The sequence below is a fragment of the Flammeovirga sp. AWQ4_249 genome (assembly GCF_056161045.1).
On record NZ_JBSWYJ010000039.1, the window covers coordinates 1 to 51,754 of the forward strand.

At 33.3% G+C, this 51,754-nt stretch carries 45 protein-coding genes; 23 read left to right on the forward strand and 22 right to left on the reverse strand.

What is annotated here, in order from left to right:
- Positions 1–186 precede the first annotated feature (186 nt).
- A complete protein-coding gene (locus tag ACXAHM_RS20710; protein ID WP_474964174.1) occupies positions 187–705 on the forward strand; it encodes a glycine zipper domain-containing protein in 519 nt (172 codons plus the stop codon).
- 60 nt (positions 706–765) lie between these two features.
- On the opposite strand, the gene ACXAHM_RS20715 is transcribed toward ACXAHM_RS20710, so the two are convergent.
- The 4 genes from ACXAHM_RS20715 to uvrA all read right to left on the reverse strand — a co-directional run bounded on the left by ACXAHM_RS20715 (position 766) and on the right by uvrA (position 5,718).
- On the reverse strand, positions 766–1,458 hold the full coding sequence (locus ACXAHM_RS20715) for a spondin domain-containing protein (RefSeq protein WP_474964176.1): 693 nt from the start codon (positions 1,456–1,458) through the stop codon (positions 766–768).
- Between the two features lie 104 nt (positions 1,459–1,562).
- The gene (locus tag ACXAHM_RS20720; RefSeq protein WP_474964179.1) at positions 1,563–2,309 is read right to left on the reverse strand and encodes a segregation and condensation protein A; all 747 of its coding nucleotides are present in this window, start codon (positions 2,307–2,309) and stop codon (positions 1,563–1,565) included.
- An 8-nt stretch (positions 2,310–2,317) separates the two neighbouring features.
- Entirely contained in the window at positions 2,318–2,878 is a 561-nt protein-coding gene (gene cobC, locus ACXAHM_RS20725) for an alpha-ribazole phosphatase family protein (RefSeq protein ID WP_474964181.1), read from the reverse strand.
- Positions 2,879–2,898: 20 nt separating this feature from the next.
- Positions 2,899–5,718 (reverse strand): excinuclease ABC subunit UvrA, encoded by a 2,820-nt coding sequence (gene uvrA, locus ACXAHM_RS20730; RefSeq protein ID WP_474964184.1) that lies wholly within the window; start codon positions 5,716–5,718, stop codon positions 2,899–2,901.
- Between the two features lie 278 nt (positions 5,719–5,996).
- Here uvrA and ACXAHM_RS20735 point away from each other — a divergent pair, with 278 nt between their 5' ends.
- Both ACXAHM_RS20735 and gatC read left to right on the forward strand, forming a co-directional pair.
- Complete coding sequence (locus tag ACXAHM_RS20735; protein WP_474964186.1) at positions 5,997–6,743, forward strand: lysophospholipid acyltransferase family protein; 747 nt, start codon at positions 5,997–5,999, stop codon at positions 6,741–6,743.
- Between the two features lie 79 nt (positions 6,744–6,822).
- Positions 6,823–7,110 (forward strand): Asp-tRNA(Asn)/Glu-tRNA(Gln) amidotransferase subunit GatC, encoded by a 288-nt coding sequence (gene gatC / locus ACXAHM_RS20740; protein ID WP_474964188.1) that lies wholly within the window; start codon positions 6,823–6,825, stop codon positions 7,108–7,110.
- Positions 7,111–7,170: 60 nt separating this feature from the next.
- Here the strand turns inward: gatC and ACXAHM_RS20745 are convergent, their stop codons facing one another.
- On the reverse strand, positions 7,171–8,067 hold the full coding sequence (locus ACXAHM_RS20745) for a 3-hydroxyacyl-CoA dehydrogenase NAD-binding domain-containing protein (protein ID WP_474964191.1): 897 nt from the start codon (positions 8,065–8,067) through the stop codon (positions 7,171–7,173).
- A gap of 513 nt (positions 8,068–8,580) precedes the next feature.
- On the opposite strand from ACXAHM_RS20745, the gene ACXAHM_RS20750 reads away from it, so the two are divergent.
- The gene (locus ACXAHM_RS20750) at positions 8,581–11,226 is read left to right on the forward strand and encodes a hypothetical protein (RefSeq protein ID WP_474964194.1); all 2,646 of its coding nucleotides are present in this window, start codon (positions 8,581–8,583) and stop codon (positions 11,224–11,226) included.
- A gap of 73 nt (positions 11,227–11,299) precedes the next feature.
- Here the strand turns inward: ACXAHM_RS20750 and ACXAHM_RS20755 are convergent, their stop codons facing one another.
- Complete coding sequence (locus ACXAHM_RS20755) at positions 11,300–11,791, reverse strand: hypothetical protein (RefSeq protein WP_474964197.1); 492 nt, start codon at positions 11,789–11,791, stop codon at positions 11,300–11,302.
- A gap of 175 nt (positions 11,792–11,966) precedes the next feature.
- On the reverse strand, positions 11,967–13,172 hold the full coding sequence (locus ACXAHM_RS20760) for a murein hydrolase activator EnvC family protein (protein WP_474964199.1): 1,206 nt from the start codon (positions 13,170–13,172) through the stop codon (positions 11,967–11,969).
- A gap of 244 nt (positions 13,173–13,416) precedes the next feature.
- Here ACXAHM_RS20760 and ACXAHM_RS20765 point away from each other — a divergent pair, with 244 nt between their 5' ends.
- Positions 13,417–14,259 carry a hypothetical protein gene (locus ACXAHM_RS20765; RefSeq protein WP_474964201.1) on the forward strand — a complete coding sequence of 281 codons (843 nt, stop codon included), beginning with the start codon at positions 13,417–13,419 and terminating at the stop codon, positions 14,257–14,259.
- Positions 14,260–14,288: 29 nt separating this feature from the next.
- Entirely contained in the window at positions 14,289–14,804 is a 516-nt protein-coding gene (locus ACXAHM_RS20770) for a DUF2480 family protein (protein ID WP_474964203.1), read from the forward strand.
- A 92-nt stretch (positions 14,805–14,896) separates the two neighbouring features.
- Here ACXAHM_RS20770 and ACXAHM_RS20775 read toward each other — a convergent pair whose 3' ends face one another.
- From ACXAHM_RS20775 to lpdA, 7 genes are all read right to left on the reverse strand, one after another.
- Positions 14,897–16,375 (reverse strand): hypothetical protein, encoded by a 1,479-nt coding sequence (locus ACXAHM_RS20775; RefSeq protein ID WP_474964205.1) that lies wholly within the window; start codon positions 16,373–16,375, stop codon positions 14,897–14,899.
- A 100-nt stretch (positions 16,376–16,475) separates the two neighbouring features.
- Positions 16,476–16,910 carry a hypothetical protein gene (locus ACXAHM_RS20780; protein WP_474964207.1) on the reverse strand — a complete coding sequence of 145 codons (435 nt, stop codon included), beginning with the start codon at positions 16,908–16,910 and terminating at the stop codon, positions 16,476–16,478.
- Between the two features lie 239 nt (positions 16,911–17,149).
- Positions 17,150–18,583: a TolC family protein gene (locus ACXAHM_RS20785; protein ID WP_474964211.1), complete on the reverse strand. Its 1,434-nt coding sequence runs from the start codon at positions 18,581–18,583 to the stop codon at positions 17,150–17,152.
- An 11-nt stretch (positions 18,584–18,594) separates the two neighbouring features.
- Positions 18,595–20,574, reverse strand: a complete 1,980-nt coding sequence (locus ACXAHM_RS20790; protein ID WP_474964214.1) for an FUSC family protein — start codon at positions 20,572–20,574, stop codon at positions 18,595–18,597.
- On the reverse strand, positions 20,558–21,472 hold the full coding sequence (locus ACXAHM_RS20795) for an HlyD family secretion protein (RefSeq protein WP_474964217.1): 915 nt from the start codon (positions 21,470–21,472) through the stop codon (positions 20,558–20,560). The genes ACXAHM_RS20790 and ACXAHM_RS20795 overlap by 17 nt, the downstream gene beginning before the upstream one ends.
- Positions 21,472–21,666, reverse strand: a complete 195-nt coding sequence (locus ACXAHM_RS20800; protein ID WP_474964220.1) for a DUF1656 domain-containing protein — start codon at positions 21,664–21,666, stop codon at positions 21,472–21,474. Before ACXAHM_RS20800 ends, ACXAHM_RS20795 begins: the two co-directional genes overlap by 1 nt.
- A gap of 535 nt (positions 21,667–22,201) precedes the next feature.
- On the reverse strand, positions 22,202–23,605 hold the full coding sequence (gene lpdA, locus ACXAHM_RS20805) for a dihydrolipoyl dehydrogenase (protein WP_474964224.1): 1,404 nt from the start codon (positions 23,603–23,605) through the stop codon (positions 22,202–22,204).
- A 432-nt stretch (positions 23,606–24,037) separates the two neighbouring features.
- Here lpdA and ACXAHM_RS20810 point away from each other — a divergent pair, with 432 nt between their 5' ends.
- From ACXAHM_RS20810 to rnpA, 8 genes are all read left to right on the forward strand, one after another.
- Entirely contained in the window at positions 24,038–24,316 is a 279-nt protein-coding gene (locus ACXAHM_RS20810; protein ID WP_474964229.1) for a hypothetical protein, read from the forward strand.
- Between the two features lie 163 nt (positions 24,317–24,479).
- Positions 24,480–25,109: a deoxynucleoside kinase gene (locus ACXAHM_RS20815; RefSeq protein WP_474964233.1), complete on the forward strand. Its 630-nt coding sequence runs from the start codon at positions 24,480–24,482 to the stop codon at positions 25,107–25,109.
- 42 nt (positions 25,110–25,151) lie between these two features.
- The gene (locus ACXAHM_RS20820) at positions 25,152–25,775 is read left to right on the forward strand and encodes a deoxynucleoside kinase (RefSeq protein WP_474964236.1); all 624 of its coding nucleotides are present in this window, start codon (positions 25,152–25,154) and stop codon (positions 25,773–25,775) included.
- A gap of 121 nt (positions 25,776–25,896) precedes the next feature.
- Positions 25,897–26,511 (forward strand): deoxynucleoside kinase, encoded by a 615-nt coding sequence (locus ACXAHM_RS20825; protein WP_474964240.1) that lies wholly within the window; start codon positions 25,897–25,899, stop codon positions 26,509–26,511.
- Between the two features lie 80 nt (positions 26,512–26,591).
- Positions 26,592–27,230 carry a LysE family translocator gene (locus tag ACXAHM_RS20830; protein ID WP_474964243.1) on the forward strand — a complete coding sequence of 213 codons (639 nt, stop codon included), beginning with the start codon at positions 26,592–26,594 and terminating at the stop codon, positions 27,228–27,230.
- A gap of 405 nt (positions 27,231–27,635) precedes the next feature.
- Positions 27,636–27,794, forward strand: coding sequence for a 50S ribosomal protein L34 (gene rpmH, locus ACXAHM_RS20835; RefSeq protein ID WP_062619986.1), 159 nt, complete (start codon positions 27,636–27,638; stop codon positions 27,792–27,794).
- A gap of 50 nt (positions 27,795–27,844) precedes the next feature.
- Positions 27,845–27,967: a hypothetical protein gene (locus ACXAHM_RS20840; protein WP_256380344.1), complete on the forward strand. Its 123-nt coding sequence runs from the start codon at positions 27,845–27,847 to the stop codon at positions 27,965–27,967.
- Between the two features lie 142 nt (positions 27,968–28,109).
- Complete coding sequence (gene rnpA / locus ACXAHM_RS20845; RefSeq protein WP_474964248.1) at positions 28,110–28,541, forward strand: ribonuclease P protein component; 432 nt, start codon at positions 28,110–28,112, stop codon at positions 28,539–28,541.
- Positions 28,542–28,570: 29 nt separating this feature from the next.
- Here rnpA and ACXAHM_RS20850 read toward each other — a convergent pair whose 3' ends face one another.
- The 4 genes from ACXAHM_RS20850 to ACXAHM_RS20865 form a co-directional block, all read right to left on the reverse strand.
- Positions 28,571–29,125, reverse strand: coding sequence for a glycoside hydrolase family 73 protein (locus ACXAHM_RS20850; protein ID WP_474964250.1), 555 nt, complete (start codon positions 29,123–29,125; stop codon positions 28,571–28,573).
- 154 nt (positions 29,126–29,279) lie between these two features.
- Positions 29,280–30,767 (reverse strand): VWA domain-containing protein, encoded by a 1,488-nt coding sequence (locus ACXAHM_RS20855; RefSeq protein ID WP_474964254.1) that lies wholly within the window; start codon positions 30,765–30,767, stop codon positions 29,280–29,282.
- The gene (locus tag ACXAHM_RS20860) at positions 30,757–32,307 is read right to left on the reverse strand and encodes an AAA family ATPase (protein ID WP_474964258.1); all 1,551 of its coding nucleotides are present in this window, start codon (positions 32,305–32,307) and stop codon (positions 30,757–30,759) included. Before ACXAHM_RS20860 ends, ACXAHM_RS20855 begins: the two co-directional genes overlap by 11 nt.
- A 294-nt stretch (positions 32,308–32,601) precedes the next feature.
- A complete protein-coding gene (locus ACXAHM_RS20865; RefSeq protein WP_474964261.1) occupies positions 32,602–35,190 on the reverse strand; it encodes a DUF5916 domain-containing protein in 2,589 nt (862 codons plus the stop codon).
- Between the two features lie 417 nt (positions 35,191–35,607).
- On the opposite strand from ACXAHM_RS20865, the gene miaB reads away from it, so the two are divergent.
- The 3 genes from miaB (at position 35,608) to ACXAHM_RS20880 (ending at position 39,079) form a co-directional block, all read left to right on the forward strand.
- Positions 35,608–37,083 carry a tRNA (N6-isopentenyl adenosine(37)-C2)-methylthiotransferase MiaB gene (gene miaB / locus ACXAHM_RS20870; protein WP_474964264.1) on the forward strand — a complete coding sequence of 492 codons (1,476 nt, stop codon included), beginning with the start codon at positions 35,608–35,610 and terminating at the stop codon, positions 37,081–37,083.
- Positions 37,084–37,185: 102 nt separating this feature from the next.
- Positions 37,186–38,466: an AAA family ATPase gene (locus ACXAHM_RS20875; RefSeq protein ID WP_474964268.1), complete on the forward strand. Its 1,281-nt coding sequence runs from the start codon at positions 37,186–37,188 to the stop codon at positions 38,464–38,466.
- Positions 38,456–39,079, forward strand: coding sequence for an RloB family protein (locus ACXAHM_RS20880; protein ID WP_474964272.1), 624 nt, complete (start codon positions 38,456–38,458; stop codon positions 39,077–39,079). The genes ACXAHM_RS20875 and ACXAHM_RS20880 overlap by 11 nt, the downstream gene beginning before the upstream one ends.
- Position 39,080: 1 nt before the next feature.
- Here ACXAHM_RS20880 and ACXAHM_RS20885 read toward each other — a convergent pair whose 3' ends face one another.
- Positions 39,081–39,584 (reverse strand): DUF4112 domain-containing protein, encoded by a 504-nt coding sequence (locus ACXAHM_RS20885; protein WP_474964275.1) that lies wholly within the window; start codon positions 39,582–39,584, stop codon positions 39,081–39,083.
- Positions 39,585–39,659: 75 nt separating this feature from the next.
- Between ACXAHM_RS20885 and ACXAHM_RS20890 the strand changes: the two genes are divergently transcribed.
- Both ACXAHM_RS20890 and ACXAHM_RS20895 read left to right on the forward strand, forming a co-directional pair.
- The gene (locus ACXAHM_RS20890) at positions 39,660–40,301 is read left to right on the forward strand and encodes a hypothetical protein (RefSeq protein ID WP_474964279.1); all 642 of its coding nucleotides are present in this window, start codon (positions 39,660–39,662) and stop codon (positions 40,299–40,301) included.
- 46 nt (positions 40,302–40,347) lie between these two features.
- Complete coding sequence (locus ACXAHM_RS20895; RefSeq protein ID WP_474964283.1) at positions 40,348–40,761, forward strand: GNAT family N-acetyltransferase; 414 nt, start codon at positions 40,348–40,350, stop codon at positions 40,759–40,761.
- Positions 40,762–40,834: 73 nt separating this feature from the next.
- Here ACXAHM_RS20895 and ACXAHM_RS20900 read toward each other — a convergent pair whose 3' ends face one another.
- The 3 genes from ACXAHM_RS20900 to ACXAHM_RS20910 all read right to left on the reverse strand — a co-directional run bounded on the left by ACXAHM_RS20900 (position 40,835) and on the right by ACXAHM_RS20910 (position 43,397).
- A complete protein-coding gene (locus tag ACXAHM_RS20900) occupies positions 40,835–42,067 on the reverse strand; it encodes an alanine dehydrogenase (protein ID WP_474964286.1) in 1,233 nt (410 codons plus the stop codon).
- A gap of 21 nt (positions 42,068–42,088) precedes the next feature.
- Positions 42,089–42,526 carry a tRNA (adenosine(37)-N6)-threonylcarbamoyltransferase complex ATPase subunit type 1 TsaE gene (tsaE, locus tag ACXAHM_RS20905; protein WP_474964290.1) on the reverse strand — a complete coding sequence of 146 codons (438 nt, stop codon included), beginning with the start codon at positions 42,524–42,526 and terminating at the stop codon, positions 42,089–42,091.
- A 172-nt stretch (positions 42,527–42,698) separates the two neighbouring features.
- The gene (locus ACXAHM_RS20910) at positions 42,699–43,397 is read right to left on the reverse strand and encodes a porin family protein (RefSeq protein WP_474964292.1); all 699 of its coding nucleotides are present in this window, start codon (positions 43,395–43,397) and stop codon (positions 42,699–42,701) included.
- Between the two features lie 360 nt (positions 43,398–43,757).
- Here ACXAHM_RS20910 and rpoC point away from each other — a divergent pair, with 360 nt between their 5' ends.
- The 4 genes from rpoC to ACXAHM_RS20930 all read left to right on the forward strand — a co-directional run bounded on the left by rpoC (position 43,758) and on the right by ACXAHM_RS20930 (position 51,580).
- Complete coding sequence (gene rpoC, locus ACXAHM_RS20915) at positions 43,758–48,059, forward strand: DNA-directed RNA polymerase subunit beta' (protein ID WP_474964296.1); 4,302 nt, start codon at positions 43,758–43,760, stop codon at positions 48,057–48,059.
- 590 nt (positions 48,060–48,649) lie between these two features.
- Positions 48,650–49,807, forward strand: a complete 1,158-nt coding sequence (locus tag ACXAHM_RS20920; protein WP_474964299.1) for an NAD(P) transhydrogenase subunit alpha — start codon at positions 48,650–48,652, stop codon at positions 49,805–49,807.
- A 32-nt stretch (positions 49,808–49,839) separates the two neighbouring features.
- Positions 49,840–50,160 carry an NAD(P) transhydrogenase subunit alpha part 2 gene (locus ACXAHM_RS20925; RefSeq protein ID WP_474964304.1) on the forward strand — a complete coding sequence of 107 codons (321 nt, stop codon included), beginning with the start codon at positions 49,840–49,842 and terminating at the stop codon, positions 50,158–50,160.
- A gap of 31 nt (positions 50,161–50,191) precedes the next feature.
- Positions 50,192–51,580, forward strand: a complete 1,389-nt coding sequence (locus tag ACXAHM_RS20930) for an NAD(P)(+) transhydrogenase (Re/Si-specific) subunit beta (protein WP_474964309.1) — start codon at positions 50,192–50,194, stop codon at positions 51,578–51,580.
- Positions 51,581–51,754 lie beyond the last annotated feature (174 nt).

Genomic DNA, 51,754 nt, shown 5'->3' on the forward strand with positions numbered 1-51,754 from the left:
ATTTATTTTAATATTGAATGATTTTATACAATAATAATAGCTTAAACGTGCATTTTTTCAGAAAATGAAAACGTTTAGGACACTATTGATATATAATAGTATTTAATCATATTTTGATAGTTTAATTATAATGTTTGTCGTTAAACAAAACAACTTAATTAAACGAAGGAATCTAATTCTATAAAAATGAGAAAAATCTATTTACTATCTAGCTTTATTTTAATGACAATCTTTAATGTTCATGCTCAAGAAGCAACAAATACTACACAAGTAAATACATCTATCGCAAAAAGTTTAGGTTTGTATGTATTTCCATCAGATGGTCAAGATCAAGCAACTTTAGATGCTGATGAAATGGCTTGTTATAAATGGGCTGTTGAACAAACAGGTTATGATCCTATGAATCCTACAAAAGTAGAAGCAAAGCAAGCGGATACATCAGCAGATGGTTCAATGGTAGTTGGTGCTGCAGGAGGTGCTGCTGCTGGAGCTGCTATCGGAGCAATTGCAGGAGACGCAGGAAAAGGTGCTGCTATTGGTTCAGTGGTTGGTGGACTTCGTGGTAGAAGAGCGAAGGTTTATGGAGACGCTAAAGAACAAGAAGCTAATAATAAAGCTGCTTCTCAACAAGAGCAAGAACTAAAAAGTAACTTTAATAAAGCTTTTAGCGCGTGTATGACAGGAAAAGGTTATAACGTACAATAAGAAAGCTATTAATAATGCAAAAAAGGTTATCTCAAGATGCAGGAGATAACCTTTTTTATTTTATAATTTTTGAAATCTGAAAGTCGCAACTGGGTTTTCTACTTGATGACCATTTCCTAATGGATTAGAGACAATTTCAAATATATTTTCTTGGGGAGTAGTTTCCATATTTGGTGCATTGAATGTATCACCACTATCAGTACCGGCATCATAATGTACAGGTTCTACTGTTATATCTTCAATCCATTCATTATTTTCATAAAGTTGTAATCCTTCTATTGCAATAAACCAATCAGGACTTGGTGCAATCATAGAAACGATACTTACATAACTATTTTCAGGGTTAATTTGAATTTCAAATTCTACTTTTGAAGTACCGGTGGATAACATAGGTTGACTGATTAATTGATCCGCATTGCCTTGTTCAATGATACTATTTATTTCTTCAGTTAACGGAGATTTTTGACCCACTTCAGCCATAACTTTAATGCCACGAGATGCTAGTTGACCTCTTTGGAATAAAGAAATACCTGCTTTATGTGTCATGCCTATTGCACCTGAAAAATGAGTATTATCTGGATAATCTAAGGGGTGTGAAGATGCAGTCCATTGCCCTTGATATGTTACTTTATAGGTAACATAGATTGAATCAAAAGTTTGATTAGAAGCATCATCTTGGGGTTGTACTGAAGCTTCTTCATCACATCCTAAAATCAATAAGGGTAGTAAAAATAGTAGAATTAAATATCTCATAGTAAAGCAGTAATAAGTAGTAATTTTAATTAATCGTTACTGCAAGGTATAAAAATGAAAAGAGATAAAATGTGATGAAATTCACATTATTTTGAAAAATAAATTTAAGCGACTGATTTATCTAATCTTTTGATATCAAAGTTGTTAAATCCTTCATAGACCTCGATCGTAATTTTATTTTGGGACAATAATTCCAGTACAGCAAGGAAATTAAAAACAATAGAAACGTTATTAAAATCTTCTTGAATTAATTCCATGAAAGAGAATTTTTCGCGAGTTTCTAATCTCTTTTGAATGGTATCTTGACGTTCTTCTTGAGAATATGGGTATGGAATTACTTGGTGTCGAGGAGCATTATCTCTTTCTTCTGCACGGAATATTGCTTTCTGATAGAACTTTAAGAGTTTAAATAAATCAATGTCCTGAAGTTCTTGTTCTACACCAATTTCTTCTTCTTTTTGCTTGATCTCTTCAGGAATATTTCCTCTTTTCTCACGGTCCAACATATCTGCTTCCCACTCTTCTAGAGTATTCAAAACAGATTTATATTTCATGTATTCAAGAAGGTGTTTTACCAATTCATCTCTTGGGTCAATTTCATTTCCTTCTTCATCTTTTTCGACACGGGGTAATAGCATTTTCGCTTTAATACGCATTAAAGTTGCTGCTACAACGATGAAATCACTCGCCAATTCAATATTTAACCTTTCCATATCTTCCATATATCCCATAAAATCATTGGTGATACTATAGATAGGAATATCATGAATATCTAATTCATCTCTTTGAATAAAGAAAAGAAGAAGGTCAAAAGGTCCTTCAAATATTGGAAGATTGATTTCAAAACTCATGATAAAAATTAAATATGTAAGTTGATTCGTCCCGTTTCGTTCATTGTAAGTTCTATAACTTTGCCAAAGTTAAACTGAATTTTGAATATATTCTTCAAAGGCATTTCTAAAAAATGAGTTAATAAAATACGCATGACAACTCCATGACTTACTAAGGCAAATTTTTCTCCTTCTTTGTATTCGATTGTCTCATTCCAGAAGGAAAGCACTCTACTTTTTACATCCATCAAAGATTCTCCATTAGGAGCAGGTTTATGATCAAAATATTTTGACCATTCACTTAAATCCTCTTTAATGTCTGCAAATTTACTCATTTCCCAATCACCATAAGAGATTTCCATTAATCGAGGTTCTTCAATTTTAAAATCACTATGAAGAGCCTCAGCAAGAAGTCTACATCGTTTTAATGGACTATAATAGACTCGGTTGAAAAGTGTGTGGTCCAGAGTGTCGTGAATAGTTTTTACTTCTTCTTCAAAAGAATGTATAACATCCAGATCACTTTGTCCGTAAAGTGTTTTTTTAGCATCTATATCAGGTGTAGTATGTCTGATAAGATAGATTTTCATGCTCATGGTATCGAAGTTAGTTAGTTCATGATTGCTTTCAGATATTGTGTTGTATATCCATCATTTGTTTTTACAAGATCATCAGGAGTCCCTTCAAAAACAATTTTACCACCATTTTTTCCTCCTTCAGGCCCAATGTCAATAACCCAGTCTGCTGTTTTGATGACTTCTACATTATGCTCAATGATAATTGCAGAGTGTCCTTTATCGATAAGTGCATTAATCGATTTCATTAATTTATCGATATCATGGAAATGAAGACCTGTGGTTGGTTCATCGAAAATGAAAAGTACTTTCTCACTTTCTTTAAGCGTTCCTTTAGCTAAGAAAGAAGCTAATTTTACACGTTGTGCTTCACCACCACTAAGAGTATTAGAGGATTGTCCTAATTGAACATAACCTAATCCAACATCTAATAATGGCTGAAGACGTTGTATAATTTTCTTTTGATCACTAAAGAATTCAACAGCTTCATCTACACTTAAATGTAAAATATCAGAAATACTTTTTTCTTTATATTTAATATCTAATATTTCGTTTTTAAAACGATCTCCATTACAGCTTTCACATGGTAGATAAATATCTGCCATAAACTGCATTTCAATTTTTGTAGTTCCTTCACCTTGACAAGCTTCACAACGTCCTCCATCTACATTAAATGAAAAGAATGCTGGTTTGTAGCCTCTTTTGACGGCTAATTCTTGTTTTGAAAATAATTCACGAATAGCATCATAAGCTTTTACATAGGTAACAGGATTAGATCTTGAAGATTTACCAATTGGATTTTGATCAATAAATTCTACTCTATTAATCGAAGATATATTACCACTTACTTGATCGACTTTTGGTTTCTCGTCAGTATGTTGACCCAAAGCCCTTAAAACAGCAGGAGTAAGGCATTTTTTGACTAATGTCGATTTACCAGAACCAGAAACTCCCGTAATACAAGTCACAGTACCTAATGGGAATTTTACATCCACATTCTTTAGGTTGTTTTCTTTAGCCCCCTTAAGTTCAATATATTCTTTCCATTCTCTACGTTTGGTAGGAGTAGGAATAGAAGCTTTACCACTTAAATATTTTGTTGTATGAGAAGTGTCTGGATGCTTAATCGCTTCCTCAATTGTTCCTTGAAAACGAAGTTCACCACCATACGATCCAGCGTCTGGCCCAATATCAATAATTTGATCGGCAGCTTTCATTACTTCTTCTTCGTGTTCAACAACTATTACAGTATTACCTAGTCGTTTTAATTCGAGAAGAACAGAAATAAGGTTTTGTGTATCTCTAGGATGAAGTCCAATACTTGGTTCATCAAGAATATACATTGAGCCAACTAAAGCACTTCCAAGTGAAGTCGCCAATTTGATTCTTTGGTATTCACCTCCAGATAGGGTAGAAGTCAATCGATTTAAAGTAAGATAGCCTAATCCTACCTTATTCATATATTTAAGTCGGTTCTTGATTTCTGCTAGTAATCGATCAGCGACTTTATGATCATGTTTATTTAATTCAATTGTGTCAAAGAAGGTAACACTTTCATTAATTGGCATTAATACAATATCAACGATTGACTTACCGTTTATTTTGACATAAGAAGCATCTTTTCTAAGACGAGAACCATGACATTCAGGACAAGAAGTACGACCTCTATATCTTGAAAGCATTACTCTATATTGAATTTTATGTTTTTTAGATTCTAAATGATCAAAGAAAGCATTGATTCCTTTAAACTTCCCTTTTCCATTCCAAAGAATATCTTTTTCGTCAATAGTTAATTCATTGTAAGATCTGAAAATAGGGAAATTTGTTTCATGAGCAGAATCCAATAAAGGTTTCAACCATTTCTTCATTGTTTCAGTTCGCCATGGAATAATGGCATCATCAACAATCGATAAAGATTTATCAGGAATGACAAGATCTTCATCGATGCCTAAAACTTTACCGAAACCTTCACATCTTTTACAAGCGCCATAAGGATTGTTGAAACTAAATAAATTGACACTTGGTTCTTCAAAAATAATCCCATCAGCTTCGAACTTATCAGAGAAAGTTTTGATAATACTATCTTCACCTTTTCTCACAAATTCGATCTTACATTCTCCTCTGCCTTCAAATAATGCCGTTTGAATAGAATCCGCTACACGGAATTGATTTTCTTCATCTCCTTTTTTAACCGCATTTCTATCAATCAGCATTTCTAATTCATCCAAAGTAACTTTTTCACCTTTTTCAATGTCAGTTAAAAGTTCTTCTATATATGTAATTGTACCTTTTCGGATGACTCTGGTAAATCCTTGTTGAAGTAATAATTTCAGTACTACATCTATTTCTCTTCCTTCCTGTAATCCTAAAGGACAAGAAACAATAAATCTACTCCCTTCATCAAAAGAATAGATATAATTGACAATATCAGTGACAGATGACTTTGCAACTTCCTGTCCAGATACAGGAGAATAAGTTTTACCCACTCTGGCAAAAAGTAACTTCAAATAGTCATAAATTTCAGTTGTAGTACCTACTGTAGATCGAGGGTTTTTAGTTGAGACCTTTTGTTCTACAGCAATGGCAGGGCAGATACCTCGGATGTATTCTACCTCAGGCTTTTCCATTCTTCCTAAGAATTGTCTGGCATAAGAACTAAGACTTTCAACATACATTCTTTGTCCTTCTGCAAATAAAGTATCAAAAGCTAAGGATGATTTTCCTGAACCTGAAACACCTGTAATTACAACAAAACTATTTCGAGGAATTGCAACATCAACATTTTTTAGATTATTGACTTTTGCACCTTTAACGATGATATATTCCTTAGGATTTAACTTATCTACTGATTGCATAAAAAGAATGGATATGTACTATGACTACAGAATATAAAATTAAGCTTTATCCAATAAATATTGGCTATGTTTTGAGAAAATATAGTAGTGAAATCGAGAAAAGTAATGGGAAATTCAAATAGGCTATAAAAAAGTACCAAAAAATAGAAAGGTTTCTTTTTAATGAGAATACTTTTGCTGATTTTTGGACTTACCTTATTAGTGATCTTTTATTCACTGATTAAACTTTTTAAACACTCTAATACTACTAACAAACAAGATTAAAACTTTCATTCGCAATGGGATTTATACTAAGATTATACTTGATATGGGGGGTGAGTATGTTTGCATTGGGTTTAATTTTACTTTATCCATTATTTGCCATCATCATTTGGTCCTCAAATAAGAAGCTATTAAAAGCTACTTTTTTTATCAATAGACTTTGGGCACTTTTTACCTATATTATGATTTTTATCCCCGTAAAAAGGGTTCGAAAAACGAAATTAGATAATAGTCAACCTTATGTTTTTGTATCAAACCATACTTCATTTTTAGATATACCAGCTATTCAATTAATTGTCAATCAATTTGTTGTTTTTCTTGGTAAAAGAAGTTTAGCAACAGCTCCATTATTTGGCTGGATGTTTAGGAATCTACATATATGTGTAGATAGAGGAAATCCAGAAAAAACAGAGGAGATGTTTAGAAAGTGCTTAAACAAACTTGATCAAGGATTTAGTTTAGGTGTTTTTCCAGAAGGTACTCAAAATAGAACTCCACCTACACTCAATAAATTTAAGGATGGAGCATTTATTATAGCCATAAGGGCACAGAAACCAATCGTACCAATTACGATTGTTAGTAATTGGAAAATTTGGCCTGCTTTAGGACCTTATTTGAAATGGACTCCACTGATTTTAGTACAACATGCACCTATTTCGACAGAAGGTATGACTTTAAAAGATATTCCTCAATTGAGAAATCAAGTCAAAGCAACAATTGAAGGAGAATTAAAATCAAGATATCCTAAGGAATATAAATTGTAAAAATAAGCATTATAATTTACGATATTGGTAAATTATAACGTTATTAGTGTTTTAAATTGAAAAATAAGCTATTTATTTTATGATTATTGATAAAGAGTCAATCGAGAAAATCGCCCATTTATCACGATTAGAATTAGACGATAAGAGCGAAGAGAAAATGCTGAAAAGCATGAATGAAATCGTGGAGTGGGTAGCTAAGTTAGAAGAAGTAAATACAGAAGGTGTTGAACCTTTAACACATATGACGCAAGAACAAAGTGTTTGGAGAGAAGATAAAGCAGAACATACTTTGAGTCATGAAGATGCTTTAATGAACGCTCCTAAAAAAGATGCTGATTTCTTTAGAGTACCTAAAGTATTAGATTAACTATTAATAGAATTATTGAAAAGGCCACTTCATAGTTTATAAATGAAGTGGCCTTTATATTTAGATTTTTAAAAATGTCTCTTTTGTATAATTAGGTTTAGGATATTTATAAAACCCTTCACCAGATTTTATACCTATTTTACCATGTTTTACGTAGTGATTCAATAGAAATTCGGCATTTTTTGAACGTTGTTTATCACCAAGTTTTTCTCCCCAATGCTTTTCTATATTATAAACAGTATCTAATCCTACAGCATCCATAATTGCAAAGGGTCCAAACTTGTTACCAATAACCATCCATGATTTATCAATATCTTCCATGGCTGCAATTTCTCTTTCCAACATAGAGAGGGCTGATGAACACATAGGAATCAAAAGTGAATTCATAATAAAGCCACTATTTTCCTTCTGAAGAACGATGGGCATGACCTCAAGGCTTTTTGCCAAGTCTATCATAGTTTCAATTACAATAGGGCTAGTATTTGAATGCCCCATGATTTCGACCAAAGGATTTTCCCACAAAGTATTCGCAAAGTGAGTGCCTGCTAACTGTTCCGGATATTTAAAGAAAGGAACTAAATTACTAGGTATAAAAGAATCTGTATTACAAGCTACAACCGTATTAGGGGAAATAATAGGTGATATCTCTTCATAAAAATTCTTTTTTGCATCCATTCTTTCAGGAATGCATTCTATTAATAAATCACATTCATCTAAAGCATTTTCTATTTCTTCGGAATAAGTAATTCGTGAGAAGGTAAGCTCTAAATCTTCTGGTTGTAAAGAAAGTTTTTTACGAAAAATAACAGCGAACTTTTGATGTAGTGATTTACCAATTTCAATTCCTAATGTTGAAATATCATATAATGTCACAGTATGCCCTTTCATAGCAATATACCATGAAAGCTGAGCACCTAATGTCCCAGAACCTGCTATTGTTATTTTGTTAAGATGCATAAGTCTATTTACTGAAGTAGTTCTAGTTTAATTTATCATTGAGCGTACATTATAAATATAGGTAAAATTTGTACAAAAAGAAGAAAGTTTTTTTGTAACCTAAAATTTATTATTTCGTTATATAAATAAATGTTAATGAATTTTTAAAAAAGTTCATTTTTTAATTGTGAACTTAGCAATCGATATATACATTTGAAGAGGAAAATTATTAAATACTCAAAAATTATTACTCAAATTAGAATAATCTAAAAAAGTCAATTTATAATCCTAAATTGACTATATATGATTAGATGTAATACTTATTAAAACTATTAAAAACTTATATAACTATTTAATATTTAAACCGAATAATCGTAATCAAGGATAACTGTCTATTATAACAAGCTAACGAATGAAAGTATAATTATTTTTATACATTTTGTTTACCCAATCTATTTAGACAATTGATTTTTCTTTCAATCCTTCGATGAACATTTTCGCTTTATCCATTTTAATTAATTTCAAATTTCACTTATGAAAACGCTGACTAAAGTAGGAGTCTTTTTTCTACTAATTATTGCTGGTATCGCTTGTCAACGCACTGTTGATGAACCCGATGCATCACTATCCCAAAATGATGAACTCTCCAATATCAGAATGCCGTTTAATCAAAGAGTATTCTTTTTAAATTCGGCAAATGGAGCTTCCACTATCTATGAAGTAGATTATGATTTCCAAGGTTTAGAAGGAGATGCAACACTTACAGAATTGCAAACCTCTATACCAATACCACAAGGTGGTCACATGTGTGTATCACCAGATAATAGATTCTTAACTGTTGTGGTTGCTAAAAAAAGTAAAGTTTACCTTATTGAAATTGAAACAGGTTTGGTGAAATCATCACTGTTATTAGGTTACAAAGGGGATGCAAGATTTGATATAGAAAGGAGTGACCTTGACGGAGAAGGTTACAAAAACTTCTTAATGCAAAAAATAGGAGGTATTACTCAAGTAGATGTTGATCAGGAAGGCTATTTATTTATAGCTGGAAAGGCAGGTTTCTTTAGAGTAGTTTCAGATAGAGGAAATGGTTCTACAGATCCTTCAGGAATTAATACAGGTAAAGATATCTGGAAAGAAATATGGAACAGAGAAGATAATTTGCCTGATGACCAAAATTGGGTTCATGCCTTACATTACAATTTTTCAGGAGGTGTAGCTGTTGAATCTTCAGAAGATGGAGATGATGATGATTATTTTGAAGAAGTAGAAGCATTCAATCCTAAAAAGGTGAAATTCCGAGGAGGTGATATCTTGTTTACTCAAAATTCAGAAGAAACAGACGGTTTTGAACAACAAAGATTAATTTCATTCTCTCAATGGAAAGGTGGTACAGCAATCTATTTAGATTTAGAATGGGATTACGCTAATATGAGTATTAGTTTCAATGCTGGAAAAGTTTTCGGAGATCTAAACTCTCCAAAAAATGGTGAATCAGGAAGAGGTGCAGGTAGAGTAACCGGAGCAGCTTTAACGGGTGATAATATGGTATTTACATCTCACCATAAGAGTAACTATTTCCAGTTAAGAACTTTAGATGGTAACATTTTAGCATCAGATATATTAATGGTAGATGTTAATGGAGATCCAATGCCAAACCATAATTGGGGTGATATGGCTTCTACTCAGTCGTTTGATAAAAACACAAATAATGATGATGCCTTAAGCAATCGAGAAATTGATGGTGAATATTATGATGATTGGTACAGAGGTGAATCAGCTGGATACTTAAATCATACTTATGCTGAAGTTAAATTATATCGTCCTGGTATGAAAGCTGAACAATATGATGTTCTTGATTTATCTGAAGACAATCATAATGTATCAATGGAATCGAGAAGAAATTCTGCAAATGCTGATATTGCTGATTATAGCAGAAATGGATCTAAGTTCGTTTCTCTTGGTGGTGGATATATTTTAATGAGGTTCCCAACATCAGTAGCTATTAATTCAAATACTGTACTTCAAGTAGTAGAGACAACATGGAATAGACAGGCAGAGTATGCTACGATTGATGATGCTTATAATTCATATAAAGAAAAAGCAGAAGTATCTATCTTGTTAGGTAATAATGCAGGAGCAAGGTATTTCAGCGAAGATTTATTAAATGATGCAGGTTGGGTTTCTTTAGGAGATGCTTCAGTTGCCAATAATGAATTTTTATTAGGAGATTTATCAGGAGAATTCCAATGGGTGATGATCAATGATAATAACTCGAGAACTGCTGATGGTTTTGATGTCAACTTTGTCGCTGCTTATGACAACCCAATGAATGTGATAATCCCAGGTGATTTAACAGGTTTACCATGTGATATTACACCAGAAAGCTTCTTAGAAGGTCCTGATAAAACGTTTGATGGTGTTGCTGCTTATCAAATTCCAACTGCAGCGCAAGTCGTAGATGTGTTTATGTTTGATGCTGCTCAAAGGGATATGTTCTCAGGTCAGCCAGTACATGAGAAAAATAAAGTGATAGGAACATTTATCGCACAAATTGATGGAAGACTTCATGGATATGAAATTAGAGAAGATTGTACTGTAAAGGGTATTCGTCACCAAACTTGGGGAGCTGGCGGTACTTCTATGAAAAACCTATCAATTCTATCTCAACCTAAATTAAATAATAAAGGTTCATACAGTGCCAATGACTTTACTTACGAATGGGTTGGATGGGAAGATATCGGAAATGGATTCGATTTTAATATGATCTATACTATAGATGGTGAAAAATATATGATTCCATTTACTCAAGTATTCTATTGCCAAATGTGGTTTGCTAAGGCAGTTCCTTATGAAAGAATACCTACAGTAACTAATGAATTTCATCATCAATTTGTAAGACACGGTGAAGGCGAAAATTGGATTGCTATTAAAGATGGTCAGTTAATGACTTCTGCAACTGGTGAAGATGATTCTTATATTGAGATTTTCTTGAAAGATAAACAAGGAAATGAGATCACAAATGTAGCTAGCATAGATGGTTATACATGGACTGATAACAATAAAAGAGTAACTATAACCTTAACAGATGGTCGATCAGGATCAATGGAAAAAGAAGGAGGAGATAAAGGAAAGCCAGGAGTTACTTATCACTACAAAATACTTAGTGATTTGAAATAGCAGGTCATCTACTTTAAAAAAAAGCCATCTCAATTTACATTGGGATGGCTTTTTTTTATTTTGAAGAAATGATTTACAAGTTATTCACTAGAGGAAGTTCTTGTGTCATACTTAAATCAATAACTGTATTTAATTGCTTTACAATTTGAACGAAACGAGCAGCAGTTTGAGTAGAAACCACTTTTTTCATTTCCTTGAAATACTTTTGATTTAAAGCGATTTCTTTTTTGTTCATCTTGAAACTTGAATTCATTAGTTCTTCTGTACTTTTTTCGTCTAATGTTTCAAAGTTTTCAGCATAATGTTTTAATAGGGAATATTGCTCATTCAATAACTGACCTTGTTCATATTCATATTTATCATATACTGGCCAGAATTTTTCAGCTTCAGCTTCAGATAAGTTCATATTTTCTTTTAGTACAGCTCTTTTCTCAGCTTTGATAAGTGTTTTGATGGTTTCAAAATCCATATCTTGTCCTTGAACTTTATTAGATAATGAGGGAGTTTGAGCAAACAGACTTAAGCATGTAAGTACAGCTACAAAAGTACCAATAAGTTTTTTCATAATATCTTTAATTGTTAATTGTCTTCAAATGTCTAACGAGAGAAAGCATGAAGAGTTCATCTTCAACTCTTAAAAAAGTTGAAATTTGATATTTTTATTTCAAATCGTGATAAGATATGAAGAATTAAATTCGATTCGTTATTTGTGTGGTGTAATTCTAGGAATAGTAATGTTATTAATCTTTTTCAGCCAACCATTCTTCAGGATCAAGTTTTTCACCGTCCATATTCCATATTTGGAATTGCACTTCAAAGAAGCCATCTAAATTTTCTCCAGCCTCTCCTAATTTTGTGTTCTTAGAAACTACATCATCAACTTTTACATTTACTTTACTCAATTTAGAATAAACGGTAAAGTAATTATCATGTCTTACCATGATTACATTTTGAAGATTTGGAACTTTAGTCACAGCAGTAACTACTCCACTATAAACACTTTTAACTGTTGTTTTAGCCTTTACCCTTAAATCAATACCATGATTTTCTATTGTTACACCTGTAAGAACTGGGTGCGGTCGAATACCAAACCTATTAGTAATTACACCACCATCTACAGGCCATTCTAAGACGCCTTTTGTATCTTGAAAAGATTTAGTTGATACGGTGGTTGCAGTAACAGTTTCGGTTTTAGCAGTTTCCTCAGTAGGAAATTCTTCATCAAAAGGATCCTCTTCTTTTTGATTATTTACTGAAGAGGTGATAGCCAACATTTGACGCTGAAGTTCAATTAGTGCTTTTTGTTCTTTCTCTAGTTGTGCAGTTAGTTCTTTTTCTTTTAATCTTAATTCGTTGACTACAATAGCCTGTCTTGATTTTAGCTTTACAAGTTGATCAAGCTGTACTTGTTCTTCCGTCAAAAGTGCTAAAGCTTCTTTATTTCTTGCTTCAATCTCAATTTTTTTATTTTCTAATAACTCTTGTGAGCGTTCTATTTCTAAGATCTGCTTCTTTCGTACATCTTTATAATGTTCGAGGTAATTTGCTCTACGAACGAATTGTGTAAAGTTTTCACTAGAAAAAATATAAGCAAGTTGTTGAAAGTCATTTCCTGTTTTGTAGGCAGCATATACTAATTCAGCATATTCCTCTTTTAAAACAACAATTTTACCTTTCAAAGAATCAGCAACGATAATGGCTTGTTTTTCTTCGTTTTGAGCCTCAGTTATTCTCTTTTGAATTTGAGCTAAATAATGTTCTCTACCTTCTATTTGAGCCTCAATATCATTTAGTTCACTCATAGAAGCTTCTCTTTGATATTGGGTATCATCCAAAATAGCCTTCGTTTTAGCAATTTTTTCTTTTGCTTTTTGAATATCATCTTGTGCAAAAACACTGAGATGGATGCCACAAAGGATTAAAAGTATTGAAACAATTTTTTTCATTAAATGATAAACTCTAGAGTTAGTTCAAAAAAAGATTTTTATAGATAAAAAATGAAAATGATATTTACTTAATTTTATAATCATGAAATTACTATACATCCGTATAATTTATCGTATATATCTAAGAAATTAACAATTGAAACAGGAATTTTATATAAAAAAGTATACTTCGAATGATAAAAGCCGCTGGAATGCTTTTGTTGAAAGTTGTATGCAGCAACATTTTTTCTTTCAAAGATCCTTTATGGAATATCATAAAGATCGATTTGAAGACTATAGTTTGATCATTGAAGATCAAAAAGGGAAAGTGGTGGCTTTATTTCCTGCTTCAGTAAAACAACTACAAATTTCTTCACATGGAGGTTTAACATTCGGCGGTTTACTTTATAAAAAAAGAACTTTTGTTCAGAAGATTATTGATATTATTCTAGCTATAGAAAAGTACTATAAAGAAAATAATATAGTTTCGATTAGCTATAAAGTAATACCTTATATCTATAAATCTGAGCAAGGAGAAGAGGATGTTTATGCTCTTTTTAAGAATCAATGGAAATTAGTGAGAAGAGATTTTAGTACAGTGATTAAAAAAGAAAATTCAATCATTAGTGGAGCAAAAAAAAGAAATATAAAAGTAGCTCATCAAAATGGAATTGAAATAAAAGAAGCTAAAGATCTTGAGTGTTTTTATGCTTTACTCAAGAAAAATCTGAATACGAAATACAAATTGGATCCCACTCATTCATTAGAAGAGTTGTTACTATTAAAAGAAAGGTTTCCAAAACAATTTAAATTATTCGCAGGTTTTAAGGATGGAATTATGCTAGGAGGAGTCTTATTATTTCTCACTCCTCATGTTTGTAAGATTCAATATTCTGTCAATTCTCCTGAAGGAAAAAACTTTAAAGTATTGGATGCCGTTTTATCAGAATTAGTGAGAACTAATACTTATAAGTATATCGACTTTGGACATTCTTCTGAAAATGATGGGCAATATTTAAATGAAGGACTTGCTCGTTTTAAGATGGAATTTAATGGAGAAGCCTTGGTTTGTGATTTCTATCAGAAAGATCTTACATCAGATTTGTAGACTTAATATAAACTATAGACCTTTGTAATATGGACGAAATAGTAAACAGAGTAGCACAAAGTGCCTTGATATCTTTTGACTTAGAAGATATTAGAATAGAAGGTGAACGTGTGCTGATAGATATAAAAGAACAACTTTTTCAGGGATTAATTCTAAGAGAAAAAGATTTTAGAGCATTTTTAAAAGAACATGATTGGTCTCAATATCAAGATAAACATGTTGCGATTACATGTTCTGAAGATGTCGTAATCCCAACTTGGGCATATATGTTATTGACGACTCGTTTAGAGAAATATGCTTCTACTATTGTTTTCGGAGATTTATCAAGATTAGAAGAAAAGCTTTTCGAGAAGGCGATTAGAGATTTAGATATCACCCAATTTGAAGGAAAACCTGTAGTGGTCAAAGGATGTAGTAAGGAAGAAGTGCCGGTAACTGCTTATGTTGATATTACAGAAAGATTGAGACCTGTTGCAAAAAACATCATGTTTGGAGAACCTTGCAGTACTGTTCCTATCTATAAAAAACCAAGACAAAAGAGTTAAGCATTAAACTTTTGAGCAAAAAATAGTCTACCATGTTTTAGAAAAATGGTAGACTATTTTTTTTATATTATAAGTACTTCATTCAAATCTTATCAGATTCTTAATTGTAATTGAGTTACAAATAAACCTGCATGATCAGCAACTGTATTTAACCCTTGTTCATTAGTCATGTAAACAGGACGAAGAGAATATTGAGCTGATAGTTTAACATTTTGCCCAATAATTGCCCAGTTTACACCATAGTCACTTTGGAAAGAATCTTCGTCTAAACCTTCAAGATTTTTATATGAAAAGGCAACAAAAGGCTGGATTTTCTTTTCAGAGTTGTAAATCGATTTTGGTAGGGTATAGGCTAATTCAGTATGGAAAATATGTCCTGTACCGTGTGAAAATTGTGAGAAACCAACACCTTGAGGTGAAACTTGATCGGCATTTGGATCTGTTCCTGCAAATCCTCCTAACACGTGAGAAGTTCTCAGGTAATCTTCACCGTAATTGTAATTATAATACACTGCGTAACCTGTAAATCCACCACCATTATGACCAATTGGTGAACTTAAAAATACATCTACAGCGAATTTTGATACATTATTTTCTTCAACATATAAGTTGCCCATATCATCCTTTCTGTAAGTTCCTGTACCGCCAGGTTGATATTGGAAACCAGCACCAATATTTAATACTCTTTTTTGACCAAAATAATTCATCTGACTAGCACCAGAAACAGATTGAGATTCTACATCCCAAAATTGCCAATATAAGTAACCGTTATAATTGTAATTGGTTTGCTTTAGTAAGAATGTATTCCCAATTTGAGCATTTGCATATACTTTATTACCATTATTATCAACTTTATTATAGGCGTCAATCATTTCATTTTCTGACATTGGTTTGCCACTATAAGTTGGTGCCCCATCATCAGCAGAAATAATTGGTTTATTGACAGAAAACTGATAACCTAATTTGCCAAGTGTTACACCTCTAGCGAATACTCCCATTTGACGAACAATTGCATCTGTTCTATTTACTTCAGGAAAATTGAAACCAGGGTTGTCAAGGATAAGGTAATTATTGGAACCTACTCTCGATAATCTAGATAGACCTTGCCAAAAGTGGATACCACCACCAAGATAATTTTTGTTAGCTATTTTTAATTGCCCTTGAAAGTCATGAACATAGACATTGGTATTAATATTAGAATAAGTACCATCACTTGTCGCTCCAAAGTGTGCAAAGAGTAGATATTTACCTTCGATATTTGCATAAAACATCGTTCTTATACGACGCATTGCAAAATCACTAAAATTAGAGATTGGCTCTTCAGACAATTTATTGATAGTACCAGGGTTAGTTTCACCCATTCTCCACCAGGTTTGAATACCGATGATTGTTTTAAAATAGGACGTTTTGTCTTTATTTAAATCAAGGCGTAAACCTCTTTTAAATACATCAACAGATTTTTCGTATGGAGTTTTTTCCGGTTTTGCTTCTTCTTTGTTTTCTTCCGCCGTTTGAGCGAAAGTTGATAATGAGATAGAAATAAACAATAGTGCGGATAAAATTTTTTTCATTTTTTAGATAGAGTTGATAAAATTCATCGCACAAAGATATTTTACTCTTGATTCATAAAAAAGGTGCAAAATCTCATTTGATAAAAATTTTCTAATGATTTCAATCATAAAATTCCTTGATTTCTTTTTCAACACGAGCCATTTTATGTTGAATAATCTTTCTTGCATGATGATTTACCCAATGTTCCAAAGGAATATTACCTCTTTCTTCATGATGCTCATATCTTGTATAGGGTAAACCTAATGCTTCAAATTCAGCATGAAAATGATCTTCAATCACAGCAAAATTAGTGATTACGTCACTACTTAAAATTTTAACTTCTCTGAGTTCATTTTGAATACTTTGATGAATCAATGCTTTAATTTTTTTGATTTCTATCTTTTCCTCATATTTTTTCTGTTCAGAGTATTGATGATTATGTTCAGACAGAGAATTCCAGTACTTCTCGAAAGATTCGTTAGAAATAGGATCTTGAGCCATTGAAGTCGTGAAAGTTACACAAACTATAAATGATAATAATGCTAAGGTTTTCATAGGTCACTAAATAGGTTTTTAACATGTAAGGGTTGTCTCCCTAAAAGAAAATAAGAGTAAATAGTTCAAGTCAATAGCAAACAGGTTATGTAATAAAAATTGATAATTGGATGTATTTTAATCGATTGATTAATAATGGTCTAGCTCAATCTAAAAAAACTAAGCCTCACTACAAAAAGATGCAATGAAGCTTAGTGTTAGACTACAAAAATGTCTTGTTTGATTACAATCCTAAGTTTTTATTTATGAGGTAAGACTTCATGTTTTTTCATATGATATTCTAATTCCGTTTCCTCTTTCCAACTACCACCCAAGGATTTATAAAATTCCACATAAGCTAGAAGTAAATCTAAATGTTGTTCTGCTAAATCTAATTCAAGTCCAAAACAATCTTGTTGCGTATTGATAGCACTATCATAATCATCCAATCCACCAAAATATCTTTCTAATGCTAAATCTCTCACTTCAGTTGATTCTCCAAGTTGCTCTTGTGAAACAGAAGTCAATTCATTTAAATTCTCAATCTTTACTAAAGCATCTTCTACTTCTTTTAATGCATTTAATACAGTTTGTTCATATTCTACTTTTACTGAGTGAGTAATTTCTTCAGCTAAAGAAACATTCATTTTATTTCTTTTGTAATTGAAGATAGGACCAAAAAGATCAAGACCACCTTTTCCTACTACCGGGTGAAGTGTATTAAAACTAAATAAATTATCGCTAGCTAATCCAAACATACCAGTTAATGAAACCTTTGGTAAACGCAAAGCTTGTGCTACCCCTATTTGAGAATTGGCAGATCTTACGGCTTCTTGAGTTTGAAGAATATCAGGTCTTTTTGAAAGCAAATCAGCAGGTAAGCCAGGAGTAATAGCAATGGGCTGTAGTAAATGATCTAAATCTTGTGTAATGTTTAAATCTCTAACACTAATTCCCATCAAAATACATAATGCATTATTTGCTAAACGAAGTTTTTGATGTAATCGAGGTAGAAGAGATTGTGCATCTAATAATTGAATTTTACTTCTTTTATAATCAAGGTCAGAAATCAAACCATGATCATATCTACTTTGCATTAATTCAAGTTGATCTTCACGTAAATCAATTGTATTTTCAGTAATTTCTATCTGTTGGTTATAGTTGCAAATGGTAAGGTAAGCATCAATAACTTCTGTAACCAAACTAAGTTCAAGTGCTCTTTTACCATATACAGTTTGTGCATATTCAGCCCAAGCACCCTCATTTCCTCTTTTAAATTTACCCCACAAGTCAAGTTCCCAACTTACCGAAGCATTTGCTCCTGCACCTAATTGAGTATTTTTATCTGTATCATTTCCTAGATTTAGATTACCATTATAATTAAACTGTGGTAATGCTTGTGTCTTTGTTATTCCTAATTGATACTTTGCTTGTTCAATTCTAGAAATGGCAACCTCTAAGTTTTTATTTTGAGCTAAAGCTGAATCAATAAAATTTTGAAGTCTTTCATCATCAAATAACATTCTTACATTGGTGTCATTCATGATGCTGTCTTGTTGATAATAATATTCATCAGGAAGATCAGTTGAAGGTTTTTCGAAGTCAGGACCTACAACTTTACAGCCGGTTAGGGAGATAAATAAACTGACAATTGTAAGTAAAGTGATGTGCGATATTGTTGGGTAAGTTTTCATTTTCGTAGCGATTAATAACTAGGATTTTTTAATAATTTGAGTAGGTAGACGAGATACTCTGATTTTAATTCTACCGCTAAACGTTCTTTGCTATCTGTGATTTCTGGAAGTCGTTCATTTAATGTTATAGCTACTGCGTCTAGTTCTATTTTTGGAGTTGAATGATGTATTTTTTTCTTTTTACAATCGATAAAGTGTTGTTGAATTAATTTTCTGCATTTTTCAAGAGGATGACTACCAAAGTGGACGTTCAGTTCATTGTACGTTTTGATAATCATAGAGATATTAAACATCTCTCTTGACATCTCGAAACGTTGGTCACCTTTAGGAAAAGTACTCCATATCTGACTGATTCGATCTGACATTATACTTTCGAAAGAATGAAGGTTTTTTGAAAAGGTACCCAATTCTTTGATGGCATCTTCATAGACTTTGGTGAAAATGCTCCTTTTGACGACAGATGATTTTTCAGGAAAAACACATGTCAAACAGAAAGCAATAATGAATGCCGCAATGGCTGCAGCCGTTGCAATGTTTAAGAAGTATTCTAAACTATAGTTGCTTAAGTTGGTAATGGGGAGAAGGTTATACGCTACAACACCACAACTAGTACTCATACCGTTGGTCCACGGTGTTGTTTTTAATAATCCTAAGATGACAATTAATGGTATTTGTGAAATTGCCAACATTAAGAAACCATCCATATGAGGAATGATGTAAAAGGAATAAATAAAACCTAAACAGATACCTAAAAACATACCTAATGTATTTCTTATAGCCATACTTTTAGGATTTTCACCTCCATAAAGTGTAGTGTAAAGCACTGAGTAAGTCAATAAATAACCACCTTTTTCAACGCCAGTTAAATACCAAACAAGAGAAGCAATAGCTAAGGCTGTCATAGAGCGGATACCTCTTCTTGCCAAAACACTATAACTGATGTGGTGTATTACTTTACGTTTTGGAGGATCTTTATACTCTCTTTTACTACTGATTATGTCACTTCTTACAGACATTAATCTTTCTAGATCTTGAATGACACCTACTAAGTTGACCGAACTAAACTCTCCTTTTGTATCTGCATACTTCTGTTCTAAAACAGCAAAATAACTTTTGATTTCATTTAGTTGCATATCCTTACAATCTGTAAGTGCTTGAGCAATATCAGCAGAGAATTCATCTAAATATTGTTGTAAACTTTCACTGTTTTTTAAATCGTGCTCATGTTTATTTTTCATTTGAAATGACAAGAATGAAAGACGTTCTCTGATCGAATAAATAGCAGCAATAAATTCTCTATTTAAATTAATCTCATGATGATTAAAGAAGTGCTCACTACGTATCTCATTTTCTAATTTTGATAAAGAAGAAATAATAGGAGATAAGTTTCTTAAAGATGTTCTATCGAAAGGTTCATTTTCTTTATGATAACTATTCGTGATTCTTTTTGTCAGACCCGAAAGCTCATTTAATGTTTTATCGTAAGCAACGGTTAGTTTCTTTTTGAAATTAGGTTGAAGTAATATTTCAGCTACAAATAAAGCACAGATAATACCAGTCCAAATATCTAATACACGATGTAAAGCATAATCAAAAGCATCTACAGTGTATGTACCAATCACGTTTTTAATGACAATCATGGCAGTATAACCTGAGTTTCTAAACATGTAAATGTTATTTTGATTTCCTAAGCCTCCAACGAAAATGACAAAGAATAGCCAAAGACCGATAGTTGTTAAGAAAACAGGAGTGATTTGTCCAAAAGCACCGAATAATGTTAGAGCAGCCGTTGCAGCAATTAAATTACCTGCTGCACGAAGTTTAGATTTATGGAAGATCGTACCTCTAGAAAATTGAAGTACTGAAAGTACTGAAGTAACAGCCGTTTCTGCCGAAGCAAGATCAGATCTCATTGTGACCCACTGTACTAATATCACTGCAATATAGACAGTGAGTATGTATCGCAATTTGAAATTATTCGAGGAAGTCATCTAGATTGATTTTTAAGAAGAAACTTTCTTCTGTGTCTTGAGATTCAATAATAAGTGTAGCGGTCATCCCAACTGTTAGTTTTATATCTTGAGGGATTTCATCGATTGTAATCATGACTGGAATACGTTGTGCCAATCGTACCCATTCGAAAGTTGGTGTTACCTTATGCAAACCACCATCATCAGAAGTATTGCTATAATCTGAAATACCTTTCGCAATCTGCTGAACATGTCCTTTGAAAATCTGATCAGGATAAGCCATAAGTTCGATTTTAACTTCACTACCCGGCTTGATATTTTGAATTTGAGTCTCCAAGAAGTATCCATAGATGTATGTCTTTTTTAGATCGACTAACGACATTACTCTAGAACTATGTGAAACGATATCTCCTTTGAACTTACTGATATTAGTGATGTATCCACTGCAAGGAGCTACCGTTGCAATTCTTTCCAAATCCAATTTCGCTTTATCAACAATGATTTTTTGTTTGTTGTAACTTGCTTTAGCTTCTTCATAGGCATATTTCATATCAAAAACCTCTTCAGCACTAACACCTCTATGATTCATGCTTGCACGTCTTTTATAATCACCTTTAGCACGTTGAGTTTTGATCCAAAGTAAAGAAAGTGTCGCTTTTTCATCTCTTAAAGCAATTTGATAATCTTCAATTTCTTGTGTGAAAAGTGTGTCACCAGCCTCTACCAATTGATTTTCTGAAACATAAACAGAATCTATTTTATTCGTTAAGAAAGGAGAAACTTCCACCACATCAGTTCTGATTCTACCATCTCTTGTCCATGGTGTAATAATATAAAAGTGATAAAGCGATCGGACGATAAAGAATGCTCCTGTGAGTACCAAGGCTACAATCGCTATTTTTGTAATTTTCTTGACCATTATTTGAATATCAATGTCACTATGTAAATACATGTGAGAATTAAACATATGTTGAACAGCCCTCGGAAGAAAATAAAGCGATATACATTTAGCCTATTTAGGATATACATCACAACTGTAGCGAATAACAGTCCCATCAAACAGTTGATGAATAATGTAGAGAAGAGTAAACCTCTAAATATAAAATCAGGCATTGTTGTATAGTTTTGATTGATTAGCAATAAAGTCTTTCGTGATTTGAAATCACTTTTGTTCTCAGAATTGAGAATCAATGAAGGGCTTAATGAGATTATCTTAAAGCATTTGATAATGCAATGTGATAAGATTTAAGGCGCAAGTGAGTGATCGTTAAATTAGATTGAGTAGTCATCATTTTTTTATTTATAGTATGATCGTTTTTGATTTTTTCTCTTTCGAGAACAATACAAAAGTAGAGAGTTTAGGGCAGGGTAGCTAACACTAAAAATTAATATATATAACAAAAAGTTATGTAACCTTGTAATTTTATGTTTTTTAACCAATAAATTACTTTAATTATAACTATTAGTTTTAATTCTGGTTAAAAGTACTACTCCGTAGAGGCACCATTTATGGTGTCTCACGAACCACAAGAACGAATGAAGAATGAAAAGTTAAGAATGAAGAACATAGTATGTATAAAAAAAGCCATCAAAAGCTTTCGCTCCTGATGGCTTCAATAAAATCAACCCGAAGGTTAATCCTTATATCTTATAAGTGGATACACTCGTCATATGCTAATGCCGCAGCCTCCATTACCGCTTCAGATAATGTTGGGTGAGGGTGAACCGCAGTGATGATTTCGTGACCAGTTACTTCTAATTTACGAGCAACAACTGCTTCAGCAATCATTTCAGTAACGTTAGAACCAATCATATGGCAACCTAACCACTCACCATACTTCGCGTCAAAGATCACTTTAACGAAACCTTCTTTATGACCAGCAGCAGATGCTTTACCTGAAGCAGAGAATGGGAATTTACCCACTTTGATTTCATAACCAGCTTCTTTTGCTTGCTCTTCAGTCATACCAACTGATGCAACTTCAGGAACTGTGTAAGTACAGCCTGGGATGTTACCGTAGTTCATTGGCTCTGGAGACATACCTGCGATTTTCTCAACACAGATAATACCTTCATGAGAAGCTACGTGAGCTAATGCAGGACCGTGAACGATATCACCGATTGCATATACAGAAGGAATATTAGTTTGGTAGTAATCGTTTACTAAAACTTTACCTTTGTCATGAGCAACACCAACTTCCTCAAGACCGATACCTTCTAAGTTTGTCTCAACACCAACAGCAGAAAGCACTACATCACACTCGATAGTAGTTTCTTTACCTTTTTTGTTGTCAGTGATTTTAACTACACAACCTTCTCCAGAAGTATCAACAGACTGAACAGCTGCGTTAGTCATTACATTGATACCTTGTTTTTTGAAGTTACGCTCTAATTCTTTAGAAACATCAGCATCTTCGTTAGGTACGATGCGCGGTAAGTATTCAACAACAGTTACTTCAGTACCGATTGAGTTATAGAAATAAGCAAACTCAACACCGATAGCACCAGAACCCATAACTACCATTTTCTTAGGTTGTTTAGGTAAAGTCATTGCTTGACGGTATCCAATTACTTTTTCGCCATCAATTTTGATATGAGGAAGTTGTTTTGCTCTACCACCAGTAGCAAGGATAATGCTGTCAGCGTCATATACTGTAGCCTTACCTTCAGCATCAGTAACTTCAACTTGCTTAGGTCCTACTAATTTACCGAAACCTAAAAGTTTTTCAATCTTGTTCTTCTTGATTAAGAACTCAACACCTTTACTCATACCAGCAGCTACACCACGGCTTCTTTGTACCATTGCACCGAAGTCCGCTTCAGCTTCACCTACATTAATACCATAGTCTTTTGCATGGTTAATGTATTGGAATACCTGACCACTCTTTAAAAGTGCTTTTGTAGGGATACATCCCCAGTTAAGACAGATACCACCTAGTTCTGCTTTCTCTACTACGGCTACTTTTTTACCTAGTTGAGATGCACGGATTGCTGCTACATATCCACCAGGTCCACTACCGATGACGATCAGGTCAAATTTTGTTGCTGACATACTTAAAATGTTATAATATAATTTTTCGTTTTTCTGTTTGAGTGGCAATTTCGTAAAAATTCCCACACAAAAATAAAGGTTCGTAAATAAAATAAAAACGTTGAGGGGGTTCACTTTCTATATAAATGTCAAGTGAGTATAAATTTTAATGAAATTTTATAGTGTTTGAATGAATCTTTATAGTATTTATGCCTTTAAAATACTCAAAATGTAAACTTACCTTCTTCAAAATGAGTGATTAGTGAAATTTTAAAATTTCTTGAACCTCCTAAAAAAATTAAATAAGAAGCATTTGTATCTAAACAAAATAAAATCAAGTAGTTAAATGCAATAAAGTTTCTTTACTTTTGTAATTAGGCCCTTGTTATATTTCCATATAGTTTTTGACAAGGCGTCGAAAAAATAGTAAATTATCAGTCAAAAGAGTTTAAAATGAAAAGAGGAGCATTTTTTAAATTGTTGCAACATAGAACTTTCGATTTCACCCCTCGATACTATGATGCAGAAAAAGAAGAAAGAGATGCTAGAATGCAGGCCTTGTATGACAAGTACTCTAAAACTGAAAAAGATAAAGAAGAAAGCGCTGAAGGTGTACGTAGAAGTATCTCATTTTCAAGAGAGAGAAGTAGAAGTACAGAGCGTAAACCTATCCTAATTCGTGCGGCTATTCTAGTAGGAATAGTTGTACTTCTAATCACTATTTTTAAATAGTATTCTGCTGAAAATCAGTCATTAATAATTGTTGAGTAGTCTATTAACAAGCTTTCTATATCTAAGTCTATAGAAGCGAAAATAAAAACTATATATTTGCAAAACGATAACGGATCATGTAGATCTATTTCGTTAAACTTCATTACTTCAGAAATCATTTTTCATGTATATTGCAATAGCCGGAAACATCGGATGTGGTAAAACCACTTTAACACGTTTGTTATCAGAACGCTTTGGTTGGAGAGCGCTGTATGAAAGTACAAGCAACAATCCTTATTTAGAGGATTTTTATGAGGATATGGAAAAGTGGGCTTTTCACTTACAAACATATTTCTTAAACCACCGTTTTGAGCAAGTACAAGACGCTACAGTTGATAACCCGGTGATTCAGGATCGTAGTTTATATGAAGGAACATATGTATTTACTGAAAACCTTCGTCGCTCTGGATTAATGCACCAACGTGATTTTGAAAATTACTCTGCATTATCAAAGCTATATGAAGCAAAAGCGAATCCTCCTCATCTCTTAATCTATTTAAGAGCAGATATAAAGAAACTAAAAGCGAATATTCAAAAGAGAGGTAGAGAATACGAACAAACTATCCCAGAAGAATATCTACAAAACTTAAATGAGTTGTATGAAGAGTGGATCTCAAACTATGAAAAAGGAGGTCTTCTTGTTGTAGATGTCAATGATGTAGATATCGTAAATAACCCTAATGATTTTGAAAGAATCGCATCTGCTATCGAATCAGCAATGCGTATCCGTAAAAATGTAGGTACTCTTGCCTAATCCTCTTTTGTTTTAAGTCTAAACTGAAAATATTTTTATCGAATGTATATAGCTATAGCCGGAAACATCGGTAGTGGAAAAACAACGCTTACAGGTAAACTTGCTGAACATTTTGGTTGGGAACCAAGATACGAAAGTGCTGATGATAACCCGTATTTAGAAGATTTTTATGACGATATGTCAAGATGGGCATTTCCTCTTCAAATTTACTTCTTAAATAGTCGTTTTCGTCAGGTGATGGAAGTTTCAAAAACACATACTCCAATTATCCAAGACAGATCTTTGTATGAAGATGCACATATCTTCGCTCGTCAATTAAACCTTGATGGTCATTTATCTGATCGTGATAATGAAGTATTCCAAGCTGTTTTTTCTTCAGTAGCTGATCATGCACCTGCTCCAGATTTATTAATCTATTTGAGAACTAGTGTACCACAATTATTAGATCATATCAGAAAGCGTGGTAGAGAATACGAACAAAGTATCTCTAGAGCTTATTTAACAGGTCTTAATGATTTTTACGAAGAGTGGATTTCTAACTATGATCAAGGTAAATTATTGATCATTGATATGGAAGATTTAGACTTTGTAGAGCATGAAGAACATTTTGAACAAATTGTAGCTAACATTGATGCAGAGTTACAAGCATCAAAAGCTCGTGTATAAGTCTTAATAGAAATAACAAAGACGAAGGAGTGTTTGTTATCTAAATGACAGACACTTTTTATTTGTTCAAACACTTAGTAATCTTAAAAATATACCTTTTATCATAAGGGTTGGTTAGTATATGCAATACGTAGCGATAGCAGGAAATATTGGGTCAGGCAAAACGACACTTACAAAGATGCTTTCTGAACATTTCGGATGGAAAGCAGAATTTGAAAGTACAGCGGATAATCCTTATCTAGAAGATTTTTATGACGATATGAAAAGATGGGCTTTTCATACTCAAGTGAGATTCTTAGATAATAGCTTTCAGCAGATGTTAGATATTAATGCTACTGGAATGCCTATTATTCAGGATAGATCATTTGAGGAAAACGCACACATCTTCGCTAGAAATTTGCATGTTTCAGGACAAATGGATGATAGAGATTTTGAATCTTATTGGAAATTATTCTCCTCCTTATCTTCCCAATTGCCGAAGCCTGACTTATTAATATATCTAGACACAGATTTAGATCGTCTAAAAGCTCAGATACTTAAAAGAGGTAGAAGTTATGAGAAAACGATTCCAGAAGAGTATTTAAACAACTTAAATAAGCTTTATAATGAATGGATCGATACTTATGAGGGACCTCTGTTACGTATCAAAATGTCTGAACATGATTTTGTAGAAGAAAATGCTGACTTCTATAAAATTGTAGAGAAAATTGACGACATGCTGAGCATAGAAAAATAAAGCAAAAAAAATTATAAAGAAGGCTTTGGTTTTAATGATAAAATCAAAGCCTTCTTTTTTTATTTAAATATGATAGACCAATGGAAACAGGAATTATACATTTCGAAGCATTTATTATTGCTGCACTATTATTTATAGCCACTCCAGGAATAGATACCATGTTTGTGTTAAATAAATCTTTATCACATGGCAAGAAAGCTGGTGTGTTATCAACTATGGGAATTAATGCAGGAGTATTAGTACATACCTTATTTGCTTCATTAGGTTTATCATGGCTGTTAGCACAATCATCTTTAGCTTTTGAGGTAATAAAATATTTAGGAGCTGGGTATCTTATTTATTTAGGATTAAAAAGTATTTTTACAAAAGAAGTTGATAAGACAGAAGTGGTACAAACCGAATCAAGAAAAAAGAAAAGTTATCAACATTTTATGAGTGGACTAATCACAAATGTCTTCAATCCTAAAGTTGCTTTATTTTTTCTGTCATTTTTTCCACAATTTATTCAACCTGAAAAAATTCAAGATACCGTTCCATTTTTATTATTAGGAGTTACTTATGCCTTAATTGGTGTGTTGTGGTTTATGTTTATAACTTTATTGTCAGCCGGGTTTTCAACAAAAATTAAAAGTAATCCACAGTTTAAGATATTAATGAATAGATTTTCAGGTGTAATTTTCATATTAATGGGGATAAAAGTCGCTTTTTCTAAAAAATAGCTCACAACTTTGTTGATAACTAGTAGATTACTGTAAATGAGATAGATTAAATGTGAATAAGTTCTTCTTTCGGAGAATATTTCAGAAATAAAAAAGGAAAGCCCAAGTAAATAGTTTATCTTTGCAACCGAATTATACTGATGATTACGAAAGACAATGAATACTATAGTTTTCTATAGTGTTGATTTTTAAAGGTATATCACTGACAGTAAAGACTGCTTAAACGTGTGAAATCTCAAAATTCTGGGACTCAAAAGGCACTTTTTAAATGTTAATGCTGTTAATACTTTTGAAAAAACAGTGTATTTCATTGAAATATAGTGATAGTCAGCTAAATTTGGCTTGTAGTTTAGCAGAAGTATGCTTACTTTTGCAAGCCGAAAAATTCTAATCTTACACAGTACGATGAAAAGAACATTTCAACCTTCGAACCGCAAGAGAAGAAACAAGCATGGTTTCCGTCAACGTATGCTAACAGCAAACGGACGTAACGTTCTTGCAGCGAGAAGAAAAAAAGGAAGAAAGAGCCTTACAGTTTCTGATTCAAGAAAACATAAGGCCTAGATAGCACCCTAAAGTAGGGTGTGTTTCAGAACACTAAAAAAATTATTGTGATGAAAACTCGTATCGCAAAAAAGATCTTGAAAAATCAAGACAAATTGAATTACAACAAAGGCCAAGTGCAAAAAGCTGAGCGCCTTGTTGCAAAAAAACAAAAAGCTGCCGCTAACGCTTAATTGACATAAGTCTGCAGCTTTTATCTAAGCGTCTCTGCGGGGTGCTCAGGTACCCCGCGGAAGCCCGCACAAAGAAATAAGAGCTGAAGGTTCGGCGGCAGCAACTGCATCGAACCTTCACTTTTTTTTTATCCAAAATTTTATGAAGTCCGCACCTTTACCAACTTTTGAGAATTCGACTTTCCCCAAGTCTGAACATTTAAAAAGTAAGAGTGACATTGATAAAATGTTCTCAAAAGGGAAATCTGTATTTGTATTTCCTTGTAAAGTGTATTATACTTTATCAGATGATTTAGAAAATTCATCTGTCCCTCCTCAAGTTTTGTTCTCAGTCTCGAAGCGTGGCTTTAAACACGCTGCAGATAGGAATAGAATCAAAAGACAACTAAAAGAGAGCTATCGATTAAATAAGGGTATTCTGAACCTTGATAATCCAGAAGCAAGAATAGAAAGTATTGCTTTTATTTATGTTTCAAGGAAAAAGGAACCTTATGCTTTTATCGAAAGAAAAATGAAAGCAGCTCTTTATCGATTAACGGAAGTTGTCCTCCCTCCAAAAAAAGAAGAGGAGTAATTTTCATTACCCCTCCGTAGATTTTTTTATTACATATAGTCTAATTGATAGAGTTGATATCTTTCTATCAATGTAATTAATTTATTGGCATAAGTTGGATCAGTGGCATATCCGGCATTTTGTAATCCAATTGCCCATTTCTTGTAATCTCTTACTTCAAGTTTAAATAGAGGAATATACCAAGGTCTACTTGCTAAAAATTGACCATGATCTAAATAAGAATCTTTTACACATGCATATACTCTAAAACATTCTTGTGCTTTATCATCATCATGTTTGATACTGTAGCCATTCCAAGATTCACCACATTTGATTCCAAAATGATTATTAGATACTCTTGATAAAGAGCTATTACCATAAGAAGATTCTAACATTCCTTGTGCAATAATTATACTTGCAGGAATCTTATATTTCTTCATGGATTGTACTGCATAAAAACCATATGAAGCTACATATTCTTTGTAGGTTAGTCTGCTTGAGTTGGTCGCGTTTGTGTTTCGATTATGGAATACGTTTTCTGTAAATGAAGTAAAGAAGATAGTAAGTAAAGCCAAAATCAGAAACATCTTTCGTGTTAAGGTCATAGAAAAGATGTATAGGAAGTTCTAAAAAATTGGTAAAAAAATAGTCTAGTGAATAGAGTGTCACTAGACCAAATGTATTACTAATTAAAAGTAAAATCAATATTAACTTTAGTTAACGATAAATATATAATGTAAAACACTTATAATGAGTGTTTTATTTTTTTCTTCTGAATTTCTTAATTTTTCGGGCGAACTCTTTTAAACTATCTTTTTTACTTGCTCTATATTTCCAGACAACATCAAAAGGCTTTAATTCAGGAGCATTTTCAGGGCCAAATGTAACAGCAAAGAAGCGACTGTCTTTTGATTGAGCTTTTCTAAGTTTATGCAACAAAGGCGTATCAAAAGGAGGAATTTTTCCATCTGTAATAAGCATAAGGTCTGCCTTTCGATAATCATCCGATTGCATGGCTTCAATCGCAGTTCTTAGTGCAGGACCGGCATTTGTTCCCGCACTAAATGACATTGATAAAAACTCAATAAGTGGTTCTAAACCATTGTGAAGGTTACTAAGGTCAATTTTTTTGATTTCTTCTTCTGTTGCACCAAATGAAAATAAAAGGCATTTTCTTTTATTTTCTAAGGCTAACTTCATCATAGCAAAACAAAGTGTTTTGGCAATTTGTTCGGGTTTACCAAGCATAGAAGCACTTGTGTCTATACAAAGAATCATTGGTCCCATGACCTCTTCTTTATTACTCACCTTTTGTTTTTGCGTACCTTCATCTTTTCTTGGTGGATGATTTTCAGCTTTTAATTCAAAAGTTTGGAGCTTATGCTCTACAAATTTTTTGTAGAAAATCATCTCTGTATCCTCATTACCTAATAAAGCAGTTTCAGCAGGAAGAATTTGTGAAAGATCATCACTTTCGTGTACACCAATTAGAGATTCTTTTCCATGTGTAAAAGTTCTTCTAAAAGGTTTGATGGTGATCTCTTCTAATTGTTCTCTTTCCTCTTCTAATTCTGCACTGGCATAACGACCCAATAAATCGACAAGGTCTTTAAGCATTGCTTCATCTTCAAGTAATCGATCATACTTTGATAAAATTTCAAATCCTGTTGATTGCCATTTACCTTTTGCCTTTTCAAAACCTAAACCTAAATGATCCATTAATTGGCTCACCAGATTTTGTGATTTATTGAATTTTTTGGCGTTGTCGCTTAATTTTTTTCGAAGACTATCCTGACGCTTTTGTGTTTTACCACTCAATATTTTTCGCATCGTTTCCATCAGCTTATTCATTATGCCTTTGGAATTAGTGCCTTTGTCACCTTTTGCATTTCCAGAACGCATTCCAAATGGTAAGCTAAGACGTTTTTTTTGACGTTCAATATGAGGAACTGTCTTTGTAGTTTCTGCAATTCCCTCAATGTGCGTTACAATCTCTTTGATCACATGTTCACGAAGAGAAGTATGTCTATGAATCGATGCTTTTAAACCAGGAGTATTCAAGATATCATCAATAATATCTTTATACCCTAAAGCCATATCCGAAAAATTAGAGTTTAATATCTCAGGTTGATGACCTTTTGCGATTTCAGATAAATAATGTGCTAAAACCTCACGGTCTTCAGGTTCACCCAAAGAAGAAAACATTTTAAATTTCTCAATCTCTTCAAAGGACGTTTTAACCTCCATAGCTACGTTTTAGTTTTTCTGTTTGAAGCTTATAATTCAAGACTAATTTCCATAAATCATTTAAACTTTCATCAATTAATGATCTCCAGTTTTCCGAAAGGAAAATATTCTTACCAACACCTTCCTCTCTACTATGTCTTACTTCTTCAATTTCATGCGAAATTTTATCTAAATAATTTAATAGTAGGTCGGCTTCTTTATTTAATTGTAGTTTTACTTCTTCAGTGATTGACTTAGAGACTTTGCCAATTCGATGTTCTTTAGAAGATTTTAATTTATACTTATGATAATCGTGTCCGATACGTACCTCAATTTCTGTATCAGATATTTTACCAATATTAAAATTCTCGCTTCTTCCAGTAGTTGTATACAAATTGACTTCTGAAGCACCTCTTCCTAACATTGCAAAATCATCTGCTAAGATTCGGTTATTTAAACTTGAAAATCCTTCAATAATGTGATATTCACCATCCACTAGAGTAGGAGCTTCCATGTAAAGTTCTTTCTCTTCTTTGGTTTTATCTTCTACATCATTCGTAAAAGTTTCCAATTGAGAGTAGACTGTCTCCATACTATATTTTGCACTCCAACCATATTTTTGAATGGCACGAGTTACCCATTGTCTCACCATGTCAATTTGTTCAGGTGAATGCCATATACAGTTTGCAATTAGGAAACAATCTGAAAGATCTACTCTTTCTCTACCATTCATAAAAGCAGAAGTACGGATCAGGCGAACGATTTTATGCCATCGACGATCAGATACATAGATATTTTGTTCCGTATCAGATTCATTGGATTGATTAAAACGTTCAATATATTTTCTAACAATAGAAATGACACTTAATACTTCTTGAGGGACTTTTACAGAATCAATCATAAGACTCCATTCGTCTACCTCAGTTTCATCAAATTTTAATTCCTCACTAACTATAGGATTCGTTAATTTTGAAGAAGTGATCATGTCAAAGAACTTTTGTTCATCAATAATTCTATCGACATAGACACGCACTAGAAAACGGTCCCATATGGCTTCAAGACCTTCTCCTTTGGCTGGAAGTTCGTTTGATGCAGAAAGTAATGCATGAACTTTTACCTCAATTTCTTGTTCACCATTTCTAAAAACTTTTTCATTAAGAACAGTCAAAAGAGCATTTTGAATAGAAGGGCCTGCTTTCCATATCTCATCTAAAAAGACAACAGAAGATCCTGGAAGATAATTGTCTGTAAGACGTTCATATTTATCTTCTTTACTTAATTTTGAAATAGAAATAGGACCAAAAATTTCGTCAGGAGTACTGAATCGATTCATTAGGTATTCGAATGAATCTCCCCCTTTGAATGCATATTTCAAACGACGAGCAATCATACTTTTACCAACACCGGGAGGGCCCAACATAAATATACTTTCTCCTGCTATAGCACTAAGTAATGCCAACGAGAGTACATCTTCTTTTTCATGAAGGCCTTCACCTAATAAAGAAAGCAAATCTTTAGAACGCTTTCTTACATCATAAGCTACTGTTGCTAGTTCGTTCATCTGTTAATATATGAGATAAAATAATTTTCAATTCTGATAAAACTGCAGGCTGTTTTTGACATGCTGTTTAAAAGGCCTCTCAATTTATACCTTTTTTTCTATACAAAAAGGAGACTTTTATTTTATATACGGAGAAAATTAAAGTTTAAAGGTTAAGAAATAGGTGATTTAAAACACTTTTTAGGAGTTATTGCCAAAAATTATAGAGTGTTATCTTAAAATAAAGAATAAAAAAACTCACCTAATTAATAAAAACTAGGTGAGGACTATTTATTCTAGTAAGAAGAAGAAATATTAAATTCTTGTAAAGCTTTTTTTAACTTGTTGATAATCCAAGAAATACATTAATCGAACAGAAAGAGTATTTACTTGAGCTTCTTTCCACATTTCATTTATATTTTCATTAAAGTTCAAATCTGTATTATGAGAGGATGAACCTAATTGATTTCTCCACATTGCCGTTACAAAACTACCAGGTAAAAATTCCCAGCTGTAGGACAACTCCATGTTGAAAGTATTGTAATTTGTATCGTGCTCTTTCTCTCCATCTTCATTGATATCAGTGTAATCAGATTCCATTAAATCGCCCTCTTGAGAAAGGTCATAAAATTCATTGTATGCGACTTGTCTCCAATAATGACGTAGTCGAAACTTGACAAACATTTTTGGTGTAAATGTATATTGAGTCCAGAAATTATTTTCTAATGTAGATACATTTCTATTCCCATAAATAACATTTTCAACGTTATCATTATCATCTTTTTCAGTAGTTGCATAACCTTTTTCATTACTTTGGTTATTCCACGAAATAGTATGATTAATATCCCATTTGTCAGATGCACGATATGTTTGACCGTACCTGTAGTAGCTATCAAATTGATTAAAATGTTGTCTTTGCCAATAACTAGTTCTAAAGCTAACAGAATACTTCTGCCTGTTATCGGAATTGATTGTTATTCCACCCCAATCTGAAGGATATTGTTTAAACTGATAACCTTCTTCTCTTGGTCCAAAGTAATCATAAGTAATACCAGGTTGAACATTTAAGTCCATTCGAACATTCCAAAAGTTATTGAATAACATATATCCATCCACCCAAGCATTTCTTGACATATATTTTCTTGGAGCATATAACCATTTTTCATTATATCCTATTCTTGTCCAAAAACGTTGATAGATACCTTTTGGTTTGAATACATTAAAAGATGTATTTCCATAAAGACTAATTTCATTATTAGAACCATTGAAGCCCATGTCATTAGGATTATATGTATCTGATTCTATATTTGAAGATAAATAGTATCTCCAAAGTCCACTTTCTTTTCCTCCTCCAACATAAATTCTGTGACCTAAAGTAGTTAATTTTTGCTCTTCACTAGAATTATTGTTTTCTGGATGATATTCTTGAGAGAGCGCGCCAAAACCTCTAATTCTGTAAGTATTTGACCTATCATATAAGTTAAATTCTCCAGAAGTAACATTGGCATTTTTATGATTACTACCTCTCATTACATTGGTATTCATAAAACCAATTTTAGAGTTGTTCGGTAAACTTTGTTCAACTGAAATCATATTGAAGTTTGTGATAGGGTCAACTTTTACTTCTCTTGTTTCACCAGTAATAGAATCTTCAATAATCGCAAAACTTTCATTGGTAATTGAATTTAGAATGCCAATTCCTAAGCCCTTTTCAGTGATACCCGTTAACTTGATGGAATTAATCAATGGAGCGTCAGAAGGAGAAAATATATATTCTTCATTTTCTTGAAGTAAATCGTCATTTGGAGAATGATGGCTTTGACCAATTCTTCTTGAATATAATTGTCCCCATTTATTAAAGATGGATGTACCTTGTGTAAAAAACTCTCTAAATTCTCCATACTGTACTTCGTAGGCAGAAAGATTTAATACTTCATTATCGGCTTGTACTTGTGAGAAATCAGGAACCAAACTAACATCTAAAGTAAAACTTTGTCCCAATCCTAATTTTAAATCAGCACCTCCAGAAAATGTATTGGCAACTTTATCACTTCCTTGTTTGTTGACCATCACATTACTGATGTAAGGAGATAAAGTTAAACGGAGTGGTGGTTTTACATCATAGATACCACGTAATGTACCAAATTGATTTACATAGCCTGCTTTATTGGCATCAATTCTACTCCAATAAGAAGTTTCTCCCCTTCGAGAAATGACCCTTGCAAAGTTTAAACCCCATATTTGTTCTTTAGAATCAGGCATTCTTAATGCTCTATAAGGAATAGCCATTTCTACGGCCCAACCTTCATCATTTACTTTTACAGCACTAGACCATACTTCATTCCAATTAGGATCCCAACCGGAAGTACCTTGCCTGCGATCACTTTGTACACCAGAAGCACTAACAACAAACTCGAAAGCATCTTGCTGCGTGTTATAAGTGTCAAAAGAAGCGACAAAAAAATCAGCACCATTACCTCCTGAATCTCTCGCACCCATATTTGTTCTTATGGAATCTGGAGCAGGATCATACAATTGAGCAGCCACATAAATAGCATAATCATCATAGGCAACTTGTACTCTAGATTTGAATACAGATGGTTGATTGTTATTTGGAGAATTTTGAATAAAAAATCCTTCAGAAATATATTTTGCAGGATCACCATTATAGACATGATCATTTGCACTAGCAGTAAGATTACTCATGTGTAAAGGATCTGACCAAATGGCATCACTTAAATCACCATCAATTTTAGGTGATTCATTTGCTGCCCATGCATGTATATTCATCCGCTGTAAAGAATGTTGCGCTTTCGTAGTAGTTGTGATGAAGATACAAAGTAGTAGGGTAAGTAAGAATTGGTTGGAAAAGATATTCACGTTAGTACTTAGTAGTTTATTCATTTATTTATAAGGCGTCAATTTGATAATTTTACATTTTTTAAACAATGTCATTATATAATGTTAACTAAATTATCATACTAAATTTTATGATTGATTAAACTATTAACTTTTATTATCGAAAATATCATAATTCAAAGTTTTAGTGAATGCTATTCTTCAAACTCCTTCTTTATACTCATTCTAAATAGTGTTGAAAGTCAATCATTTGTAAACAAAATTGATACTTCTCAATACATATATTAATTTTGCAGTCAGCTTTATTTGAAGCTGAAAAAATAAAGATATTTTGAGTTGAATATGAAGTATTTCAAAATGCTTACTATTAACTTTTTATGTTCAATTAATTTGAAAATTTAGATTAAGCTCAGAACTAGGAGGACTGAAAATCCTCAACCTTCTGTCTTAAATTCCAAAGTAATGAGCGATTTGATCAAAGACATCAATCTTGTTGGTGAACAAGTGGATGAAAAAGCAGTTTCATGTGAGGTAAAAGTCACTGAAAATACTGCCCAAGAAGGACAGCGTAAGTTGTATATTGAGAGCTACGGTTGTCAAATGAACTTCTCGGATTCTGAAATTGTAGCATCAGTTATGCAAAAAAACAATTTCGGAACTACTTCAGATATTGAAGAAGCTGATCTTGTATTTTTAAATACATGTTCAATCCGTGATAAAGCAGAACAAACAGTACGTCAACGTTTGAGAGTTTTCAATAGAGTGAAAAAAAGCAAGCCAGGAATGATCATTGGAGTTCTTGGTTGTATGGCTGAACGTTTGAAAACACAATTATTAGAAGAAGAAAAAATGGTAGATATCGTGGCTGGACCAGATTCTTATCGTGATCTTCCTAAATTAGTTGGTGATGTTGATGATGGTGATAAAGGCGTCAATGTATTCTTGTCAAGAGATGAGACTTATGCTGATATTGCTCCTGTAAGATTGAATTCAAATGGTATCTCTGCCATGATTTCAATTATGAGAGGATGCGATAATATGTGTTCTTTCTGTGTAGTACCTTTTACAAGAGGTAGAGAAAGAAGTAGAGATCCACATTCAATCGTAAAAGAAGCACAAGAATTATTCGATCAAGGATATAAAGAAGTGACTCTTTTAGGACAAAATGTAGATTCATACAAGTGGTCTGATGAAGAGAATAATAAAGCACGTTTAGAGAAAAAAGAACGTAATGAAGAGGATGTTGAAATTGTTAGCTTTGCCCAACTTTTAAGAATGGTAGCTGAGGTTTCACCTGAATTAAGAGTTCGTTTTTCTACTTCACATCCTAAAGATTTTACAGATGAGGTTCTTTATACAATGAAGAAATATGAAAACATCTGTAACTTCATTCACTTGCCAGTTCAGTCAGGTAACTCAAGAGTATTGGATATCATGAACCGTACTTATGATCGTGAGTGGTATATCAATAGAATTGATAAAGTTCGTGAGGTATTCGGTAATGATTGTGGTTTATCATCTGATATGATTGCTGGTTTCTGTACTGAAACAGAAGAAGAACATCAAGATACTTTATCGTTAATGGAGTATGTCAAGTTTGATTATAGTTACATGTTCTACTACTCAGAACGACCAGGAACATTAGCAGAGAAGAAATTTGAAGATGATATTCCATTGGAAGTCAAAAAACGTAGATTACAAGAAATTGTAACGCTTCAAAGACAACATTCAACAGAACGAAATAAAATGAATGTAGGAGAAGTACAAAAAGTATTGATTGATGGATACTCTAAGCGTTCTAAAGAGCATTTCCAAGGAAGAAACTCACACAATAAAGTGGTTGTTTTCCCTAAAGGTAATGCGAAATTAGGAGAATATGTTACAGTGAAAATTCATGATTGTACTGGTGGTACTCTTTTAGGAGAAATTATAGATTAATTCGATATTTCTTTATTAATTATTCAAGATAAGGTATAAGGCTTCAATGTTTTATACCTTATTTTTTGTAATTTATTATGCATAAATTATAGCCTTTATATTATGCTAATAGAATTTTCAGTTACCAATTTTAGATCCATCAAAGATGAACAAGTTCTTTCTTTATTGCCTTCAGGAAGAGTAAGAAAAGTAGGAGCTGAAAGTCGTTTGCTTATTCATCCAAATTATAAACAAACTGAAACATTAGCCACTGCAGTTGTTTTTGGAGCGAATGCTTCCGGAAAGAGTAATTTATTGAGAGCAATAGAAGCTTTAACGGTAATGGTTCAAGAAGGACATGAAAGTGCTATTGGTGAAGGTGCAAAGGCTTATGTTCCTTTTCGATTGGATAGATTATCGAGAGAGTTACCTACTGATTTTTATATCCGTTTTATCGCAAATGATGGTATTCAATACGAATATGAAATGTCTCGAGATGTTGATCAAGTAACGCATGAGGCTTTATATGCATATCCTAAATCTAGAAGAGTTAAGTTTTTTGAAAGAAAAGAAGGCGAACTCACAACTTTTGGAAAGAAATTAAAAGGTGATAAGCAAACTATCGCAAGACATGTTTTACCTTACCAATTACTATTATCAAAAGGAGCACAATTAGGTTTAGATCAATTAATTCCACCATGGCAATTCTTCCAAAATCATTTAAGGGCATATATTCTTTATCGATCAGTATATGATGATGCTTTATTACAAGGTATTGCCAAACATATTGTAAAAGATGAATCGAAGAGATTCTTGAAAAATTTATCACAACTTGTAAGACACGCTGATACAGGTGTAGTGGGAATTAAAGTACTTCAAGAAGACAGTGAGCTTATGGGCCTTTTTGAAGGAAGAAGGAGATATCAAATAAAAACAATACATAAAACAGCTCTTTCAGATGATCCACCAATTACATTTGATTTAAAAGAAGAGTCCATCGGTACTAGAAAACTTGTAGCCTTAGGAGGATTAATATTAAGAGTTTTAGAGGCAGGGGATACACTAGCGATTGATGAACTGGATCAAAGTATGCACCCTCATTTGACAAGAGCCTTAATCAAACTATTTCATAATCCGAAAACAAATCCCAAAAGGGCTCAGCTTTTATTTTCTACTCATGACGCTTCATTACTAAATGATCAATTATTCCGTTTTGATCAAATATTTATTTCTGAAAGATCTGAAGAAGGAGTGACTGAAATTTCATCAGTTTCAGATATACCTAATTTGAAAAAAGAACTTCCACTAGAAGAATGGTATCTTACAGGAAAGTTTGGGGGGACACCTTCTATCAATCAAATGGCTTTAGACTTCGAATTCAATTCACCTGATCATGAGGAATAGAAGAAAAGATAAAACTCGATCACTCCGACAACGAGTCTTAATTCTTTGTGAAGGAGCCAAAACAGAACCAAATTATTTTAATAGTTTAAAACATGACGGGCATAAAAGAAGAGTTTTAACGGCCGTTGATATTGAAGTATATCAACCTAAAAGCCATAGTCCTTTAGGTTTAGTTAGAGAAGCTATTGTGAAGAAAAAAAGAGCAATAGTTAAAGGAAATCCCTATGAAACAATTTGGTTAGTTTTCGATCGTGACTTTCATAAACATATAGAAGATGTGATGCAAATGGCTTATGAAAACAACATTGAAATAATCATCTCAAACATTTGTTTTGAACTTTGGTTTTTACTCCATTATGAAGATTTAAATCCTAACCAACATTTTACAAAATGCGGAATGTTGATCAAGCATATTCAGCAAAATCATATAACTCGGTACCATAAGAATGGTAAAAATTATCAGAACCTCAAAGAATTTACACCCATAGCAATTCAACGTGCCAAAAATTTAGAACAATCCTATATAAATGGTGTTAATTCTCACTATAAATTTCATGAAAGAGAACCATATACTAATGTATATCAATTGGTAGAGTATTTATTAGAACTTTAATTTATTCCCATCCCATACTTTGGAAGATAATGAGACGAATGAAATAAAAACAAATTCCAATTACACCTAAAATGATTAGAAACATTAGTGTAGCAAAGACAATTAACCCCGAGGAGCTTTTCTGTACTTGTGCAATGGCTTCTGGATTTTTTTCATAATAGTTAACTAAAAGTTTGACATTATTACGGTTGGCCTTATAAAAAAGATCAATAAAATCTCCAGCAAGTGGGATCAATCCAACGAGATAATCAATAATTAGATTAAAAGTCATAGCCATAATTAATCTTGGAGGAACACCATTTCTAGCCACAGTATAAAGTGAAATTCCTGAGATTATTATAGATAAAGTATCTCCAATACCTGGAACTAAACCAACGATAGGATCTAAGCCAATAGTAATCTTGGTTCCTGGAATTCTAATGGCCTCATCCATAACTTTGCTGATTTTTGTCAAAGTTTTAAATGAAGGATCTTCTGTATATTGAAGAGTTTTATTTGTCATCATTACAGATAGTTTATTTGAATGTGTGTATTTGAATAAATTTCGTTATTTTGAATAAAAATAGAAATAATACTAAACATGAAAAAAATCCTAACATCACTGACTCTTTTATTGTCAATAATTATTTGTTCATCAGTACATGCTCAAGTGTATAATTATGTAGAAGATTCAACAAAAACAAAAGAACAATCAGAATATAAAAAGCCATCAGATTCTGATGTTGATGCATTTAAACAAAAAAAACACAGCGATAAGCCTCTTAAAGATAAAATGTTCTTTGGTGGAGGATTAGGTTTTGGCTTTTCTAATTTATACTCTCAGTTTTCAATTTTACCTATGGTTGGATATATGGTTACACCAAACTTCCAGGTAGGTGTTGGATTTGTTTACGAATACTTCAAAAGAAAAGATTATGAATACAAAGAAAATAATTATGGTATTCGTCCTTTTGCAAGGTATATGATTGATGTAAAAGATGGATTAAGACTTTTCCCTCAAGTAGAATACTATGGTTTTAGTAATAATTATGAATACATCAATTTTTCAGGTGAAAAAGTAAGTGGCTCTGAATGGAGAGACCAAGTATTGATTGGAGGTGGTATTTCACAAGGTGTTGGTAAAAAAGGAGGTGTTAATATCATTGCATTGTATGATGTTACATTTGATGAAGATTCTTATTATAGCTCTCCTTGGGTGATTAGAGTTGAATTTGCCTTTTAGGCATTAGAATAAATGTAGAGAAGAGTGAGGAAAGCTCACTATAAGTATGAAGATTGAAATTAAAGAAATTTCAGCCCCTCAAACATGGGGAATTAGACATAAAGTGATGTGGCCTAATGAACCATTATCCTATGTCAAAATTCCTGATGACGATAAAGGACAACATTTGGGGTTGTTTGTGGAAGAGCAATTAACGTCTGTTATTTCATTATTTATGGATGCAGATAAAAATGTACAATTCAGGAAATTTGCTACTCTTATTGAACAACAAGGAAAAGGATATGGAAGTATTCTTTTGAAACATGTTATTAAAGTAGCAAAAGAAAGTGGGGCACAATTACTTTGGTGTAATGCACGAGCTACAGCAACGATATTATACGAGAGAGAAGGCCTACAACAGACAGATACCTCTTTTGTAAGAAAAGGAATTCTGTTTGTTCGAATGGAAAAACAACTTTAATTGAATTAAAAAGAAGAGTTAAGAATGAATAAAAATCAGTTCTTAACTCTTCTTTTTTTCATTTTTAATTCTTCTATATTCCTGCCGCTAAAATTAAATCAAGATTTTTTAATGGTAAATCAAATTTTTCGGAAATCATTTGATTAGTAACACAACCTTTATAAGTATATACTCCCTTTGTAAACCAAGGATGTCTTCTCATCATAGTGTCAACATTCCCTTCATCATTTAATTTCATCAAGATTGTCGTGAAGATATTACTAATGGCAGCTGTAGCAGTTCTTGAAACTCTAGAGGCGATGTTTGGTACACAATAATGAATAACACCATGTTTTTTGTAAACAGGGTGACGATGATTAGTAGGTTCTGAAGTCTCAAAACAACCACCTTGATCTATACAAACATCGATAATGATAGAATTTTCCCTCATACTAGCTACCATTTCTTCTGTAACAATAGATGGCGTTCTAGATCCATGTGTATGAACGGCTCCTATGACTATATCAGCTCTACTTAATGCTTCTTGTATAGAAGTGCTATCAAATGCAGAAGTAAACAAATGAGGTAAACCTAATTCCTTTTTTAGACGACGTAATTTATAAATAGCATTATCAAATACCTTTACTTCAGCTCCCATGCCGATAGCATTTCTTGCAGCATATTCAGCAACAGTACCGGCACCGAGAATAACAACTTTTGAAGGAGGTACACCAGTGATTCCACCTAAAATAATACCTTTTCCTCCATTGTAACTACTCAAATATTCAGCAGCAATTAACATGACTGTACTACCCGCAATTTCACTCATTGCTCGTACTAAAGGTAAGCCACCAACTTTATCTTCAATTAATTCAAAACCTAGAGCAGTGATCTTCTTTTTATTTAATGATAAAAGAACATCCTTCTGAATATCTCTCATATGAATAGCCGAAATAATGGCTTTATTTTTTTTCATAAAAGAGATTTCTTCTACTGTTGGAGAGGCTATTTTAATAACTAAATCAGCTTCCATTGCTTCTTTATGTGAATAAACAATAGTAGCTCCAGCATCCGCATATTCTTGATCTAAATGATTGACGTGTTTGCCTGTATTTGTTTCTACAAGAACTTCAACACCGTTGTTTACTAATATTGAAACAGCTCCAGGTCGTAGTGCACACCTTTTTTCATCTGGATCAAGTTCCTTAGGAAGTCCAATTTTTAAAGGTGTTCCTTTTTTATGAACAGGACCTTCCATGACCTCCTGAGGGTGGAATTGAGAATAACTTTCTGTGGCTCTCTCAAAGCCTTCGCGTTGCTTGCCCATTTTTAATCTTAAAGAATAAGTTTAAACTAATCTAATCGTAATTTCTCTAGAATTTTCATCCAATGCTTTAATGTCAATTTCTACACAATCATCAGGCAGCAATCTTTCAACTTTAGATGGCCATTCGATTAAGCATAAATTTCCACTATATAAATATTCTTCAAAACCTATATCATAGGCCTCAGAAGGGTCTTTGATTCTGTACATGTCAAAATGATAAATAGTATCAGCTTGATCAGTCATATATTCATTTACTAAAGCAAAAGTTGGACTATTTACATGGTCTAGAACGCCAAGGCAATCACATATACTCTTTATTAGAGTGGTCTTACCTGCTCCCATTTCACCATAAAAAAGCCATACCTTTGATTGGCCTTCTGTAAATGAAAGAATTTCTTGAGCGGCTGACGATACATCATCAATACTGTTCGTCGTAATTTTTAATTCTTTTGAACTCATTATCAGTAAATATAAATCATTTGACCATTTAAAAGTATAGGTTATAAGACGAATTTATTCAAATAATTCTTTTTCTAGACAGTTTCTTCAGAATATTATATAAATCAATAAAATAGAAAAGGCTATCTCAACCTAAATTGAAATAGCCTTCAATAACATATTTTTTGAATTTCTAGAAATTAGAAATTGTAATACCAACTGTAATTGGACGATCTACACCTTCAAATGCATTTCCTGAAGTATCTAAAAGTTTATCATCTTGGAAAGTATCTGTTAGACCATAATAACAGAAGAAATTAATCCATCCATAACCTAGTCTACCCACTAAACCACCTTTAAAACGATTCATATAAAAATCACCTTTGTCTTTAGAAGAACGAACACTGTTATTTTGATCCTCATACTTTACCTTGGTGTGACTATCTACTAATACACTAAATTTTGCACCAAAAGCAACGCGGAATGCATTTCTTCCAGGATGAGTTCTAAACCTAAACTCTAGAGGAATATCAATATAATTACCCACTAATTTACTTTTTCTAAAAGTGTTCATTGGGTAAATACTATTTGCAGCTACTGGTACTGCATTATCACCATTATTTGTAATTGTAATACCATCTCTAAAAAAGTAATTGTCAGCTGTATAACCAATACCAGGATTAAAGGTAAATTGTCCATTCGTATCCAATACCAGTTCATACATGTAAGCCAATGAGATAGAGCGAGACTGAGATTCCAATTCTAATCCTTTGTCATCTTGCCACATCGTCACACCAAAATCTAAATAAAAGTTGCCAGGAATTCCTGTTCCTTGTCCAAAAAGGGTACTACTGAAAAGTATTGAACAGAATAGAAGAATAATTTTTTTCATTATATAAAGAGTAAATTAAAAAGACACTTGAATATCTATGTCAAAGATAACCTAATATGCATTTTTTTGATAAAAAAATAAATTGTAAAACGATAATGCTTTACTTTTCAGTTCGATTATTATCTGATAATAAATGAGTTATTTAATAGAAAAATGAGAAACAACGATCGACAATTAAAAAGCCTCTTTTTGTGTTAAATAAAATTAAGAAATTAATAAAATCCTCAATGGGTTAAAAATCAATCATTTAACTAAGAAATTATTGTCTTTTTTTGATTTAATGCTTTTTTCATTGCGTATAATAGAATTTTTGCTTATTAGTTTTTATATTTGCAGATTCAAGAAAACCGCAAATTGCAAATGTCGTTTAGAAAAAACAAAAAGATCAATAACGATTTCACTTCAGTAACAGTGAGTTTAGCATCTCCAGAATCAATTTTGGAAAGCTCTCACGGTGAGGTGACTCAACCAGAAACCATCAACTACCGTACGTATAAGCCGGAAATGGGAGGTTTGTTCTGTGAGCGTATCTTCGGACCTGTAAAGGACTGGGAATGCCACTGTGGAAAGTACAAGCGTATCCGTTACAAAGGTATTATCTGTGACCGTTGTGGTGTTGAGGTAACAGAGAAAAAGGTTCGTCGTGAAAGAATGGGACACATTCAATTGGTTGTGCCGGTGGCTCACATCTGGTATTTCCGTTCATTGCCGAACAAGATTGGTTACCTTTTAGGTTTACCAACAAAGAAACTTGATCAAATCATTTATTACGAGCGTTACGTAGTAATCCAAGCTGGTGTAAAAGAAGCCGACGGCATCGCAAAGATGGACTTCCTTACAGAGGATGAATATCTTGACATCATGGATAAGCTACCTAGCGAAAACCGACAATTAGAAGACGATCATCCTGACAAGTTCATTGCTAAGATGGGTGCTGAAGCATTAGAAATGTTATTAGCACGCACACAACTTGAGGATATGGCTGCTGCATTACGTGACCAAGCGAACAACGATACTTCGCAACAACGTAAAGCTGAAGCATTGAAACGTCTTCGTGTAGTGGAAGCATTTAGAGATGCTAAAACTAGAATCGAAAACCGCCCTGAATGGATGGTAATTAGAATGGTTCCTGTAATTCCTCCTGAATTACGTCCATTAGTACCTCTAGATGGTGGCCGTTTTGCAACATCAGATCTTAATGACCTTTATAGAAGAGTTATTATCCGTAATAACCGTTTAAAGCGTCTGATTGATATTAAAGCACCTGAAGTTATTTTACGTAACGAGAAGCGTATGCTTCAAGAAGCAGTTGATTCATTATTTGACAACTCACGTAAAGTAAATGCTGTGCGTTCTGATGGTAACCGTCCTTTGAAATCTCTTTCAGATATGTTGAAAGGTAAGCAAGGTCGTTTCCGTCAAAACTTATTAGGTAAGCGTGTGGACTACTCAGGTCGTTCTGTAATTGTAGTAGGTCCAGAGCTTAAATTACATGAGTGTGGTCTTCCTAAGAATATGGCAGCTGAATTATTCAAGCCGTTCATTATTCGTAAGTTGATCGAGCGTGGTATCGTGAAAACGGTAAAATCAGCGAAGAAAATCGTTGACCGTAAAGATCCAGTAGTTTGGGATATCCTTGAAAATGTATTGAAAGGTCATCCAGTACTACTAAACCGTGCCCCTACTCTTCATAGATTGGGTATCCAAGCTTTCCAACCGAAACTTATCGAGGGTAAAGCAATCCAATTACACCCATTAGTAACAACAGCCTTCAACGCCGATTTCGATGGTGACCAGATGGCCGTTCACGTTCCTCTTGGACATGAAGCAGTATTAGAGGCATCATTATTAATGTTGGCATCACACAACATTCTTAACCCAGCCAATGGTAAGCCTATCGCCGTACCTTCTCAGGATATGGTATTAGGTCTATATTATATGACAAAAGGTCGTCGTACTACTGACACGGAAATCGTGAAAGGTGAAGGTATGACTTTCTATTCGTCAGAAGAAGTAATCATTGCATTGAACGAAGGAGCAATCTCTCGTCACGCATGGATTCATGTTAAAGGAAAAGAGTTAAATGAAGAGACTGGTGAGCTTGAGGAGAAATTCATCGAGACAGTTGCTGGTCGTGTATTATTTAACCAACACGTTCCTGAAGAAGTAGGTTTCGTAAACGAACTACTTTCGAAGAAAGCTTTACAGGTGATTATCGCAAAAGTGGTAGACATCGTAGGTATGGCACGTGCAGCTCAATTCTTAGATGATATCAAACACGAAGGTTTCCAGATGGCCTATAAAGGTGGTCTTTCATTCGGTTTAGATGAAATCATTATTCCTAAGGAAAAAGCTGAATTGATTGAAGAAGCGAAAGGTGAAGTAGATATCATCCGTAACAACTTCATGATGGGTCTAATCACTGATAACGAACGTTATAACCAGGTGATTGACGTTTGGACGAAAACAAACAATATGTTGACGTCAACAGTAATGACGCAAATGGAAGAGGATAACCAAGGTTTCAACTCTATCTATATGATGATGCACTCAGGAGCACGTGGTTCTAGAGAGCAAATTCGTCAGTTAGGTGGTATGAGAGGTCTAATGGCGAAACCTCAGAAGAACTTAGGTGGTGCTTCAGGAGCGAACATTATTGAAAACCCAATTCTTTCAAACTTTAAAGAAGGTTTGGATGTATTGGAATACTTTATCTCAACTCACGGTGCTCGTAAAGGTCTAGCCGATACAGCCTTGAAAACAGCCGATGCGGGTTACTTAACTCGTCGTTTGGTAGATGTTGCTCAAGACGTTGTAGTTACTGAAGTAGATTGTGGTACTTTACGTGGTCTTACAGTAACAGCACTTAAAGAGAATGATGAGATTAAGGAAGCTTTATCAGACAGAATTGAAGGGCGTACATCATTAAATGATGTTGAACATCCAGAAACTGGTGAAATCATCGTTCCTGCAACTGGTTCTATTACTCCAGAAATTGCTCAATTAATTGAGGAAGCAGGTATCGAAGAAGTTGAAGTTCGTTCAGTACTTACTTGTGAAACTCGTAAGGGTGTTTGTGAGAAATGTTACGGTAAAAACTTGGCAACAGGTGGAGTAGCAGGTAAAGGTGAATCAGTTGGTGTAATCGCTGCTCAATCAATCGGTGAGCCAGGTACACAGCTTACACTACGTACATTCCACGTTGGTGGTGTGGCATCTCACATTGCAACTGATGCTTCATTGAAAGCGAAGAAAGCTGGTAAAGTAGAATTCGTTGAAATGAAATCAGTGAAGAGTACAGATCCTCAAGGTGATGCTAAAGATGTAGTAATGGCACGTACTGCTGAATTAAACATCTTAGATACTGACGGAAAAGTATTATTTAATGCTCATATTCAATACGGTTCATACTTAAGTGTAAAAGAAGGTGATATGGTTGAAGAAGGTGACGTGATTTGTTCATGGGATCCATTCAACGCCGTTATCCTTGCTCAATACAACGGTGTAACTGAATTCGAATCAATTGAAAGAGATATTACTTACCGAGTAGAAACAGACGAAATGACTGGCTACGAAGAGAAAGTAATTATCGATACTAAGGATAAAACTAAAAACCCAATCATCCACATCGCTGGTGATAACGGTGAGTCAGTAGCATCCAACTTACCAACAGATGCTCGTTTAACTGTTGAAGATGGTCAAAAAGTGAAGGCAGGTGATATTCTTGTGAAGATCCCTCGTTCTGCTGGTAAATCTCGAGATATTACCGGTGGTCTTCCTCGTGTAACGGAATTATTCGAAGCACGTAATCCATCATCTCCAGCTGTAGTATCTGAAATTGATGGTATTGTGACTTACGGTGCAGTAAAACGTGCAAACCGTGAATTATTCGTTGAGTCTCGTGACGGTGTTAAACGTCGTTACATGGTGAACTTATCGAAACACATCTTAGTTCAGGAAAATGACTATGTGAGAGCGGGTATGCCACTTTCGGATGGTGCAATTACTCCTGCAGATATCTTGAAAATTAAAGGACCAACTGCTGTACAAGAGTACTTGGTAAATGAAATTCAAGATGTATACCGTCTACAAGGTGTAAAAATTAACGATAAGCACATTGAGGTAATTGTACGTCAAATGATGCAAAAAGTCGTTATCGAAGATAATGGTGATACAACATTCTTGCCTGGTCAAGTAGTTGAGAAATTTACATTCCGTGAAGAAAACGATAAAGTGCTTAGCATGAAGATTGTTACGGATGCGGGTGACTCAGCAAGATACAAAGCTGGTGCATTAATCACATTCCGTGAGATGCGTGATGAGAATTCATCATTGAAACGTAAGGATATGAAAGAAATGAAGGTTCGTGATGCACAACCTGCAATTTCTAGACCTACACTTCAAGGTATCACTCAAGCGTCATTGGATACGAAATCATTCATTTCAGCAGCCTCTTTCCAAGAGACAACTAAAGTATTAAGTGAAGCTTCTATTAGAGGTAAGCGTGATGAACTAGTTGGATTGAAAGAAAATGTTATCGTGGGCCACTTGATTCCTGCAGGTACAGGTCTTCGTGATTATGAAACACTTCGTGTAGGTTCTAAAGAAGAATACGAAGCGTTGATTGATTCAAGAGAAAGACATCTGACAACAGGTTTCTAAAAATTTGCAAGCGGTTTAATAGAGCCCTTCATCTTTCGATGAAGGGCTTTTTTATTGTATTCTAATAAGTTAAAGTGAATGGTTGGTCACTTATTTAGAGCTACTGTATTCAATTAAATATTTAAAATTTTACTATTTAGGTATATTTTTTTCAAGCTTTCTTTTTCTATATCTCAAAATCTATATTTATGTTAAAATTGTATTATTCTAATATTACATGTGAAATATTTACTTTTAGGAAAACTAAAGGTATCTCACTTTTACAATAAAACTACATCAAATTATGTAGTGTAATGTGTTATTTAATACATATAGAATAAACCTGTGTGTGAAATATAACAGTTGTTGTTATATTTCAATTTGCATTATATCATGGTAAATGAATTTAAATAGAAATAAGTGTATTTTTGAAACTTTTTCAATACAAGTATATGGTGATTATTGTTATTGTAATAAAATGATTATTTTATTGTATATTTGCTAAAATAATCATTCTAGCATTGAGTGTTTTATTAACAACTAACTAACAAACGATAGGATAAAGTATCCTATTAAATACGGAATATATTACTATTTAAAATCGCATAGGTATGCTATTTGGAATTTTAAAAGAACAAGACGAACGAGTGTCCGTTACACCGGAATTAGCAAAAAAGTTTATTTCTGAGGGACATGAAGTTATTTATGAAAAAAGTGCTGGTGAAAGTGCTTTTATTAGTGATGAGCAATACAACGCTGTTGGTGCGAATGCAAAAACTAGAGAAGAGATATTAAGCTCTTCTGATGTATTAATTACTTTGGATCCTTTATCTAAAGAGGATGTCGAAAATGTGAAAGAGAATGTATTTTTATTTTCTTCATTCCAGCCATTCCAAGATGCATCAATTTGTGAAGTCTATGCTAAAAAAGGAATTTCAGCATTTAGTTTTGATATGATTCCTAGAACAACGATTGCACAATCGATGGATATCTTATCATCAATGGCTTCAATTTCAGGTTATAGAGCAGTACTTAAAGCAACTGATTACCTTCCACGTTATATGCCAATGCTTTCAACAGCGGCGGGTACAGTTCCTCCTTCTAAAGTTTTAGTAATGGGAGCTGGTGTAGCAGGTTTACAAGCAATTGCAACAGCAAAACGTTTAGGTGCTCAAGTTGAAGCATTTGATACTCGTGCAGCTGCAAAAGAAGAAGTAATGTCATTAGGAGCGAAATTCGTAGAAGTAGAAGGAGCAACGGATGATACGAAAGCAGGTGGTTATGCTGTAGAGCAAACGGAAGAATATAAGAAAAGACAGGCAGAGTTAATCGCTCAAAAAATTGAAAAAGCGGATGTTGTAATTACAACAGCCCAATTAAGAGGTAGACCTGCGCCTACTTTAGTTACTGAAGAAGCAGTTAAAACAATGAAAGCAGGTTCTGTAATTGTTGACTTGGCATCTTCTACTGGTGGTAACTGTGCATTGACAAAAGATAAAGAAGTAGTTAGAGAGCATGGAGTTACAATTATTGGTAATTCAAATCTAGCGGCTGAAATTAGTGAGCAGGCTTCTGTATTATACAGTAAGAATATCCAGAACTACATGAAGTTATTCTTAACAAAAGAAGGTTTTGATTTTGATTTCAAAGATGAAATTATTCTTCAAAGTTGTATTGTTTACAATGGTGAGGTAGTCTATGGAAACGAAGAAAAACAACAACAATTAATTCCAGCTGAAGCTCCTGCAGAAGAAGTTGTAGAAGCTTAAGAATAACTAACAACAAACAATTTGATATTAATATGGAACAAATTATAAATTTTTTAGATGATAACACTTTAGCAATGTTATCATTATTAGTACTTTCTTCATTTTTAGGAATGGAGATAATTGGTAAAGTACCTACTGTTTTACATACTCCTTTAATGTCAGGAGCAAATGCAATCTCAGGCGTAGTAGTAATCGGTGCAATTATTCTTATTAGAAGAGCAGATGCTACTGATTACTTAACATTAAGTTTAGGGTTTGTTGGAATCGCTTTAGCAATGATTAACGTTGTAGGTGGTTTTGCAGTTACTAACAGAATGTTAGATATGTTCAAGAAAAAAGAACGTAAAAATTAATTCTTTCACCTGAAATTAGATTTGTAAACAAATGGATTACTCGAATATAATTGACTTACTTTATCTAGTAAGTATTATCGTATTTATTATTGGTTTAAAAGGTCTTTCTCATCCAGAATCTGCTCGTAAGGGTAACCAAGTAGCAGCACTAGGTATGGGGATGGCTATCGTTATATCTTTATTTGCTCCTGAAACTGGAGATAACAACTACCTTTGGATTTTTGGTGCAATGATCGTTGGTGGTGGTATTGGTTTAGTATCAGCAAAGAAAGTTGCCATGACAAAAATGCCAGAAATGGTATCATTATTTAATGGTTTAGGTGGTGCTTGTGCAATGTTAATTGGTATTGCTGAGTTTAATAATTTGCCTGAAGGTACTGCAATGATGAGCGGTGCTGTTCTAACAAATATTTTTGCAATGTTCGTTGGAGCAGTTTCTTTAACAGGTTCATTAGTAGCTTACGGTAAATTGAATGGATCATTAAGAGATAATTTCTCTTTACCTGCTCCTCAATTAATCAATATTGCATCATTAATTGGTATCATATCTTTATCAGTTATGATCATGACACAACCTGAATTGAATATGCCATTAGTATATGCCTTACTAGGTCTATCATTATTCTATGGTATTGCATTCGTAACGCCAATTGGTGGAGGTGATATGCCGGTTGTGATTTCATTATTGAACTCTGTAACAGGTATCGGTGCAACTGGTGCTGGTCTTATCTATGGTAACAATATCATGATTATTGGTGGTATCCTTGTTGGTGCATCGGGTATCATTCTTACTGTAATGATGTGTGAAGCAATGAACAGATCATTAATCAATGTATTAGTAGGTAATTTAGGCGCTTCAGGAGGTGGATCAGGTTCTGATCGTGAAGAAATTGTAAAAGAAGTAAACGTTTCAGATTTAGCAATTCAATTGAAATATGCTGATAAAGTGACAATTGTGCCAGGTTATGGTCTTGCTGTTGCTCAAGCTCAACATATTTGTCATGAAATTGAAAATGCTCTAGAGGATGAAGGTGTTGAAGTAAGATATGCTATTCACCCTGTAGCTGGACGTATGCCAGGTCACATGAACGTATTATTAGCGGAGTCTGATGTGTCTTATGATAAACTATTAGAATTAGAGCCTGCCAATGATAGTTTCCCATCTACAGATGTAGTGCTTGTAATTGGTGCGAATGATGTTGTTAACCCATCTGCAAAAGATGATACTTCATCACCAATTTATGGAATGCCAATCTTAGATGTTGAAACTGCTAAAAACGTGGTTGTCTTCAAGCGTGGTATGAGTACTGGATATGCAGGTGTTCAAAACCCATTATTCTTTGGAGATAAAACAAAGATGTTATTCGGAGATGCCAAAGCGTCATTGGGTAAACTTAAAGACGAAATAGCAAACGCTTAATTCCAAGCGAGTTTATAATAGTAATAGCTCTATTGGGATTTTCTCAATAGAGCTTTTATTTTATACTAAGAAAATATAAAACAAAAAAAGAGGCCGTCTCATAACTAGTTTATGAATCGGCCTCTTTTTTCATATCCACATTTTTATAGATTAGTATCGATATTTTGAATTAAA

Excerpts from the sequence above, each read along its gene's own strand:
- tsaE (WP_474964290.1), bottom strand. The coding sequence starts at position 42,526 with ATGAGTTCAAAAGAATTAAAAATTACGACGAACAGTATTGATGATGTA.
- ACXAHM_RS20735 (WP_474964186.1), top strand. The coding sequence starts at position 5,997 with ATGGGATTTATACTAAGATTATACTTGATATGGGGGGTGAGTATGTTT.
- ACXAHM_RS20715 (WP_474964176.1), bottom strand. The coding sequence starts at position 1,458 with ATGAGATATTTAATTCTACTATTTTTACTACCCTTATTGATTTTAGGA.
- ACXAHM_RS20880 (WP_474964272.1), top strand. The coding sequence starts at position 38,456 with ATGAGGAATAGAAGAAAAGATAAAACTCGATCACTCCGACAACGAGTC.
- ACXAHM_RS20780 (WP_474964207.1), bottom strand. The coding sequence starts at position 16,910 with ATGAAAACCTTAGCATTATTATCATTTATAGTTTGTGTAACTTTCACG.
- ACXAHM_RS20790 (WP_474964214.1), bottom strand. The coding sequence starts at position 20,574 with ATGACTTCCTCGAATAATTTCAAATTGCGATACATACTCACTGTCTAT.
- rnpA (WP_474964248.1), top strand. The coding sequence starts at position 28,110 with ATGAAGTCCGCACCTTTACCAACTTTTGAGAATTCGACTTTCCCCAAG.
- ACXAHM_RS20800 (WP_474964220.1), bottom strand. The coding sequence starts at position 21,666 with ATGCCTGATTTTATATTTAGAGGTTTACTCTTCTCTACATTATTCATC.
- ACXAHM_RS20710 (WP_474964174.1), top strand. The coding sequence starts at position 187 with ATGAGAAAAATCTATTTACTATCTAGCTTTATTTTAATGACAATCTTT.
- rpoC (WP_474964296.1), top strand. The coding sequence starts at position 43,758 with ATGTCGTTTAGAAAAAACAAAAAGATCAATAACGATTTCACTTCAGTA.
- ACXAHM_RS20755 (WP_474964197.1), bottom strand. The coding sequence starts at position 11,791 with ATGAAAAAACTTATTGGTACTTTTGTAGCTGTACTTACATGCTTAAGT.
- ACXAHM_RS20830 (WP_474964243.1), top strand. The coding sequence starts at position 26,592 with ATGGAAACAGGAATTATACATTTCGAAGCATTTATTATTGCTGCACTA.
- miaB (WP_474964264.1), top strand. The coding sequence starts at position 35,608 with ATGAGCGATTTGATCAAAGACATCAATCTTGTTGGTGAACAAGTGGAT.
- ACXAHM_RS20895 (WP_474964283.1), top strand. The coding sequence starts at position 40,348 with ATGAAGATTGAAATTAAAGAAATTTCAGCCCCTCAAACATGGGGAATT.
- ACXAHM_RS20765 (WP_474964201.1), top strand. The coding sequence starts at position 13,417 with ATGGAATATCATAAAGATCGATTTGAAGACTATAGTTTGATCATTGAA.
- ACXAHM_RS20745 (WP_474964191.1), bottom strand. The coding sequence starts at position 8,067 with ATGCATCTTAACAAAATAACAATAGCAGGTTCTGGGACATTAGGTGCT.
- ACXAHM_RS20890 (WP_474964279.1), top strand. The coding sequence starts at position 39,660 with ATGAAAAAAATCCTAACATCACTGACTCTTTTATTGTCAATAATTATT.
- uvrA (WP_474964184.1), bottom strand. The coding sequence starts at position 5,718 with ATGCAATCAGTAGATAAGTTAAATCCTAAGGAATATATCATCGTTAAA.
- rpmH (WP_062619986.1), top strand. The coding sequence starts at position 27,636 with ATGAAAAGAACATTTCAACCTTCGAACCGCAAGAGAAGAAACAAGCAT.
- ACXAHM_RS20885 (WP_474964275.1), bottom strand. The coding sequence starts at position 39,584 with ATGATGACAAATAAAACTCTTCAATATACAGAAGATCCTTCATTTAAA.
- ACXAHM_RS20925 (WP_474964304.1), top strand. The coding sequence starts at position 49,840 with ATGGAACAAATTATAAATTTTTTAGATGATAACACTTTAGCAATGTTA.
- ACXAHM_RS20785 (WP_474964211.1), bottom strand. The coding sequence starts at position 18,583 with ATGAAAACTTACCCAACAATATCGCACATCACTTTACTTACAATTGTC.
- ACXAHM_RS20930 (WP_474964309.1), top strand. The coding sequence starts at position 50,192 with ATGGATTACTCGAATATAATTGACTTACTTTATCTAGTAAGTATTATC.
- ACXAHM_RS20910 (WP_474964292.1), bottom strand. The coding sequence starts at position 43,397 with ATGAAAAAAATTATTCTTCTATTCTGTTCAATACTTTTCAGTAGTACC.
- ACXAHM_RS20815 (WP_474964233.1), top strand. The coding sequence starts at position 24,480 with ATGTATATTGCAATAGCCGGAAACATCGGATGTGGTAAAACCACTTTA.
- ACXAHM_RS20865 (WP_474964261.1), bottom strand. The coding sequence starts at position 35,190 with ATGAATAAACTACTAAGTACTAACGTGAATATCTTTTCCAACCAATTC.
- ACXAHM_RS20810 (WP_474964229.1), top strand. The coding sequence starts at position 24,038 with ATGAAAAGAGGAGCATTTTTTAAATTGTTGCAACATAGAACTTTCGAT.
- gatC (WP_474964188.1), top strand. The coding sequence starts at position 6,823 with ATGATTATTGATAAAGAGTCAATCGAGAAAATCGCCCATTTATCACGA.
- ACXAHM_RS20775 (WP_474964205.1), bottom strand. The coding sequence starts at position 16,375 with ATGAAAAAAATTTTATCCGCACTATTGTTTATTTCTATCTCATTATCA.
- ACXAHM_RS20840 (WP_256380344.1), top strand. The coding sequence starts at position 27,845 with ATGAAAACTCGTATCGCAAAAAAGATCTTGAAAAATCAAGACAAATTG.
- ACXAHM_RS20750 (WP_474964194.1), top strand. The coding sequence starts at position 8,581 with ATGAAAACGCTGACTAAAGTAGGAGTCTTTTTTCTACTAATTATTGCT.
- ACXAHM_RS20720 (WP_474964179.1), bottom strand. The coding sequence starts at position 2,309 with ATGAGTTTTGAAATCAATCTTCCAATATTTGAAGGACCTTTTGACCTT.
- cobC (WP_474964181.1), bottom strand. The coding sequence starts at position 2,878 with ATGAAAATCTATCTTATCAGACATACTACACCTGATATAGATGCTAAA.
- ACXAHM_RS20920 (WP_474964299.1), top strand. The coding sequence starts at position 48,650 with ATGCTATTTGGAATTTTAAAAGAACAAGACGAACGAGTGTCCGTTACA.
- ACXAHM_RS20855 (WP_474964254.1), bottom strand. The coding sequence starts at position 30,767 with ATGGAGGTTAAAACGTCCTTTGAAGAGATTGAGAAATTTAAAATGTTT.
- ACXAHM_RS20770 (WP_474964203.1), top strand. The coding sequence starts at position 14,289 with ATGGACGAAATAGTAAACAGAGTAGCACAAAGTGCCTTGATATCTTTT.
- ACXAHM_RS20900 (WP_474964286.1), bottom strand. The coding sequence starts at position 42,067 with ATGGGCAAGCAACGCGAAGGCTTTGAGAGAGCCACAGAAAGTTATTCT.
- ACXAHM_RS20760 (WP_474964199.1), bottom strand. The coding sequence starts at position 13,172 with ATGAAAAAAATTGTTTCAATACTTTTAATCCTTTGTGGCATCCATCTC.
- ACXAHM_RS20850 (WP_474964250.1), bottom strand. The coding sequence starts at position 29,125 with ATGACCTTAACACGAAAGATGTTTCTGATTTTGGCTTTACTTACTATC.
- ACXAHM_RS20820 (WP_474964236.1), top strand. The coding sequence starts at position 25,152 with ATGTATATAGCTATAGCCGGAAACATCGGTAGTGGAAAAACAACGCTT.
- ACXAHM_RS20825 (WP_474964240.1), top strand. The coding sequence starts at position 25,897 with ATGCAATACGTAGCGATAGCAGGAAATATTGGGTCAGGCAAAACGACA.
- ACXAHM_RS20795 (WP_474964217.1), bottom strand. The coding sequence starts at position 21,472 with ATGGTCAAGAAAATTACAAAAATAGCGATTGTAGCCTTGGTACTCACA.
- lpdA (WP_474964224.1), bottom strand. The coding sequence starts at position 23,605 with ATGTCAGCAACAAAATTTGACCTGATCGTCATCGGTAGTGGACCTGGT.
- ACXAHM_RS20875 (WP_474964268.1), top strand. The coding sequence starts at position 37,186 with ATGCTAATAGAATTTTCAGTTACCAATTTTAGATCCATCAAAGATGAA.
- ACXAHM_RS20860 (WP_474964258.1), bottom strand. The coding sequence starts at position 32,307 with ATGAACGAACTAGCAACAGTAGCTTATGATGTAAGAAAGCGTTCTAAA.